The sequence below is a fragment of the Pyxidicoccus trucidator genome (assembly GCF_010894435.1).
Lineage (GTDB): Bacteria > Myxococcota > Myxococcia > Myxococcales > Myxococcaceae > Myxococcus > Myxococcus trucidator.
Genome location: NZ_JAAIXZ010000011.1, coordinates 115343 through 170496, shown reverse-complemented (window position 1 = coordinate 170496; position 55154 = coordinate 115343). Strand labels below are relative to the sequence as shown.

Genomic DNA, 55154 nt, shown 5'->3' with positions numbered 1-55154 from the left:
CTCCGCCGCCTGACGTCTCCCACCTCTGGAGCCAGGCCCGGCTCGCAATGGGACTCCGGTCTTCCTGCCCTGTCCTTGACTGGACGGTAGGTGGCCCGGGAAGATGCTGGGGATTCGCTGTGCGCCGCTGGCGTACAGCGCGCCTTCTTCATCATCTTCAAGGAGTTCCGCTGATGCGTCCGGGTCTGGCCCCATGGGTCGCCTTCGCGAGCGTTGTTATCGTGGCGTGCTCGCCGCCGGCCCCCGCCACACTGGAGTTCGTGGACCAGTCACCGGCACAGCCGCGACTGGGTGAAATCACCACGCTGCGCTTCCGGGCGGTGGACTCCCGCGGTGAGCCCCAGGCGGGCACGCAGGTGTCCTTCTCGCTCGAGTCGCCGGTGCCCGGGGTGGAGCTGTCCCCCGAGCAGGGCACCACCAACGCCACCGACGGCATCGTCTCCGTGCAGGTGATTGCCCGGGGCGGCCGCGTGGCCTCCGTCGTCGTCGTGGCCACCGCGGGTGGCGACGGCGAGGTGAAGACGGCCGTCAGCCCGGTGGTGAGCTTCGCCGGCACCAACTCCAGCTCGCGCCAGCTCACCTTCCAGTGCGGCTCGTTCTCCGGTCCGGGCTCCGGCCTGCACCACGCCATTGGCGCGTGGGACGAGACGCGCGCCCTCATCGCCGGCGTCAAGGTGACCTGCATCGCCCACGTGGGTGATCGCAACGGCGACGGCATCACCGGCGCCCAGGTGTCCTTCCTCACCGAGGCGGGCACCATCGGCCCCAGCGCCGTGTCCCTCACCGACGTGGTGGGCAACGCCGAGGTCCTCTACAAGTCCTCGTTCCCCCTGCCCGAGGACGTGGCCCCGGAGAACTTCACCTGGGAGCCGACGAACGATGACACCCACACGGGCGAGTACATTGCCCCGCTGTGGATGCACCCCTTCCTGTGGGAAGAGAACCCGATTGCCGCCTTCGGCACGCCGGCCCGTCCCTACGAGGTCCGTCCGGAGCCGCGCCGCAATGACCCCATCCGCCCGGGGAAGATCAACAACCCGCGTGACAACCTCGTCTCCATCGTCGCGATCACGAGCGGCGAGGAGGCGTTCGACGACAACAACAACAACGGCACGTGGGACCAGGGCGAGCCCTTCGTGGACCTGACCGAGCCCTTCGTCGACAACAACGACAACGGCACGTGGGACCCGCACGAGCGCTACGTGGACGCCAACGGCGACGGGAAGTGGAACGGCAAGAACAAGCAGTTCGACGCCTCCACGCTCATCTGGGCCCAGGAGCGCATCCTCTGGACGGGCTGGCCGCACGGCCTGGATGACCCGCAGGTCTTCCGGCAGCTCCGCCCGCCGCCCGACCAGGTCCCCACGACCTTCATCGTCGAGCACTTCGGCTCGCAGACGGTGCAGTTCCTCGTGTCGGACCCCTGGTTCAACCGCATCGCCCAGAACGCGAACGACGATGGTTGCATCGGCGGCGCGTCCGGCCCCGTCAAGGTGGCGCCGACCATTACCGGCATCGCCCTGACGTACCCCTCGTTCAAGTTCGAGGTCTACTCCGTCGAGGACGTGCACGAGCAGCCGTCGGATGGCGAGGCCCCGCCGGAGAGCGTCCCGCCGGTTCCCTGGGAGGTGTCGCCAACCTGCTACTACACCGCCGCCCTGCAGGAAGGGCACAAGGTGGGCATCGTCGGTCCCACCGTGCGCGGCGTGGTGAAGTGAAGCAGACGGTGGGGCCCTGGCGTGCCGCAACAAGGCATTGACCCCAGGGCCCTGCCTCCGTAGGGTCTCCTCCTCCGGCTGACTGGTGAATCAACCCGCCGGTGGAGGACGTCGTGGGTCAGCAGAGCAAGACGGCGGCGGACAACGGCTCGCGGGAGAGCGAGCGGCGCCGCACCATCCTGCGCGCGGCCATCGACGTGTTCGCCCGGAAGGGCTACCACGGCTGCCGCATCGCGGACGTGGCCAAGGAGGCCGGCGTCGCGTACGGCCTCGTCTACCACTACTTCAAGAACAAGGACGAGCTGCTGGAGACCGTGTTCGACACGGGCTGGAGCGGCTTCGTCACGCGCGTGCGCGCGGTGGTGGATGCGGAGGGCACGCTCGCCGAGAAGGTGCGCGGAATCGTGGACGTGGCCTTCGAGGCCTACCGGGTGGACCCGCGCGCGGTGAAGGTCCTCATCCTGGAGATTGCCCGCAGCCCGGCCGGCTCGCGCGTCAACCGGCAGACGGCCTTCGTGGACGCCATCCGACTGAGCTCGGGGTTGTTCTCCCAGGCGAAGGAGTCCGGAGAGCTGCGCGCGGACATGGACCCGCAGCTGGCCTCCGCGCTCCTCTTCGGCAACATCGAGATGGGGCTCACCGCCTTCGTGGTGGGGCTGACCGACTCGCGTGACGTCGCCGCGCTGGAGCGCGCCAAGGCGCAGATCGCCGACTCCTTCCTTTACGGCGTCCTGACGGGCGCCCACGGCACGGAGGCGCCTGCATGGAAGTCGTCGGAGAGTCCACCGGAGAAGTCCGCTACGAAGTCCAAGGCCCCCAAGCGCACCTGACCATCGACCGGCCCAAGGCCCGCAACGCGCTGTCCCCGGCGGTGGTGCGCGGGCTGATGGTGGCCCTCGAGCGTGCCGAGTCCGACCCCGCGGTGCGGGTGCTGGTGCTCACCGGCGCCGGGGAGAAGGTCTTCTGCGCGGGCGGAGACCTGGGCACCATGGCGGGCGACGAGGGCTTCCTCTCCACGCACGAGGCACGCCGCTCCTATGGCCGGCTGCTGGCGCGCTTCCAGGAGCTGCGCAAGCCCACCGTGGCGCGCGTCAACGGCCACGCGCTGGCGGGCGGCCTGGGGCTGGTGCTCGCGTGCGACCTCGCGGTGGCGGTGGAGGGCGCGGACCTCGGCACGCCCGAAATCGACGTGGGGCTGTTCCCGATGATGATGATGGCGCTCCTGCAGCGGCACCTGGGCCGCAAGCGCGCGCTGGAGCTGGTGCTCACGGGAGACCGGCTGCCGGCGAAGGACGCGCTGGCGCTGGGGCTCCTCAACCGGGTGGTGCCGGCGGCGGAGCTGGACGCCACGGTGAATGCGCTGGCGGGGAAGCTGGCCGGCAAGAGCCAGGCGGTGCTGGCGCTGGGGCGCCGCGCCTTCTTCACCGCCGAGGACATGCCGCTGCCCACGGCGCTGGAGTACCTGTCCTCGCAGCTGTCGCTGAACGTGCTGGCCGACGATGCCGGCGAGGGCATCTCCGCGTTCCTGGAGAAGCGCCCGCCGAAGTGGAACGACCGCTGAGCCGAAGCGGCTAGGGCGTGCCCAGCTGCGTGGACCCGGAGGCCACTCCGGGCACCGCGGGCTGGAAGAAGTCCAGGCGCAGGAGCAGCTCGCCGTCCACCCAGAGGCCATCCGACTTCACGCCCCAGTGGAGGTGGGGGCCGGTGACGCGGCCGGTGCTGCCCACGAGGCCCAGGTGCTGGCCCTGCTTCACGCGGGTGCCGTTCTTCACGCCGATGCGCGAGAGGTGGAAGTACGTGGTGTAGAGGCCCGCGCCGTGGTGCACCACCACCGTCTTCCCGGCGGAGTAGTTGTCGCGCGCCATCACCACCGTGCCTTCATTGGCGGCGACCACCGGCGTGCCCGGGTCCCCGTCGATGTCCACGCCGAAGTGCTGGCTGGACAGCTTGCCGTTGAAGGTGCGCCTGTCACCGTACGGCGCGGTGATGCGGTCCTGCCGGGGCCAGGCGAAGTTCTGCCCGAAGGCCGGAGCGCTGAAGGGCTGGGAGAAGGCCTGCGCGAAGGCGCGCCGGTCGGCGGCCATGCGGGCCTTCACGCCGGCCGGCGGCTCCACGTACTTGCCGGACACCTTCAGCTCGCGCTCGGGGTAGCCCGGCTCCATGACGTCCAGCGTGCCGGTCAGCTCCAGCGGCGCCGCGCCGGGCGCCGCGGGGCCCAGCACCTTCACCGCGGCGGTGCCCGGCTTCATCTCCACCGGCAGGCCCGTCACGGCGAGGAAGCCCTCGCCCCAGGGGAAGAAGCGCAGGGGCCGGCCGGCCAGCGTGCCCGAGGGCAGCTCCGCCATGCCACGCACGGACACCAGCACCGGGTCTCCCGGCTTGGCCGCGCCGGGCTGCAGCGTCAGCAGGGGACGGCCCTCGGCCAGGGGTTGGGACTCGGGGGCGCGCACCGTGGCGGCGGGCGCCGGAGCCTGTCCGGCGGCCCGCGCCTTCGCACCGAGGGCGAGCAGGGCGAGCAGCAGGTAGGGCGAGGTGGAATACTTCCGGCCAGCGGGGAGCGGAGGCATGGGCCATTCTTACACCACGGAGCTGCGCGCTCTTCCCGCGATTGGGGGGAAGTCGCCGCCCGCCTGCTCCGCCCCCCGGAAGCGCCCGCCGCCCCGCCTGCTGCTTCCTGCCCCGTCGGCTGCCCGGCGGCGCACCGATGACCTGCTGACATTGTCGGTACTTGGACGGACACGCGGGCCGGGGAGGTTGCCTGGAGGAAAGGAGGGGGAGCGAGCAGCCAGGGCATGTGCCGTCAAGGCGTACCCGAGGCCCGGGGCGCTCCCTAGCTTCTGTGCGGACTCGATTCTTGGAGATTCGCGGATGCCTCGTTCCTATAGCTTTGACCACTTCCAGGTTCCGAAGACGGTGCCAGCGCAGAAGCGCAGCCTGCGCCATGAGGACAAGGCACGAGTGAAGAAGTCCGCGGCCCACCCGGAGCAGATGGGCAGCCACGAGGGCGTCCACTACGGGAAGAGCCACGCGCAGACGGAGGAGCTCTACCAGGCGCACCAGATGCAGGCGGAGCTGGAGGAGCTGGCCCGCCCCGAGCCGGACGCCAAGTTCTCCCACGGCCCGATGTTCACCCCGCCGCCGAAGGCGAAGAAGCGCGCGGCCACCCTCAAGGGCCAGGCGCCCGTCATCGGGGGCACGGCGCCCATCGGCGCGCTGCCGCCCACGAAGGAGCTGCCTCCGCGGGGGAGGCTGGGCGACCTGATGGACGAGGCGGAGCGGCAGCTCCAGGCCATCCAGGGCGGGCTGGGGGACGCGGCCAAGGCGGTGACCCGGCTGGCCTCGCTGCCCATGGAGGTGGTGCGGCTCGCGGCGCGACGCTTCCACCTCGTCAACGGGTGAGTCGCTCGCGTGGAGCTCTCCCTCGTCTCGTACAACATCCACAGCGGCATCGGTACGGATGGCCGGTTCGACCTGGGCCGCGTGGGCGAGGTGCTCCGTGAGGTGGACGCGGACATCATCGCCCTCCAGGAAGTGGGGGACTTCCGCGCCGTCACGCCGCGGGAGGACCAGCCCGAGCACCTGGCCGACATGCTCGGGATGCACATGGCCTTCGGCCCCAACGTCGTGCGCAACGGCCGGCGCTACGGCAACGCGATTCTTTCGCGGCTGCCCATCCTCAAGTCGAAGAACTACGACTTGAGCGTGGGGCGCCGCGAGCCCCGGGGCGCGCTGCGGTGTGATTTGGACCTGGGGGACGGCCAGCAGCTCCACGTCTTCAGCCTGCACCTGGGGCTGCGGCTGGGGGAGCGGCGCCGGCAGGAGTCGCTGCTGCTGTCCTCGGACATCCTCCGCGAGGCCGTACGCAAGGACCCGCTGGTGGTGTGCGGGGACTTCAACTACCTGGGCAACGGGCCGGTGCCGTCGCTGGTGCGCCAGGCCATCCACGACGCGGCCCTGGAGCTGGGGGCCCCGGCGCGCACGTATCCCACCCGGATGCCCATGCTGCGGCTGGACCGCATCTACGTGGATGCGGGGGTGAAGCCGCTGTCAATCCACCCCCACCGCACCGACATGAGCCGCGTGGCGTCGGACCACCTGCCGCTGGTGCTGCGCTTCGAGGCGCCCATCGCCGTCGAGGCCCCCCTCTCTCCGCCGGTCCAGTTCATCGGCTAGCCTGTGCGGGCCGGTGGTCGCGTTCAGTGGCCGACGCTTGCGAACGCCGGACAGATCCGCCGTGACGTGGTTGTCGCGCGGAGGTGGTGTGCCTAGGTTGGCCCCCACCCGTGAGGACGTGGGCGCCGGCCGGAGAAGCACATGCACGTGGGGAGTGAACAGACCGAGCGCGGCATCACCGCGCTCGTCGGGCGCATGGCGGATGGCTTCAGCCGTCTGGTGACGCAGCACCTGCAGTTGGCGCGGCTGGAGCTGGCCGAGGACGTGAAGGCCACGGGCCTGGACGTGGCGATGATCGCCGCCTTCGTCCCCTTCATCCTGGTGGGCTACGCCTTCGTCTGCGGTGCGCTCGCGGCGGTGCTGTCCCCCTGGCTGGGCTGGGCCGGAGCGCTCGGCGGAGTGGGACTGCTCAACCTCGCGGGCGGTGCCGGCGGCGCGTTCTGGGCGGTGAAGCGGCTGCAGGCGCGCCGGGTGATGGATGACAGCTCCAGCGAGCTGTCCCGTAGCATGGCCGCGCTGACCCACTCCGCACCCGCCGCCTCCGTGAATACGCTCCGGGGCGCGAGCAGCGAAATCTTCAAGGAGCCGCCGAATGGCCGCTAGCAATGGACTTCCCAAGGCCGCCAGCCCCCAGAGCGCCGCCGCGCTGCGTGCTGAAATCGAGCGCACGCGCGCCGAGCTGGCCACGTCCGTGAGTGCCCTGCGCGAGGAGGTGGCCGTGGCCGCGGACTGGCGCCAGTGGGTGCGCCGTCATCCCCACGCGTGCGTCGGCGCCGCCTTCGTCGTGGGCTTCTGGCTGGGCTCGCGCCGCTAGCGCGCGCCCCGAGTTTCGTTTCACCCCCTGAAAGAGGAGATGGCTTCGATGGAGATGAATCCGCAGCAGGTGGCTGACAGGGCCCGGCAGCTCCAGGACCGCGTGGTGCCGCAGATTGACGAGGCCCGGCAGAACATCGTCGACCTGAACAACCGGGTGGTCACCTTCATCCGGGCCAACCCGGGCACGTGCCTGCTGGGCGCGGTGGCCATTGGCTTCCTCGTCGGCCGCATCGCCTCGCGCCGCTAAGCGTTCCCGAAAGACACGAGAGGGCACTCATGACGACCTATCCAGGTGCAACGGGCAACGGCACGCCCCAGTCGCAGGACAACGGCTCCGACGCGGGCTTCGGGCAGCGGGTGGACCAGATTGGCTCGGAGGCGCAGCAGCTCTGGACGGACGCGCGCAGCGCGGTGACGGACCTGGGCCAGACGATGGACCTGCGGGGCCGCGTGGAGCGCAACCCCTACGGGATGATGGCGGCCGCCATCGGCGTGGGCTACCTCCTGGGCGGTGGCCTGTTCACCCCGCTCACCGCGCGCATCTTCCGCCTCGGCGTGAAGCTGGCGGCGCTGCCCCTCGTCAAGGACGAGTTGCTGGGCATGGCGGAGACCGCCTTCCAGGGTTACCAGACGGGCCGTGGCATGGCCGGCGCTGGTCGCTCCGAGAGCACCGCTTCGACGAACGCCACGAACGCTGGCACTCCGCGCCCTCCCAGCTACTAGGCCGGGCGCATTTCCCACCTGCCGTATCCGTACCCACCCTGGAGTAGAGAATGGTGAACCTCAACACCCTCAAGAAGATGGACAAGGACGACCTGCTCAACCTCATCGGCCTGGAGACCCGCCGCGACACGACGGAGCAGCTCCTGCCGGTGCTGGGCGCGTTCGCCGCGGGCATCCTGGTGGGCGCTGGCCTGGGGCTGCTGCTGGCGCCGAAGCCGGGCAACCAGCTGCGGGACGACCTGAAGCAGCGGCTGGCGAGCGGCCAGGAGTACCTGAACAACGCCGTGAGCCGCACCGCTGAGAACATCCAGCAGCAGGGCACGCCGTCGTCGCCGCGCAACGGCTGAGTCCAGGCGAGCGCCCGCGGTACACGGAGGCCTCCATTCGTGCCGGAGCCGGCACCGGATGGGGGCTTTTCCGTCTGCGTCGAGGCCTCCATGCATGCCGGGGCCGGAAGCGGATGAGGGCCTTCCGGGTGCCGCGCGAGTAGAGTCGGTGCCGTGAGTGAGAAGACGCAGGACGGGATGTCTCGGCTGCCTGGAGCGGAGTCCCCGGCCGGGGCCGGGGCCGGTCCGGACGCGGCGCTGGCACGGCTGCGCGCGCTGGAGACGCTCGAGTCCGGCTACGAGGCCTGGCTGGAGCTGAAGCTGGAGCACGCGGCCTTCCGGGCCCGCCTGCGCCAGGAGCGCGAGCGGTTGGACCAGCAGGGCTCGTTCCTCCTGGGCGCGGTGCGCGCCGCGGGGCTGGCGCCTTCCGCGACTCAGGAGTCCGTGGCACCGGGCCTGGTGCCGGCCGCGCCGCCAGCGGGAGACTTCCTGCGGGACGCGGAGGCGAAGCTGACCACCGCCCGCGAGGCGCTGGCGCTGCGGGAGACCCAGGCCGAGGCGCGCTATGCCGAGGCCTTCGCGGAGATTCGCGCCACGCTGAAAGACCGCGTGCGGCGGCACCTGTCCGCGAGCCGCCCGAGCCTGACGCTGCTGCTGCGCCGGGTGGGGGCGGAGCGCTCCATCCTCCACGCGGAGCGCGTGTCCGGGGACACGCCGGTGCTGCTGTGCTTCCTGTTCAGCGCGCGGATTCCGTCGCGGCACGGCTTCCTGCTGGACGACTCCACGGAGGACGTGGCGCTGCCTCCCGCGCCGCTCTATCCCGACGAGGGTGTGGCCCCGGCGGACGTGCGGCCGGACGCGGCGGGCCTGGAGGCGCGGATGCGAGGGGAAGGGGAGGTGGTGCCGCTGAAGGGCTTCCTGCCCGTGTTCGTCCCGCGCGCGGGCGGCGGCGAGGACTTCTTCCGCCTGCTGCAACGCGGGGCCGTGCTGGAGGTGGAGGTCGCGGAAGGGCCTGCCTTCCGCAACGTCCTCACCCGCGAAGAAGCCGAGCGCTTCGCGGGGCACCTGCTGCGCCTCAAGCTCGAAGGCCGAATCGACCTGGAGCTGGAGGCGGGCTGACGTCAGCGCGTCCGGACCACGCCGACCTCGGCGGTGCCCGCGAGGAGCGCGCTGCCGAGGAACAGGTTGTCGGACTCGGCTCCGCCCAGGCGCACCGCCTGGAAGATGACGAGGTACGTCTTGTTCGCCTGGGGAAACGCCGTGCCCGGAATCGTCACGCGGGCCTCGCGGTACGGGCCGGGCAGCCCCACGAGCTGGAGGAACTGCAGCGGCGCCTTCGGCACGTTGGTGTACGTCGGGTCGCCCTGCGAGCCGTCCGCGCTCAGCGGCACCACCGTGACGAAGCCCAGCGTGCGGTCCTGGCCCTCGGGCACCGCCGCCCGGTCGAACGCCAGCGCCGCATTCGCGTCGATGCGCAGGAAGCCCTCCGGCGGGTGGAAGGCGGCCACGGTCTCCTTCGGCGGCGAGTTGTCCACCTGGCCCACGTAGCGCGTGCCGCTCCGCGAAGCGATGAACTGGTACGTGGCCCCGGACTGATACTGGAGCCCCTCGTCCCCCACGCTGGTGCGGCTGTAGCTGCCCGCTCCGTCCTCCGTCAGCGTCGTGGCCTGCCCGCCCTCGGGCTGCAGCGTGACGGAGGCGCCCGCCACGCCCGACGGCTGCGAGTTCTCCCCGGTCCGGGTGCCGAAGAACACGACCGCCGCCGTCTGCGCCGGCAGCGAGATGACGTCACCCCCGTCCGCGCCGAACGTCCCGGCGTCGTAGCCGGCCAGCGCGGAGGCGGACACGTCCACCTGCGGGGTGGAGAGCAGGGTGCCGACCATGACGTGGTCGGCGGCAAGCTGGTTGCCCGTCTTCTCCAGATCGCAAGCCAGGGGAGCGAGAGAGGAAGCGGCGAGGGCGGCGGAGAGCAGGAGGCGTTTCATCATCACTTTTCCGAAGGGACGGCGGGACGCCCGAGCATAGCAGGCGCGCGTGGAACGACGCCCGCGCCCGGCCCGGACTCGGGGTATCCTCCGAGCCCCCGTGCAAGGTCACCGCGTCCACTCCGCAGGCCAGCGCTTCCTGAAGCGGCTCGGCGTCTCGCTCCTGATGGCAATCAGCTTCGGTTGCGTGCTGGGGCTCCTCGTCTACCTGCGTGCGCCCGGACTCGCGGAGCCCCGGGACGCGTCGGAGGGCTTCGGGCCCTCCAGCGTCTTCGACACCGCCCAGGCGCAGCTGGAGGACTGGGAGCGCGCCAGCTACGACTGGCGCGTGCGCGAGCTGGGTGAGCGCTCCGAGCGCCCCGACGAGGCGGTGGTCATCGCCATCGACGACGAGACGCTCACCGAGGCCCGCCAGGACGACCGGCCCGGCGTCGCCATCCAGCCGTGGCCCCGGCAGCTCGTGGGCGGCATGGTGCACCGCCTCGTGGAGGAGGGCGCCCTGTTCGTGCTCGTGGACCTGCCCTTCCCCGAGCTGAGCCCCAGCGCCTGCGTGGACCCGAAGCTGTCCTCCCTGACGTCCTCCGGCGACGACGCCGCCTTCCGCTCCATGCTGGACCGAGAGCCCGGCCGCGCGCTGCTCGCCTTCTCCTGGGAGTCCCAGGGCCCGCGCGTGCTGCCGCCCGCCAGCCGCCTGTGGCCGTACCGCGTGAAGCTGGGCGCGTACGCCACGCCCGCCGAGGCCCGCACCCGCGCGCAGGCCGTGCTCGCCGTGCAGCGTCCCGCCTTCGTCATCCCCGCCGGCAACCAGGTGGAGGTGTGGGGCGGCGCCACCGACGAGGCGGATGGCCGCGCGCTGGGCACCCGCCTGGGCACCAGCTCCGCCGCGATTGAAGAGCGCCGCGCCGCCGACGACACCTACCGCGTGGGCCCCACGGACCTCTTCGTGTCGCTGGCCGAGGTGCAGGTGGAGGGGTTGGACCCGGCGAAGCTGGTGGAGGTGCGCCACGTCCAGCACCCGGTGGCCCCGTTGCTGGGCGGTGGCAGTGGCTACGGCGCCGTCACCCTCCCGGCGGACCCGGACGGCGTGGTGCGCGCCATCCCCCACCTCGTGGCCTATACCGTCCGGGGCCAGCGCCACGTGCTGCCCTCGCTGCCGCTCGCCGCCGCCATGCGCCTGGCCGACACGCGCAAGCTGCGCTACGCGGACGGCCAGCTGCACGTGGGAGACGCGTACTCGGTGCCCATGGACGCGTCGGGCATCAGCCTCGTGCGCTGGGACGCGCCCGCGGCGGGCCGGGGCTCCCGGGGCTCGCTGGCCCGCTCCATCCGCGCGTGGAACGTGCTGCTCAACGTCTTCGACGTGGCCGGCGCGCGCCCCGCGCGCTTCGACAATGATTTGGAGGGCCGCACCGTCGTCCTCACCCGCACGGCGGGGGAGGGCGGCCACCTGAAGGCCACGCCCATCGGCCCGGAGACGCCCGGAGGCGCCATCCTCGGGCAGGCCCTGGCCAACATCCTCCGCTCCCAGGGCATCACCCGCGCGCAGCCTGACCTGGACCTGATGCTCACCGTGGGGCTCGCCTTCTCCGGGGCCTTCCTCGCGCTGTCGCTCAGCTTCCTGCTGCGCTCGGTGCGGGGCGCGGTGCTGTACGTCGGCATGCTCGTCGCGGCCGGCGCGGGCTACATGGCGGCGGCCTCCTATGTCTTCGTCGAGCAGCAGCTGTGGATTGCCCTCGTCGGCCCGCTGATGGCCATGGTGGGCGCCTTCGTCGTCACGCTCCTCTACGCCTTCAGCACCGAGCGGGAGGTGCGGGACTTCGTTCACAACGCGCTCGGCCGCTACGTCAGCCCCGAGGTGGCGCGGCTGGTGTCCCGGGACTTGAACCTGATGCGCCCCGAGCGCCGCAGGATGTCCGTGTACATCTGCGACATCGAGGGCTTCACCCGCCTGTCCGAGGGCATGTCCCCCGAGCAGCTCGTGGCCCTCTTCAACGAGTACCTCACGGAGATGGCCGCGGTGGTGCGCTCCACCGCGGGGCAGGTGGACAAGTACATCGGCGACTCCGTCATGGCCTTCTGGGGCGCGCCCGTGCGCACGGACCGGCACTCGCACCTGGCCTGCGAGGCCGCGCTGAAGCTGCGCGCGGTGCTCGCCGAGAAGCAGGACGTCTGGGAGAAGAAGTACGGCCACCGCCTCGGCTTCCGCGCGGGCATCGACACCGGCGAGGTGGTGGTGGGCGACATGGGCAGCCAGCTCAAGTCCAACTACACCGTGCTCGGTGACGCGGTGGGGCTCGCCGCGCGGCTGGAGTCCGTCAACAAGGTGTACGGCACCCACGTGCTGGTGGGCGACGCCACCGCGCAGCTGGCCGCCGACAGCTACGTCTTCCGCATGGTGGACCACGTGCGCTTCAAGGGCCGGCCGCAGCCGGTGCGCGTCCACGAGCTGCTGGGCCGCCGAGGTGAAATCACCCCGCGCATGCAGGAGCAGCTCGCCCTCTACGAGCAGGCCCTCACCGCGTACCACCAGCGGCGCTTCGCCGAGGCGCATGCCCTCTTCGAGCGCACCAGCATGGACTTCCACGACACCGTGGCGGCCGTGTACGTGGCCCGCTGTGCCCGCTTCCTCGTCACGCCGCCGCCCGCGGACTGGGATGGCGTGCACGGCCTGGAGGACCCGGGGCCCACCGCCGTCGCCGCGTGAGCGTGCCCGGCCTGGAGCGCCCCCAGGCCACCGCCACGCCGGGAGTCAGTCGTCTCCGCAGTCGGAGTCCGGCTGACCGAAGAGCTCCTTCACCGGCGCGTCCTTGCCGACGTGCTCCTGCACCACCTGCCGCATCTTCTCCGGCGTCATGTGCGAGTAGTACACCTCGCCCGGCCAGCCCATGAGCTGGTAGTCCTCGGGGGACAGCAAGTCTCGCTTGCGGCCGGTGTCCTCGCGGACGACGACGTTGGGCCCCATGTGGCAGAAGCCGTAGCAGCCGCCCCGGTACAGCTCGCAGCGCGGCACCAGGCCCTGACCGGACAGCGTGTCCCTCGCGGTGGCATAGACGGCATCCGCACCGGCCGCCTTGCAGCTGGCGCCCTTGCACACCGACAGGCGGTATCGCTTCATGGGTGGGCCCACCCTACGGAGTCCCCGCGGTGTGTAGAAGCAGACAGGCTCCGGCACGGGACGGCCGCCTGCACACCGCGCGGGCCCACGGGCCGGCCGTCCTGGTGCGTGGCGCCAGGGCCATTGAAGAGCTTCATCGTCACCACCTGCGCCCCGAAAAGGCACCGGCCCGCCTTTCCGCTGTCGCAGCGGGAGGGCGGGCCGGCAGTCACGAAAGCCCTACGGGGCTCGTGAGGAAGACGGATCTACTTGAGGAACTTCGTCACCTGGATTGGGCCTTGCTGAGTAACAACCGTCTGGCCGCCGTGCGCGCCCGTGTGGGCACCCGGCGTCGCCTTTCCGTGGCCGCCATGGCCGTGGTCCGCGCCGCCGCTGCCGTGCTGCGGCAGCTTCAGCTCCACCAGGCCCTCGCCGATGCGGGTGTGGGCCTCCTTGTGGGTGTGGTGCGGCTCCTCGGAGCCGTCGCGCTTGTTCCACGGGTCCGACGGGTGGGACACCGCCGGCCCCTTCAGCAGCTTGGGGATGTCGTACACGAAGTTCTGCCGCGTGTACTCCGGAGGGGTGTGCGTGTACGTGTCCATGCGGATGGCGTCCTTCGGACACGCATCCACGCACAGGCCGCAGACGATGCAGCGCAGCTCGTCGATGACGAACTGGGTCGGGTACTTCTCGATGACGCGCGACTCACCCTCGGCCGTCGTCTCTTCGTACTCGCCCGCCTCGATGTAGATGCACTGCGCCGGGCAGATGGTGGCGCACATGTAGCAGGCCACGCAGCGCGGCTTGCCGTCCTCGCGCGGAACCAGCCGGTGCAGCCCGCGGTAGCCCTCGGGGTAGATCTGCTTCTCCTCGGGGTACTGCACCGTCGTCATTAGGCTGACGCCCGTGCGGTCCACCACGGACACGTTGGTGTCACGCGTCCCGAAGAGGTTGCGGAAGAAGTGCTTCGTGGTGATGGCCAGACCGCGCAGCAGCTCGGGCACGTACGCCCGCTCTCGGATGTCGGTGCGAGGGTCCTGGGTTACCTTGTAGGCCATGATGGTGTTCTCGATTCCCGGAGTGCCTGGGCCGCCGGTGGAAGTCTAGTGCGTGGAGGCCGGGGCCGCGCCGTGCGCGTGCGCCGGGAGCCCGGGAGCGCCGTGCCCGTGTCCGTGGTCGTCGTGGCCGTGAGCGCCGCCGTGTGAGCCGTGTGCACCGCCCTCCGCCGGTTCCTTCGTCGTCAGGGTCAGCACCATGATGAAGGCAATCTCCAGCATGCCGAGGATGGCCAGCGCCCGCAGCGTCGGATCCCACAGCACCAGCGCGCCGCTGACGAACACGTTCACCAGGCCCATGGGCAGGAGGATCTTCCAGCCCAGCGACTGGATCTGGTCATAGCGGAAGCGGGGGAACGTCCAGCGGATGAGCAGCTGCACCCAGATGAGGAACACCACCTTCAGCCAGAACACCGTGCCCAGGATGGCGCCGTACAGCCAGCCGTGCTCCTGCATCAGGGGCTGGCCCGCCAGCCACTCGCCGCCGAAGGGCAGGTGGTGACCGCCGAAGAAGAGCGCCGTCGTCACGCCGGCCAGCACCACGACTTCCACGAACTCGGAGATCATGAAGAGGCCGAACTTCATGCCGGAGTACTCGACGAAGTAGCCGATGATTTCCGACTCGCCCTCGGGCAGGTCGAACGGGGCGCGCTTGGTCTCCGCGAAGGACGCGGCGAAGAAGCCCAGGAAGCCCAGCGGCTGGAGGATGAAGCCCCACGCCGGCAGGCCCAGGTCGAACGCGCTGTCCGTGCGCCACAGGTACTGCGCCTGGCCCGTGCCCCTGGTGAGGGCGGAGCCCAGCTCACCGACGAGGACCGGCAGCTGCACCGAGGAGAAGGCGAGGAACAGGCCCACCAGCGACAGGCCCAGCGCCACCTCGTACGAAATCATCTGCGACGTGGCGCGCACGCCGCCCAGCAGCGCGAACTTGTTGTTGGAGGCCCAGCCCGCCAGCGCCGTGCCGTAGACGGCCAGCGACGCAATCGCGAGCACGTACAGCATGCCGAAGTCCGGCGTGGCCACCACCATCTCCACCTTGTGCCCGAACACGCTCACCGTCGGTCCGGCCGGCACCACCGCGAACAGCGCGAACACCGGGGCGAAGGCGAGGATGGGGCCCAGGTTGAACAGGAACCGGTTGGCCGTCCCCGGGATGAAGTCCTCCTTCGTCAGCATCTTGAGGACGTCGGTGAGGATGTGCGGCAGGCCGCCCAGCGCGCGGTTCTTCAGGCCGGGCAGGTTGATGCGCGCGCGGTTGGGGCCGACGCGGTCCTGGATGTACGCGCTCCACTTGCGCTCCGCCATCGTCAGGAGCGTGGCGATGATCATCACGAAGACGAGGATGAGGAAGAGGATGTTGGTCAGATGGCTGGCGCCAGTGAACCAGTGCTTCTCCACCAGACCGCCCACGAGGTACGCCGCCGCCGCCACACCGAAGATGGTGGCGACGATGGTGAACATGGCGGTGAGGATCGTCAGTACGCGGCTCATGGCTAGATACCCCTCACCCGGGGCGTACCGAACTCACGGTACCCCGGAGGACGCCCATCGGCGCCCGCAGGCAGCGGATTGATGCCCGGCTTCTCCCGGTCCGGCGGAGAGGCCTTGTCCCAGTTGAACTCGGCGAACGCGGCGACCTTGCCGGCCAGCTCGCGCCACACGTCCCGCGCGGACGCCCAGGCGGCCTCGCCGCCCAGCTCGCGCGTCAGCTCCGCGGCCCAGCGCCAGTGGGGCACCACGTCGCCCTTGGGCGGGTAGGCCTTCCGGAAGCGCTGGATGATGCCGTCCTGCTGCACGAAGGAGCCCTCGTCCTCCACGTGGACGGAGGCCGGCAGCAGCACGGTGGCCTGCGCGGTGATGGGGGACTCGGTGAAGGCCTGCGCCACGAAGACGTCCAGCCGGCCCACCGCCTGCGCGAAGGCCGCGGCGTCACCCGGCACCTCGGTGCCGATGGCGTAGAGCGCCTTCACCCGGCCCGCGCCCAGCGCGGTGGTGAGCGCGTCGAAGGACTCCAGCTTCAGCCCCAGCCCCTGGGCAATCAGCTCCAGGCCCTTGCGGTTGGGGTTCTTGTCCGCCGTCATCAGGAAGTGGTCCGCGGCGTCCTGGGGACGGCCGCCCACGTACACGGTGGACACGCCCAGCGTGGCCTTGGCGAAGGTGAGGCCCGCGAGCAGGTCCTCGTTGGAGGTCACCGGAGAGGCCAGCACGGCCAGCTGCGCGGTGCCCACCAGCGGCTTGAGCGCCCGGGCGGCGGCCTGCACCGCCTCCTTGCGCGTCACCACGGGCTCGGCCTCGCTGGGGGCGCCGGTGCGGCGGCCCACCTGCGGCCGGAGCGCGCGCTCCACGTTGAGGTACTTGTACGAGAGCCGGCCCTGGTCGCACATCCAGCTCTTGTTGACGGCCTCGTTCTCGCGCGGGCGGTAGCGGTAGGTGTCCTGGGACATCCAGTCCACGTAGGTGGTGCAGCCGCGCGAGCAGCCGGTGCACACCGACGGGGTGGCGGACAGGAACCACGCGCGCGCCTTGAAGCGGAAGTCGCGGCTGAGCAGCGCGCCCACCGGGCACACGTCCACGGTGTTCAGCGAGTAGTTGCTGTCCAGCTCGCTGCCGGGGAACACGTCGATGCGCTCGTGGCTGCCGCGGCCGAACACGCCCAGCTGCGGCTCCTGCGCCACCTCGTTCATCACCCGCACGCAGCGGGTGCACATGATGCAGCGCTCCTGGTCCAGGACGACGCGGGGCCCCAGCACCTTGCGCTTGTTCTTCAGCGTCTTGCCGCCCTCCAGGCGCGAGGGGCGGTAGTCGTACTTCATGTAGTAGTCCTGCAGCTTGCACTCACCGGCCTGGTCGCAGATGGAGCAGTCGACCGGGTGGTTGAGCAGCAGGAACTCCATCACCGAGCGCTGCTGCTCCTTCACCTTGGGCGTGGTGGTCTTGATGACCACGCCCTCGGCGAGCGGCGTCTGGCACGCGGGCACCAGCTTGGGCGCGTTGGACGCCTCGATGAGGCAGATGCGGCAGTTGGCCGCGATGGAGAGGCGCGGGTGGTAGCAGTAGTAGGGAATCTCCGAGCCGACCTGCCTGGCCGCCTCGATCATGTTCGTCCCTGGCTTCACGACGACTTCGCGGCCGTCGATGGTGCAGGTGACGAACCCCGGGTTCTTCGGCGCCGGCTTGGGCGGCGGGCCGGCGGGGGGCGGCGGCTTGGGCGTGCCCGTGGGGCCGCTGTGCGCCGCGGGCGGGGTGTCCAGCTTCGCGCCGGCCGGCGGGTTGGACGGCTCGGGTCCAATCTTCGCCGCGGGGGTGTCGGTGGGCGAGCCCTTGGGGGGCACCTGCGCATCACCGGTGGGCTTCTTCGTGTCGTTGTCGCTCACTGCTCGACCTCGCCGCCGATCATGTTGATGGTGTCGAAAGTGGGGATGAGGTCCGCCAGCATCTTGCCCTCGATGATGTGCGGCACCGCGGCGAGCACCGGGAAGCCCGGCGCGCGCACGTGCACCTTGTACGGGCGGCCGCCGCCGTCGCTGACGATGTACCAGCCCAGCTCTCCGTTGGAGGCCTCGGTGGCGTCGTAGACCTCACCGGCGGGCACCTGGATGCCCTCCATCACCAGCTTGAAGTGCGACATCACGCCCTCGATGGTGCCGTACACCTCGGGCTTGGGCGGCAGGGCGATGCGCCAGTCATCCACGATGATGGGGCCGGCGGGGATGGTGTCCATTGCCTGGCGCAGGATGAGCACGGACTGCCGCATCTCCTCGAGGCGGACGAGGTAGCGGTCGTAGTTGTCGCCGTGCTCGCCGACCGGCACCTTGAAGTCGAACCGGTCATAGACCCAGTACGGCTTCGCCTTGCGGATGTCGTAGTTGACGCCGCAGGCGCGCAGCGCCGGGCCCGTGTAGCCGAAGTCGATGGCGTCCTCGGCGTTGATGACGCCGGTGCCCTTGGTACGGTCCACGAAGATGCGGTTGCGCGTGAGCAGCGCATCCATCTCGTCGATGAGCTCCAGCCCGCGGTCCAGCGACTTGTGGACCTTGGGAATCCAGCCCTCGGGCAGGTCGCGGTTGATGCCACCCACGCGGCCGAAGCTGGTGGTGAGCCGGGCGCCGGTCAGCTCGGCGACGCGGTCATGGATGAGCTCGCGGAACTCCATGGCGAAGAGGAACGGCGCGAAGCCGCCCATCTCCAGGCCGGTGGCGCCCACGCACGTCAGGTGGTCCTGCAGCCGGTGCAGCTCGGAGCCGATGACGCGGATGTACTGGGCTCGCTCGGGAATCTCCAGGCCGATGAGCTTCTCCACGGCGTTGAGGAACCCGAAGTTGTTCATCATCGAGGACAGGTAGTTGAGCCGGTCCGTGTAGGGCAGGCACTGTGTCCACGTGACGTTCTCGCAGCTCTTCTGGAAGCCGCGGTGGAGGAAGCCAATCTCCGGGTCGATCTTGACGATGGTCTCGCCCTCGAGCTCCACCTTCAGCCGCACGGTGCCGTGCGTCGCGGGGTGCGAGGGGCCCATGTTGATGACCATCCGCTTGGTCTGGAGGTGCGACTCCAGCTCCGACTCGTGGGCGTACGCGTCGGTGTCGGGATTGGGCGCTTCGGTCTGGGGCTTGCCGTGGTCAGACATGATGTCCTCAGCAGATCAGGAGATCCCGCTGGTGCCGGGACCGCGGAAGATGTCCTTGATGGGGCGCTCGGGGATGAGCGGCTGCCGGTCGCGCAGCGCGTAGTCCTTGCGCAGGGGGTAGCCCTGGAACTCCTCGTACAGGAGGATGCGGCGCAGGTCCGGGTGGCCGTCGAAGCGGATGCCGTAGAAGTCGAACGTCAGGCGCTCCCACCAGTTGGCGCCCCGGAACAGCGACGTCAGGGAGGGGACCACCGGCGTGCTCTCGCTCACGCGCACCTTGAGCCGCACGTGCTCGTTCCGCTTGAGCGAGTAGAGGAAGTAGACGACCTCGAAGCGCGGGTCGCACTCCGCCAGGTGCAGGCGGTCGACGGCGTCGATGGAACCGAAGAGCTTGAACTCCAGCTCCGGGTCGTTCTTCAGGAAGGCAGCGACCTTGGGAAGAGAGTCCGCATGGATGACGGCCCAGGCTCCACCGGTCCGGTCAACGTAGCGATCCGCCACCGCCTCCGGGAGCTGGGCGGAGACCCTGTCCAACGCAAAAGTGCTCAAGGGGGCCCCAATGACTGAGGGAGAAGAATCGGCGGCTTTATAAGGACCCCCGGAGGGGGGCGTCAACGTAAACCCTCAGGCATGTAGGCCACTTAGGAGGCCCAGAAGCTCGTGTTGGAGCCCGGGAGCCAGGGGGCCGTGCGGACCTCGGGCGCGGGAATGGATCAGGGGGGTACACCCCCCGTTCCAGGCGGGCCGGCCGGCGGGTGGGAGGGGACGAAGGTGGCCACCGGCTGGCTCTTGCCGGGCACCAGGGCGCTGGTGACGGCCTCCCACAGGAAGGCGCTGCCCACCCGCTCCCGGGTGACCTGGGAGACGAGGACCGGGACGCCGGCCTTCTTGGTGAGCCCTTCAATCCGGCTGGCCAGGTTCACCGTGTCGCCAATGGCGGTGTACTCCAGGCGGCGGGTGATGGAGCCGATGTTGCCGAGGATGGCCGGCCCGGAGTGGACGCCCACCCCCATGCGCAGGCCGGGGACGCCCCGGGCGGCGCGCTCGGCGTTGACGGCCTCCAGCTCGGTCACCATCTCCAGGGCGCACCGCACGGCGTGGGTGGCATGCTCGGGGTCGTCCAGCGGGGCGCCGAAGTACACCATCAGCGCGTCCCCGATGAACTTGTCGAGCGTTCCGCCATTGCGGAACACCACCTCCACCATGCGGCCGTAGTACTCGTTGAGGATCTCCACCACCTGCTCGGGCGGCAGCCGCTCGCTCATCGCCGTGAAGTCCCGGAGGTCCGCGAAGAGGACCGTCACCTCGCGCAGCTCGGGGGCAGGCGAGGCCTGGTGCTGGAGGTGCTCGGCCACCCACGGGGAGAAGTAGCGGCCCAGGCGGGCGCGCTTCAGCTCCTCCTCGGAGACGGCGGCGGACAGGGCGCGGATGCGGTTGAGCAGGTGCCGGGCCCCGGCCGCGGCCACCCCCAGCACCACCACCGCCGCCACCTGCGCACCCACGCCAATGTCGGCCTCCTGCTGGAGCCGCACCTCCGCGAGGGCCGCAATCACCGTCACCACCAGTGTCACCGAGCGGCGCAGGGACAGGGCGGCCAGCAGCACCAGCACGGCGTAGATGCCCAGCGTGAAGCCCGCCACGCCTCCGGGTGAGGGCGACACCGGAATCGCCAGGTGCTGGAGCCAATACACCGCCGGCACGTCCACGAAGGCCAGCGTCAGGCCGGCCCACCGCGCCGCGCGGGTCGTCCTGGCCACCGCTACGGCCACAGCCGTGGTGAGCACCCAGTAGACGGCGAAGGTCTTCAGATACACGGCCCAGTCGTCCAGACCCCGGAAGACGCCCAGGTACGCCGACACGCCGAAGAGGAGGGTGACGGCGACGAAGCGGATCCACGCCATCTGCCGGGCGTTGCGGAGGCGCTCGTCCTCCAGCGCGCGGCTCACCGAGTCCTGGCTCCCCTCGGGCTGGAGCGACTGCACGCTGTCTCCCCCCGGGGCGGACGCCCTGTCCACGTCGTTCAAGCCTCCAATCTTGCACCGGCCCCAGGGGTCACGCACGTTTCGTGAAGGTTGGCGCCCCAACCGTGGCGGGACTGTTGCAATCGGGTATAGACGCGGACGCATGTCCGCTTCCTCACTGTCCGGCACCCTCCGTCCCCTGCTGTGGCGCCTGCTGTCCGGTGCCTCGCTGGGGCTGATGTTGTTCGCGGGGGAGTCGTGGCTGCTGCTGCGCTCGGGGCTGGTGGGCGTGGACATCCCCGTGGACGGCCCGTACGCCGCGCTGGCCGCGGCCGTGCGTCCGGTGGTGCCCGCGCTGCTGCTGCGCGTTGCGACGGTGTACGCGGTGGCGGGGGCGGTGCTCGCCATGCTGGCGAGCGTGCTGGCGGGAGCGTGGAAGTCGAAGCGGGGTGGGGTGGCGGGCGCGCTGACGACGCTGGCGGAGGGCCTGGTGCTGCTCGGGCTGCTGGCGTGGGACCGGGCCATTGCCCGTCCCGCCCTCTTCGATGACCTGCCCGCGGTGCGGCCGCTGCTGGCGTGGCTGGTGGAGCATGGCCAGCCCTGGCACCCGCGCGCGGCGGCGGTGGCGTGGCTGCTGCTCCATGGCGTGGCGTGGGTGACGCGCTCGGGCGTGTCGGGGCGGCGGTGGGTGGCGGGGGCCACGGTGGCGGTGGGCGCGGCGCTGCTGCTGACCGGAGCGGGGCGGCTGGGGACGCGGGAGGCGCGGCATCCGCTGGTGGTGGTCATCGGCATCGACGCGTTCCGGCCGGACCGGCTGAAGTCGCAGGGCGGCACGGGTGAGGTGGCGCCGCACGTGGAGCGCTTCCTGGAGGACGCGACGCTCTTCACCCGCGCGTACACGCCCATCGCCCAGACGGAGCCCGCGTGGCGCTCGATGCTCACCGCGCGCTGGCCTCACACCACCGGCGTGCGCTACGCGCTGACGGCGGACTCGCGGCTGCGGCTGCAGCCCACCTTCCCGACAACCTTCGCCCAGGCCGGCTGGCGCACGGTGTTCGCCACCGACTGCTCGCGCTTCCACGCGGAGGGGCCGGCCTCCGGCTTCGACACCCGCTTGCAGCCGCCGCGCGGGGCCGTGAATTTCCTGCTGGAGAAGCTGCGCTACCGCGCGCTCGGCGTCTTCGCGGACCATGCCCTCGGGGCCGCGTGGGTGCCCGAGTTCATCGACAACCGCGCGCTGGCCGGCATCCATGACCCCATGGGCTACGCGGAGCGGCTCGCGTCCCGGCTGGTGGAGGAGTCCCGCCAGGGCCCCGCGCTGTTCGCCTTCCACGCCACCGCGGCGCACTTCCCGGGCGACCCGGTCCACCCCTTCTACCGGCGCTTCGTTCCGCCCTCGGAGCCGCTGGAGCGGCGGCTGCGCATGCACTTCGCCCCGGTGTCGCCGGGGGCGAAGGGCGGGTGGAGCCGCGAGGGGGCGGAGGCGCTCTACGACGAATTGCTCGCGCAGGCGGACGCTCAGGTGGGCGAGTTGCTGGACGCGCTGAGGCGCACCGGGCGCTACGACGACGCGCTCATCGTCCTGCTGTCGGACCACGGCGAGAGCTTCCACGCGGACCGGCCGGACCTGGCGGGCGCCACGCCGGTGCATGGCGCGCGGCTGTCCGACGAGGAGTACCGCGTGCTGCTGGCGGTGAAGCCTCCGCGTGGGCGGGGCAGCGGGCCGGCGGTGGTGGACGCGCTGGTGCGCCTGGTGGACGTGGGGCCCACGGTGCTGGACTTGTCGGCCCTGCCTCCAATGCCGGACGTGGACGGCGTCTCGCTGGCGCCGCTGCTGCGCGGCGAGCCGGCGGAGCGGTGGGAGCCGCTGCCGCTGTACGCGGAGACGGGCTTCACGCACGTGTTGCCGGAGGTGTTCGACGCGGGCCACTGGCCCGGTGCGCCGCGCGCCTTCGACGCGTACCGCATCCGCCCTGACGGTGTGGTGGAGATGGGGGAGCCGGCCCACGCCGCGATTCTCCGAGAGAAGGACCGGGGCGCCTTCGATGGGCGGCGCTGGTGGGTGGACCGGCCCCGCGGGGACGGAGGAATGTTGCGCACCTGCGAGGGCGAGTGTGAGGGCCCCGACGCGTACGCGCTGGAGGCGTGGCTGGACGCCGTGCAGGGCCTTACGCCGGAGGGCGGCTGGCGTAAGGTGGCGGGCCATGTCGACGACCCCAGACAGTCCATGCCTCCAGGAACGCTACGCACCCCACAACAGCTGCTTCGGTTGCGGTCCGGCCAATCCGCAGGGCCTGCGCATCCGCAGCCGCGTGGAGGGTGAGCTCGTCGTCGCGGACTGGACTCCCGCCGAGCACCACCAGGCGTTCCCCGGCGTCCTCAACGGCGGCATCATCGGCGCGCTGCTGGACTGCCACTGCAACTGGACGGCGGCGTACGGCCTGATGAAGGCCCAGGGCGCGGACTCGCCGCCGTGCACCGTCACCGCCGACTACTCCATCACCCTCAAGCGCCCCACGCCCATGACGGGGCCGGTGCACCTGGAGGCGAAGCCGGTGGAAATCCAGGGCGACCGCGCCATCATCGAAGGCACCATGACGGCGGGCGGGAAGGTGACGGCCACCTGCCGCGGCACCTTCGTCGCCGTGAAGCCGGGCCACCCCGCGTACCACCGCTGGTAGGCGACGCTGGAAAAGACCCGGGCCCCGGCGCCTCCGCTCTTTCGAGGGGAGGCAGACGGGGCCCGGAGTACCGCGCGTGGGGCGCGTGATTCGTTACTTGCCCATGGACAGCAGCAGGTCGTGCCGCGCGGCCGTCGCGTTGGGCTGCTCGCGGTCGGCGATGCGGTGCACCTGGTTGCCAATCTTGTCCTGGAGCAGCATCAGGCCGTCCAGCACCTGCTCCGGACGCGGCGGGCAGCCGGGGATGTAGACGTCCACCGGGATGATGCGGTCGATGCCCTGGAGCACCGCGTAGTTGTCGTAGAAGCCGCCCGACGACGCGCAGACGCCGAAGGCCACCACCCACTTGGGCTCGGCCATCTGCTCGTACACGCGCTTGAGGATGGGGGCCTGCTTCAGGTTGATGGTGCCCACCACCATGAGCAGGTCCGCCTGGCGCGGCGAGAAGCGGGGGAACTCGGCGCCGAAGCGCGAGATGTCGTGACGGCTCGCCGCCACGGACATGTACTCCATGCCGCAGCACGCGGTCGCGTACGGGTAGGTGAACAGCGAATACTTGCGGGCCCAGCCCAGGCCCTTGGAGACCATGCGCTGGAAGAAGCCCATGGCTTCGTCGCGACGGGTGGCCAGTACGGGGGCAATGTCAGTGTCAGCCATGATGTCTCAGCTCTCCCAGTCCAGGGCGCCCTTCTTCCAGATGTAGATAAGGCCCACGACGAGCGTCACCGCGAAAACGAGCATCTCCACGTACCCGAACCAGCCGAGCGCCTGGAAGTTCACCGCCCAGGGGTACAGGAACACCGCTTCGACGTCGAACACGATGAACAGCAGGGCCACGACGTAGAACTTCACCGCGAAGCGCTGGCGTGCCGGGCCGGTCGACTCGGAGCCGGCCTCGAAGCTGGTGGACTTGATGGCGCTCGGACGCCGGGGCCCCAGGCGGGTGGTGATCTGGGGAATGAGCATCGCCATGCCACCGGCCAGCAGCAGGACGACCGCCAGCGGCAGGTAGGGCGAGAGTGGAGTGGGAGTCATCGCGCGCGGAACCTAATGGCACCTTCCGCGCCAAGTCAAAGGGAAAGTCCCCTCCGGGAGTGCTCCAACCCCTTGAGATGACGGCGAAAAGCGGAGCTTTTCGGTCTCCCGCCCACGCCCGGCGCTCCAGCCGGCCGGCGCCCGCCCGCCCCTCCGTCCCCTGGCCAGGGGCGGTGCCGTCTCCCGGCCAGGGGGCGCGCCGTCCCCCTGCCAGGGGCGTGTTTGACGCTCCGGAGAGGGGCGCCTACCGTCGGTGGGCGCCAGCGTCGGCGTGGATCATTCCTTCCGGGAGCAAGACACGCATGTGGGGCCGGCTCAGCTTGCGGATGCAGGTGGCCATCGCGGTGCTCGTGCCCTGTCTGGCGGTGGCCGCCTTCTGCGGCGTGTACTTCCCCAGCCAGCAGCAGGACACCACCATGAAGTTGCTGGAGAAGCGGGTCAAGGTGGTGGGGTTGCTGGTGGCGCGGCACCCGGTGGTCCTCGCGGCGGACAGCACCTCCAGCTCGCAGGCGCGGCTGGAGGATGTGCTCTCCCTGGTGGAGGCCCGGGATCCGGAGTCGGGGAACCGCGGTTTCACCGTGCACTACCAGGCGCTGATCGGTCCGGATGGCACGGTAAGGTACTCGCGCGGCGAGCCTCCGTTCGTAGGACAGGTGCCGGACCAGGACCCGGTGGCGCCGGGCAGCTGCGAGTCGTCGCGCATTCCGACCCGCGAGGAAGTGGTCGTGCGCTGCGCGAGCGGGGCCTCCACGTACGTGGCGGGCTTCGGCGCCGATGAGCCGGTGTCGTCTCTGCAGGAGCTGAAGTGGTACGTGCTGGCGGTGCTGGGGGCGCTGGGGCTGGGCCTGCTGCTGGCGCTGCTCATCAGCCGCAACTTCGGCGAGCCCGTGTCCCGGGTGACGGACGTGGTGCGGGACGTGACGCGCGGGGACATGTCGCGCGCGGAGTTGGACGTGCCCGCCAGCGGCGAGGTCCGCCAGATGGCGCAGTCCTTCAACCAGATGCTCGGCACGCTGCGCGCCACGGTGATGGAGATGGTGTCCCGGACGGACCAGCTCTCCGGCGCGTCGCGCGGGCTGATGGGCGCGTCCGCGGACCAGGAGCACGTCATCAGCCAGCAGGCGGCCTACGCGCAGCAGATTGCCGCCACCTTCGAGGAGCTGAGCCGCACGGCGGAGCAGATCTCCAGCTCCACCGAGGTGGTGGAGTCCAGCGCGCGGCGCACGCACGAGGCGGTGGCCGAGGCCATGGCGGTGGTGGCGCAGGTGGTGGCCGGCATCAACGACATCCGCACCGAGTCCAAGGGCGTGGCGGACGCGATTGTCGGCCTGAACCAGGACCTGCAGCAGGTCTCCAAGATTGCCCAGGTCATCAACCAGGTGGCGGAGCGCTCGGACCTGCTGGCGCTGAACGCGGCGCTGGAGGGCACCAAGGCGGGCGAGGTGGGGCGCGGCTTCTCGCTGGTGGCCGCGGAGATGCGCAAGCTGGCGGAGAACGTGTCGGCCTCCGCGCGCGACATCGCCCGCATCGTCGAGAAGGTGCAGGACTCGGGCGAGGAGGCGGCGTCCAAGGCGCGGGTGGGCATGGCCACCAGCGACCGGGGCGTGGAGGTGGCGGAGCAGGCCTCCTCCGTGTTCCAGCGAATCGTGGAGCTGGCGCGAGGCACCAGCGAGGCGGCACGGCAGATCACCATCGCCACGAGGCAGCAGCGCCAGTCCAGCGAGCAGGCCGTGCAGGGCGCGCGCAACGTGGCGGAGCTGGTGAAGCAGGGCGTGGACGCGACGGGCCGCACCACCCGCATCGCCCAGGACCTGCAGGCGGTGGCGGAGGGGTTGACGGCCGTCACCAGCCGCTTCAAGACGACGCGGAGCTAGCCTCCACTCACTCGCGCTTCCATCGGAGCTGGAACTCCACCTCGTCCACGTTCTTCTCGCGCTCATGCTCGATGTTGAAGAGCGCGTCGGCGGGGATGCGCAGGCGCTCGCCGGCGACCTGGATGCTGAAGGCCTTGCCGGCTTCGATGGCATCCGCCAGCCGGCGCAGCTTCGCGACGAACTCCTTGCGGGGGTAGGTCTTCTCCAGGTCTCGGTCGGGGCGCTTCGCCATCACTTCGCTCGCTTGGTGGAAGAGGGGGTTCATCCTGACAGGTCTTCGTCGTGCCGCTACGCCCGATTCACGGCGCGCGCCGCCAGCAGCTGCGAGAGCAGCTCCCCGCGCTGTCCGTCGGGTATCAGCGTGAGCTGGGCGCCGCTCTCCAGCAGCCGCTGCGTCTCCAGCAGCTCGAAGGTGGCCTCCAGCACCTCGGGGTCCTCGCCAATCTTCCTCAGCGCCGAGCCGACAATCTGGGGCCGCAGCGCCGCGGCGCGGGCGAACTCCACGGCGCTCTGCCGCTCGGCGGTGCTGGTGATGATGCTCACCTGGTTGGCGCCGTCCTGGCGGATGGCGCTCGTCACCTGCCGCAGCCGGTTGACGACCTTCTCCTCAATCTGGCGAATCATCTGCGCGTCGCGGAAGTGGACCTTGCGCACGTAGACGCTGCCCAGCTTGTAGCCCCACTCGTGGCTCTGCGGGCTCACCTCGGCGCGCACGGTGCGGCTCATCTCGTGCCGCGTCTCCAGCATGGCGGCCAGCTTCATGTTGGACAGGCAGCGCACGGCGGCGTTGCTCACGTTGGCGGCGAGGCTGCCGCGCGGGTCCGCGTTCTCGAAGAGGAAGCGCTTCGGGTCCGAGACGTACATCTCGTACCAGATGCCGATGCCCATCGGCGCGCCCTCCTCGGAGTTCACCGCCTGGCTGCGCAGGTACTGCTGGTCCAGTCGCAGGTCCACCACCTGGCAGCGGCCCACGAGGTTCACGATGAGCGCCTTCCACCCGAGCTTCGCCCATAGGAAGTGCAGGCCGGGCTCGTCCAGCGTGCACACCACCGAGCCGAAGAGCACGTACACCCGGCAGGTGCGCTCGTGGACGATGGCGTAGACGCCGAACAGCCGCAGCAGCGCGAAGAAGATGGGCAGGCCAATGGCCATGCCGAAGAAGCCGATGAAGGCACCGATGAGCGTGCTAACCATGCTTCACCCCCATCACCACCGCCTGGGCCTTCTGGTACAGCCCCAGACGGATGTTGCGCAGGTACGCCTGGAGCGCGCCGGGGCCGCTGCGCTTGAGCAGCGCGAGCTCGTTGGAGAGGGCCGCCAGGGGCTCCACCTCCGCCTGGGCCCTGAGCGTCTCGATTTCCACCGCGCGCCGGCTCTGGACGATTTTCTGGTCCGCCGAGGCCTGCGCGAGGCTGATGTCGCTGGAGACGTGGTTGTGCGCGGTGTTGATGGCGGCCAGGGCGCTCTCCACCTCCTGCGGCGGGTCGATGCCGGTGATGAGGGACGCTTCCAGCACCACGCCGTAGCGCGCCTCGCTGCCGCGGCATTCGTGGTCCATGTGCTCGTTGAGGTCCCTCAGGTTCTTGCGCAGGTCGTTGATGGACACGCCGGACACGACGCTGGCCTCCAGGCTGTCGGCTTCGCGGGCGGCGGCGGGCGCCTCGAAGTTGGCGATGCGCTGGCGGAGGATGGAGACGAAGAAGCCCATGACGTGCGCCACCGGGTTCTTCACGCCGAAGAGGAAGGCGTAGAGGTTCTTCTCCGAGACGCGATAGCGGATCTGCCCGGTGAGGCCGGTGTTGAGCTGGTCCTTGGTGACGGCGTCCACCATGGTGCCACCCTGGTTGGCCTCCGGCGACTCCGGGTCATGGGCCATGTTGAGCGTCTGCGTGGCCACGGAGATCTTCCGCACCTGCTCCCAGGGCCACTTGAAGTAGGGGCCACCGGAGGAGATGACGCGCAGCTGCGGGTAGACGTAGCGCTCCTCGTCGGTGCGGGCGAGCCCCTCGGAGAGCGGGCCGTCGCGGTTGGTGAGGTTCGCGGAGAGGCGCTCGGCGCGCCCCAGGCGCACCTTCACCGCGCGCACGTTCTGGTCCACCGTGAAGAGGCCACCCAGCACGTACCGCACGAAGAGATAGGCGAGCGCTCCCAGCAGCACTCCGTTGAAGAGCCCCTGGAAGAACGTCACCACGTCTGGATCAATCGGGTCCATGGCGCGAAGCGTAGCAGCTTCGGACCTGGGGCTCCGCGAGGCCTCCCGACGCGCTCAGTCCATCAGCCGGTGGAGGCTGAGGTCCAGGCGGCTCTGGACCAGGCCCAGCAGGCTCTCCAATTCCTGACCATTCAGCTTCAACCGGGAGGCCAGCTCGCGGTGGGTGAGCTTCAGGAGCCGCTCGCGGGCCTGGGCCACATGGCGCGCCACGCTGGAGCGGGGCTCGCGGTACATCGTCGCGATGCGGTCCATGGTGAGGCCGTGCAGGTGGTGCAGGCGCAGCAGCGCGCGCTCGCGCTCGGTGAGGTCCGCGAGCGCCGCCTGCAGGGAGTCGGTGAGGACCTTGCGCGAGTGCGCCTGGAGCAGCTCCCGCTCCGGGTCGTCGCGCGATAACAGCCGTTCCAGGGCCTGGGGGGGCTCGGAGAACAGCTCCTGGCGGCCGGCCTGGCTGCGCAGCTCCTGGGCGATGCGCGAGGCGACGATGCGCACCCAGCCCGTCAGCGTGCCCCGGCCGGAGAACTCGGCAATCCTTGGCGCCGTCCCCGCCACGCCCAGCAGCAGCCGCTGGCGCGCCACCTGGAGCACCTCGTCCAGCGTGGCTCCCGGGGACTGTCCCAGCCGCGAGGCCACCTTCGGCAGGATGTGGTGCTCGAAGTGGCGCAGGGCCTGGGGCTCTCCCGCGGCACAGGCGCACGCGAGGTACAGGTCGTCGGCGCGCAGCTGGTGCAGCGTGTCCTCCGAAGGGAGGTGCCGCGCCAGGTGGCGAAGGAAGTCCTTCGTCGTGAGCGTCACGTCGGGCCACGCCGCCCGGCCCTTCGCGACGTGCTCTTCCAGCAGGGCCTCCAGTCCTGGCATGGCGCGCAGCGCCTCGTGACGCTCCGGGGGCGCGTGCGCCAGCAGCAGCTCCGTCAGGGGGCCGCCAGTCTCGGGCGGCTTCATCGCGTGGCCTCGCTCACCGAGGTCGGATGCCGGGACTGCCAGGCCATCACCTCTCGCAGCTCCGAGCGGGCCCGGATGCCCTGGGCCTCCAGCCAGCCCCGGGCCTCTGCCGCCAGGGCCATGGCGCGCGCCCGTTCCTCGGGCGCGCGCCGCTCCCACAGGGCCTGCGCCAGCAGGAAGGAGACCCGCGCCGCGTCCCGCCGGTCCAGCCGCGCCTTCGCGTCGATGCGGCGGGCGCGCTCCAGCAGGGGCACGGCCTGCTCCGGAGCACCCAGGCCCAGGTGCGCCTCCCCCAGACAGGCGAGGTCCAGCGCGGCGTCCGGGCTCTCCGCGCCCTGCGTCTGCTCGTCGAGCTTCAGGGTGCGCTGGCAGTGCGCGAGCGCCGCCTTCCATGCGCCCGTGGCCATGTCCACGCGGCCGAGGTCTCTCAGCACGCCGCACGTCACCGCGCTGTCCGGGCCATTCTCCTTCTCCAGCACTTGCAGGGCGCGCAGCAGGGCGCGCCGCGCCTCGGCGGTGCGGCCCGCGCGCAGGTGGATGAGGGCCAGGTTGCGCAGCGGCATCTCCACGCGTGGCGTGTCCGCCCCCATGCCGCGCTGGAGCCGCTCCAGCGCCTGCTGGTTGTACGCGAGCGCCTCGTCGAGCTGGTGCGAGTCGTACGCCACCATCCCCAGCCCCCCGAGCGCGGTGGCGGTGCTGGGGTGGTCCGGGCCCTTGCTCTTCTCGAAGATGGCGAACGCGCGCTGGGCGTGCTGTCGCGCCTCGTCCAGCCGGCCCTCGCGCCGCAGGAGCACGGCGAGGTTGTTGAGCGGGGCGGCCAGGCTCGGGTGGTCCTTGGAGCGCGCGGCCTCCAGCAGCGCGAGCGAGCGCTGGAAGGTGGCGAGCGCCTCGTCCATCCGGCCCAGGGCCAGCAGCTCGGTGGCGATGTTGTTGAGGTTGAGCGCGAGCACCGGGTGCTCGGGGCTCCACTGTCGCTCCTGGAGCGCGTGGGCCTGGGCCTGCTGGTACAAGTCCAGCGCCTCCCCGGCGCGGAGCTGGCGCGAGCGGACCCGGCCCAGCCCGGACAGGAAGTAGGTGGTGCGCAGGCGCTCGGGACCTTTGGCCTTGCGCGCCAGCTCCAGCCCCCGTGAGTACTCCGCCTCCGCCTCGTCCAGCTTGCCCTGCACCATCATCAGCCCGCCCATGCGCAGGTGCAGGTCCATGGCGATGGCGGGGAAGCGCTCTCGGCCCAGCCGGTCCACCGCGGCGCGCGCATGGTGGACGAGCCGGTTGGCCTCCTCCATCCGCGCCATCTGGTCCCCCACCACCCACAGCAGCAGGCCCCACACGCGGGCCACCGTCTCGTCGTCGCGCCCGGCCTCGGCGGCCCACAGGGCCCGGTAGAGGATTTCCTCCGCCTCCTTGAGCTTGCCCGCGAGGCCGTGCAGGTGGCCGTGCGCGGTGAGGACCTCGGCCTCCAGCGGGCGGTAGTTGAGTCCCTTCAGGTCCTGGAGCAGGGCCGTCGTCACTTCGAGTGCCGGAGCATGGTTGCCCGCGTCCATGTACGCGCGGACCTCGACCAGCCGGCGGCGGGCCGCGTCCACGCGCGGGCGCAGGGCGTCCGGAGGCTGCGGCCGGGTGGCGCGCGCGGTCGCGTCCGTGCACCCGGAGACGCCCTCGAGCGAGGCCACGAGCTGGGGCGCGTTCTGCACCATCTGCGCGTCGGCCTTCTCCAGCACGTCCGTGATTGCGGCCAGGTGCCACAGCCGCGTGTCCAGGCAGGCCGTCGTCTGCCACGAGGCGCTGGGGGCGTCACTCGCCGCCAGGCAGGTGTCGGTGCGCAGCGCGCGCCACGCGGTGGCCTGCGCGTCCAGCGCGGTGGAGACCGTCTCCCAGGCGGAGGCAGCGTAGGGCTTGCCGGTGGCGAGGAAGGCCTCGCGGAGGCGCTCGCGCCGCTCCGGGCTCCACACGGTGGCGAGCTTCTCTGCCTCCTGCGCGCAGCGCGCCTCGTCCCGGTGCGCCACCACGTAGCCCACCGTCAGTCCCAGCAGGCTGGCCGCTCCGGCGGAGGCGGCCACCCATGCGCGGATGCGCAGGGCCCGTCGCGGGGCCAGCTCCGCCAGCAGCGCGTCCATGGACGGGAAGCGCTCCTCCGGCCGGGCACGCAGGCCACGCAGCACCGCGCGCCGCAGCCTCGCGGGCACCTTCGCCTCGCGCTCCGGCACACGGATGCGGCCCTCGCGCGCCGCCTGGGCCAGCTCCTCCAGGTTGAGGCCCTCGAAGGGGCGCACGCCATGCAGCGCCTCGTAGAGGGCGACGCAGAAGCTGAACTGGTCCGACAGCGCGTCCACGCCCTGGCCCTGCTGCTGCTCCGGCGCCATGTACGCGGGCGTGCCCACCAGCGCGCCTGTGCGGGTCAGCGGCGCCGGCCCGTGCGGGACACGCGTCGGCGCCGCGGAGGCGTCTCGGGGACGGAGCCCCCGGTTGGAGGGGCGGGCCAGCCCGAAGTCCGTCACCCGCACCCGGCCGTCCTGCCCGACGAGGACATTGCTCGGCTTGAAGTCGCGGTGCACCAGCCCCGCCGCGTGCGCCGCCGCCAGCCCGCGCCCCGCATCGCGGAAGACGCGCAGCACCTCGTCCCTCGGGCGCGGCTGCCTCAGCCACTCGGACAGGGTGGTGCCCTCCACCAATTCCAGCGCGAGGAAGAGGCAGTCCCCGGCCACGCCCACGTCGTGCACGGTGACGACGTTGGGGTGCGCGAGCCGGGCCAGGGCCTGGGCCTCGCGCAGCAGCCGCACCCGCAGCTCCTCCAGGTGACGGCCCTCCGGACGGAGCAGCTTGAGGGCCACCTGCCGGTCCAGCTCCGGGTCATAGGCGGCGTAGACGTCGCCCATGGCGCCCCGGCCGATGCGCTCCAGCACCACGTACCGCGAGAGCGTGGAGCCCTGGGCCAGGGGAGGGCGCTCCTCGGGGGCGTCCGGCGTGCCCGCCGTGGAGCTGGCACCCATCGCCACGTGCTCCTGGCAGCTCTCGCAACCCTCCACGTGCGCCAGGACCCGTGTGCGCTGCTCCTCCGGAAGCAGGCCCTCGAGGAAGTCGCTCAGTGTCGTCTCGCTCGGGCACTCCATGAGGAGGCCAGCGTAGCAAAAAAACCGAGTTCCTCTCTTTTTCCCAGATTTAGCGATTCGGGAGGGGAGGGGTCCTTCCGGCCTCAGGCCGCCGCGCGGGCCCTGAGCTTCGCGAACAGCTCGGGCGGCATGGCGGCGTCACCCAGCTTGTGGTCGGGGGACACGGCCTCGCCGTGAAAGTCGCTGCCGGAGGTGGGCACCAGGTCGAACTCCTTCGCCAGCCCCAGGTACTTCTTCCGCACGCTGGGGTTGTGGTCCGAGTGCAGCACCTCCAGCCCGGCCAGCCCCGCCTTCGCCAGCGCGCGAATCTCCAGCCGCTCCATGCGCGACGAGCCGGGGTGCGCCAGCGTGGCGGTGCCGCCCGCCTTGCGGATGAGGCGGATGGCCTCCGCGCCGTCCAGCTTGTACCGGTCCACCCAGGCCGCGCCGCGCGTGCCCAGGAAGCGGTCGAAGGCCGTCTTCACGTCCACCGCCCAGCCGCGCTCCACCAGCACCCGCGCCAGGTGGGGCCGGCCCAGCTGCGCCTTGCCCGCCACCTCCAGCACGTGCTCCATCCGCACGGGGTAGCCGAGCTGCCGCATCCGCTCCAGCATGGCCTCCATGCGCGTCTCCCGCTCCCCGCGCAGCCGCTCGGAGAAGCGGGCGATGTCCTCGTCCTCGGGCCGCACGAAGTGCCCCAGGATGTGCACCTCGCGGCCGTGGATGAAGGCGGACACCTCGATGCCCGGCACCAGCTCCACCCCGTGCGCGCGCGCCGCTTCCGCCGCCTCCGCCAGCCCCGCCACCGTGTCGTGGTCCGTCACCGCCAGCACCGTCACCCCGGCCGCCGCCGCCCGCGTCAGCAGCTCCGTCGGCGGGTACTGGCCGTCGCTCGCGGTGGTGTGTGAGTGCAGGTCAATCACGGTGCGGCTCCCGGGCGGGCGGTGGAAGTCACCCTTACGTGACCCTTGCTCGCTTTCACACCAACTTAAGACGTTGGCCCTCCCGCCGCAGCGCTTCCTCCCGAGAGTGGGACGTGCCCCGGTGTTGGCTGCCGGGCGCGCCGCCCCGGTGGAGTGTCGGGCGCCGACAGTCCGGCACCGGGCACCGGGAGCGGTCTCCCCGGCCCGCGAGGCCGGTGCCTAGAGTGGCCGGCCTATGGGCAAGAAGAACGATGGGACCATCGAGAACCGGGTGTACCTCTTCGAGTCACTGGCGAGCAGCTACGTCTCCGCGGCCTCCGACGAGCTGGGCTCGGAAGACCCGGCGGTGCGTGAGCGCTCCCGGCGGGCGCTGGCGGAGCTGGCGTACGTCTCCTGTGTGGTGTCCGACACGGCGCACCTGTCCGCCGAGCAGGTGAGGGACCGGGTGCTGGGCCTTCCGGAGCCCGAAGCGGCGCCGGACAAGGCCGCGGGCGGCGGGGCCAACCCCGGCGACACCGGGAAGAAGCGCACCAAGTAGCGCTCGGGGTACAGGCGGCGCTCCCCTTGGCGGGCTGGCGGTGCTATGTGCCGCGCCATGGCCAAGACCTCCTCGAACCCGAAGAAGTCCCTTCGCGCCGCGTACTCCGGGGCGCGCAAGGCGGATCCCCGCCCCATCACCGGCAAGGAGAAGCCGGCGGAGCTGCTCGCCCACGCCTTCAGCGCCTACGTGGGCCGCCAGGAGCGCACGGCCTTCGAGCTGATGTCCCAGTCGATGGAGCAGGACGCCTCCATCTTCCTAACGCTGTCCGGCGCGATGACGCCCGCGGGCCTGCACCAGAGCTGCCTGATTCCCCTCATCGAGAAGGGCATCATCTCCGCGATTACGACGACGGGCGCCAACCTCTACCACGACGCCCACCGCATCATCGGCCACGCCATCCGCGAGGTGAACCCGAACGCGGGCGACCTCCAGTACCGCCTGGCGCGCATCATCCGCATCTACGACCTGGGCTTCTGGGAGGAGGCGCTGCTCGACACGGACCGGCTCTTCTCCGCCATCATCCGCGGCCCCGAGTTCCAGAAGAAGATGACCACCCCCGAGTTCCACTACCTGCTCGGCAAGGCCATCTACCAGATTGAGAAGAAGCTCGGCGTGAAGCAGCCGTCGCTGCTGGCCACGGCCTACAAGCACGCGGTGCCCATCTGGGTGGGCGCGGTGCAGGACGGCTCCATCTTCCTCAACGTCGTGAAGCTCAAGCGGCTGCTCGGTGACGAGTTCAAGTTCGAGCTCGACATCAACGACGACGTCTACTCCATGGCGGCCATGCAGCACTTCTGCCGGCACAACGGCAGCAAGCGGCTGGCCATCTGGATTCTGGGCGGCGGCGTGCCGAAGAACTACACGCTGCAGGGCGAGCCGCTGCTGGACCAGATCCTCAACGTCCCCACGACGGGCTTCGACATCGACGTGCAGTTCTGCGTGGACCCGGTGGACAACGGCGCGCTGTCCAGCTGCCCGGCCGGCGAGGGCCACACCTGGGGCAAGGTGTCGGTGGAGGCGGTGGAGACCGGCTCCGTGTACGTCCACTGCGACGTGACGGCGGTGTTCCCCTGGCTGACGCACGCGCTGCTGAACGAGCCGAAGAACAAGCGCAAGCCGATGCGGCTGATGGACCGGATGGCGGACGCCATCTCGTTCCTGGATGGGGACGTGCAGAAGCGCCGCAAGTCGCTGATGAAGACGCTGGACTGGAGCGTGGAGGACGCGGAGCCCTCCACCGAGGGCGACGCCAAGAAGCACGAGGCGTTCGTCCGCTGAGCCGCTTGCAGCACCCGCTTTGTCTCCAAGGAGCGCCGACATGAGCCAGCCGCAGACGCCCGCCACGGGCGTGGTGATGACCGTGGTCAGCCAGCCGCAGTTCAAGACGCAGCTCACCCATGGCCCGTCCGGCACGGTGGCCGTCACCGAGGCGCCGCGTGACAACGGCGGCACCGGAGGAAGCTTCTCGCCCACGGACATGGTGGGCGCGGCGCTGGTGTCCTGCGCGGTGACGACGATGCACCTGGTCGCCTCGCGCGAGGGCATTGCCCTGGGCGAGGTGCGCGGGCGCGTGGAGAAGCGGATGACGCCGCCCCCGCGCCGCATCGGCGAGCTGGTGCTGGAGCTCCAGATGCCGGCGGGCCTCACCGCCGAGCAGCGCAAGCGCATGGAGGAGACGGCCCACGGCTGCCCCGTGGCCCGCAGCCTCCACCCGGACGTGAAGCTGCCGCTGACGTTCAGCTACCCGGACTGAGGGCCCGCGCGAGGGCGGGCTTCAGTCCCCGCCCTTGCGTCGCTTCGCGAGCGAGCCCAGCACCGCCAGGAGCTCCAGCGGCTCCACCGGCTTGGGCAGGTGGTTCTGGAAGCCGGAGAGCAACACGCGCGCTCGGTCCTCCATCCGCGCGTAGGCCGTCAGCGCCACGGCGGGAAGCCGGGCCGGGTCTCCCGATGGCAGCGCCCGGACCTTGCGGATGAAGGTGTACCCATCCTCTTCCGGCATGCCGATGTCCGAGATGAGGATGTCCGGCGCCTCCTCTCGCACCGCGCTCAGCCCTCCGGCTGAAGAGCTGGCCAGCCTCACGCGCGCGCCGCAGCCCTCCAGCAACGCGCGGAGCAGCTCCCGGGTGTCGTCCTCGTCATCGACGACGAGGACGCTCAGTCCGGCGAGCTCCGGCGGGCAGCGCAGCTCCGTCCCGTGCGCCTCCACGCGCAGGGACGAAGGCACGTTGAGCTCGCGCCTCATGGCCACCGAGAGGGGCAGGCGCACGACGAAGGTGGCTCCCAGGCCCTCGCCCTCGCTGGAGGCGGTGACCGTCCCTCCGTGCGCCTCCACCAGGTGCTTGACGATGGACAGGCCGAGCCCGAGCCCTCCCACGCGCCGCGTGGTGCCGCCATCCGCCTGACGGAAGCGCTCGAAGACATGCGGGAGGAACTCGCGGGTGATGCCCTGGCCCGTGTCCGCGATGGTGATGTCCACGGAGGACTCGCGCCGCTCCACGAAGACCTGCACCCGGCCGCCCTTGGGGGTGAACTTCACCGCGTTGGACAGCAGGTTCCACACCACCTGCTGCAGCCGCATGGCGTCACCCATGACGCTGCTCGTGGAGTCGAGCGCGGCCTGCAGGCGGATGTCCCGCGCCTCGGCCGCGGGCCGCACCGTCTCAATCGCCTGCTCCACCACGGCGCCGACGCGGACGGGCTCCACCGCGAGCTTGAACTTCCCGGAGAGGATGCGGCCGACGTCGAGCAGGTCCTCGATGAGCTGGGCCTGGGCGCGCGCATTGCGCTCAATCGTCTCCAGGGCCCGCTCGCGCTTCTCCGGGAGCAGCGTGCCGGCGCGCAGTATCTGCACCCAGCCGAGCATGGCGGACAGCGGCGTCCGGAGCTCGTGGGACACCGTGGCGATGAACTCGTCCTTGATGCGGTTGGCCTCTTCCGCCTGGGCGCGCGCCTCCTGCTCGCGAGCCAGCAGGGCCTCGCGTTCCTGCTCCACCCGCCGCCTGTCGGTGATGTCGAGGACGCTCCCGATGTAGCCCAGGAACTCCCCGTCCGGACCGAAGCGGGGGCTGGCCGCGTCGATGGCCCAGCGGTACTCGCCATCCTTGCGCAGCAGGCGGTACTCGAGCCGGAACGACTCCCGCCGCGCGTTGGCCGCGAGGAAGACCTCCGCCGAGCGCTTCGCGTCGTCCGGGTGGACGGCCGTGAGCCACCCCAGCCCCAGCCCCGTCGCCTCGGTCTGCCCGGTGAACTCGTACCAGCTCTTGTTCAGGTAGGTGCACCGGGCCTCGGCGTCGGTCACCCAGAGCATGACGGGCGCGTGGTCCGCCATGTTGCGGAAGCGGGCCTCGCTCTCCTGCAGCTTCGCCTCCGCCAGCTTCCGTTCGGTGACGTTCTTGAAGACGAGCGCCACCTGGCGCAGCTCGGGCCTGCCCGCGCGGCTCGCGGACACCTCGAACCAGCGTCCCATCGCCGGAGCGTGGTTCTCGAAGCGGGCCGTCTCCCCGGTGAGGGCCACCTTTCCGTAGAGCCGGAACCAGGACTCATCCAGGGTGGGGACGAGCTCTCGCGCCGTCCTGCCCACCGCGTTCCTCAGGCCCGTCTGCTCCTCGAAGGTGGCGTTGACCTCCAGGAACCGGTAGTCGACGGGCCGGTCCTGCTCGTCGAAGAGCAGCTGCATGAGGCAATAGCCGTCATCCATGGACTCGAAGAGGGCGCGATACCGGTCATCCGTCTCCTCACTGGGGCGGGCCTCGCGAGCCTGGGACAAAGCACTTCCTCCGTTCGTCCTTCTTCCCCTGGCGCCTCCCACGGGCACCAGACGTTCCGAAGGCAATGTCTATCAGCGGGCGTTGTCTCACGAGAGGGGACCCGGCAAGAAGCCGCTTGCAGGCCCGCCCCCTCCCGTTGCCGGGCGGGTACCGTCGTGTGGACGCTCGCTCGCGTAACGGTTGCCTGCCTGCCCTTCAGCCGACCTTCCGGGCCTGGGATGCGAGGCGGCGGCCCCATGCCCACCCTGCCGGGCTGCGGAAGTGGGTAACCGGAGGCATGGCATGGACGCGAAGCGGCTGGGTATCTATCTCAACGACCACCTGGCGGGCTCGGTGGCGGGTATCGAGCTGGCCGTCCGCACCGAGACGGAGAACCGCAGCAACCCGGTGGGCCGCTACCTGTCGGCCTTCGTCCCCGAGCTGCGGCATGACCAGTCCATCCTCGAGTCGGTGATGCAGACGCTGGAGCTGAAGCAGGACCCGCTCAAGACGCGCGCGGCCTGGGTCTCCGAGAAGCTCGGGCGCCTCAAGCTCAACGGCTCGCTGGTGCGCTACTCGCCGCTGAGCCGGCTGGTGGAGCTGGAGGGGCTGTGCGTCGCCACCGAGGGGCGCCTGTCCCTGTGGCGCACGCTGGCGCGGCTGTCCGCGCGGGACACGCGCCTGGCCGGCTACGACTTCGAGGCCCTCATCGCCCGGGGCGAGACGCAGCAGGCGGCCCTGCAGCACCTGCGCGCCCGCGCCGCGGACGTGGCCTTCGCCGACGAGCCCGCCCCGTTCGGCTCCACCGAGCCCGTCATCGCCAACCTCTGAAACGGCGAAGCCCCCTGGCGCTGTCGCGGCAGGGGGCTTCACTTGGACTTCAGGGCCTCACCCGGACAGCGCCGGGCGGGCCCGTGGGCGTCTCAGCGCGCTCAGGTGCCCGACGGGGGCAGGGTGGGGCGCTGGCCCGGGGCGGCGTTCGGCTGGGGCACCAGGCGGAGCTGGTTGGCGTTGGTGGCGTAGCTCGCATCCACCTCGCGCTCCAGGTACGTGTAGCCGGACAGGCCGTCCTCGTACATGCGCAGCAGGCTGCGCGACTCGTCCAGGGAGATGCGGCCGTTGCGCAGCGCCACCTCGGTGAACTTGCGCAGCTTCGCGACGAGGTCGTCCTTGGTGTAGCTGACGTAGTTGAGCACCTCCGTCACCGTGTCGCCGGCCACCACGTTGTCGATGAGGTAGCCGCCGTTTGGCGCCAGCGACACCTGCACGGCGTGCGTGTCGCCGAACAGGTTGTGGAGGTCGCCCAAAATCTCCTGGTAGGCGCCCACCAGGAAGATGCCCAGGTAGTAGTCGTCGTTGTTGAGCGCGTGCAGCTCCAGCGCGTCCTTCACCTCGCGCTTGTCGATGAAGTGCTCAATCTTTCCGTCCGAGTCGCAGGTGATGTCCGCCAGCGTCGCCCGGCGCGTCGGCTTCTCCGCCAGCCGGTGGAGGGGCATCATCGGGAAGAGCTGGTCGATGGCCCACGAGTCCGGCAGCGACTGGAACACGGAGAAGTTGCAGAAGTAGGTGTCGCTGAGCGCCTTCTCCAGCGAGTCCAGCTCCTCGGGAATCTCGCCCGCCTCCTTCGCGATGCGCATGATCTTGTGGCAGATGGCCCAGTAGATGTTCTCGGCCGCCACGCGCTGCTCCAGCGACAGGTGGCCCAGCGAGAAGAGGGTGAGGCTCTCCTCCTTGGCGTCCTGCGCGTCGTGCCACGCCTCCAGCAGGTTCTTGTTGGTCACCTCGCGGAAGGTGGACCACAGGTTGCGCACCACCGAGGGGGCCTTCTCGTCCACCTTGTCCGGCACCTGGGCCGGGTCCGTCTCACTGGTGCCCAGCACGTCCACCACCAGCACCGCGTGGTGCGCCACCACCGCGCGTCCCGACTCGGACACCAGCGTGGGGTGCGGAACGCCGGCGCGGTCGCACGCCTCCATGACGCCGAAGACCACGTCGTTGGCGTACTCCTCCGTGGTGTAGTTCATGGAGGAGGCGAAGTTCGTCTGCGAGCCGTCGTAGTCCACGCCCAGGCCGCCGCCCACGTCCAGGTACTTCAGCGGCGCGCCCTGGCGGGCCACCTCGACGTAGAAGCAGCCCACCTCGCGCAGCGCGTTCTTCACGTTGCGGATGTTGGAAATCTGGCTGCCCAGGTGGAAGTGCAGCAGCTCGAAGGAGGCCAGCATGCCGGTCTCCTTCATGAAGCCGATGCAGTTCATCAGCTCCGACGAGGACAGGCCGAACTTGGAGCGGTCTCCGCCGCTGGCCTCCCACTTGCCGGCGCCGCGCGTGGACAGCTTCACGCGCATGCCCAGCCGCGGGGCGATGCCCGTGCGGCGCGACACCTCGGCGATCAGCGGCAGCTCGCTGGGCTTCTCCACCACGAGGATGACGTTGCGGCCCAGGCGCGAGTAGAAGAGCGCCGTCTCGATGTACTCCTCGTCCTTGTAGCCGTTGCAGATGACGAGCGCGTCCTCGTTCTCCAGCAGCGCCATCACCGCCAGCAGCTCCGGCTTGCTACCGGCCTCCAGGCCGTAGTTGTAGGCCTTGCCCGCCTCGATGAGCGTCTCCACCACGTAGCGGTGCTGGTTCACCTTGATGGGGTACACGCCCCGGTAGTCGCCCTTGTAGCCCTGGTCGACCATGGCCTTGCGGAAGGCCTCGTTGAGGTGCACCACGCGGTGGCGCAGCACGTCCGTGAAGCGCAGCAGCAGCGGCAGGCCGATGCCCCGGCGCCGGACCTCGTCCACCAGCTCCTTCAGGTCCATGCTGGGCGCCTGCGGCCCGTCCGGGTGGACGCAGACGTGGCCCTTCTCGTTGATGCCGAAGTAGGGGTTGCCCCAGTTGCGGATTCCGTAGAGTTCCTGGGCGTCGGCGAGGGTCCAGCGGTGCGGGGGTGCGTTTACGGGCATCGGCGTCTCGAGGCTCCCTGGGAAAAAAGGGGATGACTCCCCTGAACAACGGAAGTGCGCGGGAACTATAGGAAAGCCCCCGCGTATTCAACAGCCGCCTGCCGGCAGGGCAGGCGGGCGGGCTCCTCCACCGCGCGGCGCCTGTAGTCCCGCGGGCCAGCCTTCCATCCAATTCCTACCCTTTGGAGGAAGTCCGGGAGGACGCGTGGATAGAAGGGGAGGGTACATGGAGTCGTCCGCACGCAGGGAAGAAGCGGTGCTGACCCCGAGGGAAATCTTCGATCGGCTGGACCACTTCGTCATTGGCCAGGATGCCGCCAAGCGTGCGGTGGCTATCGCCGCTCACAATCACCTCAAGCGCGTTCAGGCGCGCAGGCTGCGCAGGCAGTCACTCATCAAGAAGTCGAACATCCTGCTGATTGGCCCCACCGGCAGCGGCAAGACGCACATCGCCCGGAACCTGGCCGACATCCTCCAGGTCCCGTTCACCACCGTGGACGCCACCGAGTACACGGAGGCCGGTTACTACGGGAAGGACGTGGAGGTGATGATTTCCGACCTCCTGTTCAAGGCGAACCATTCGGTGGAGGACACGCAGCGGGGCATCATCTTCATCGACGAGGTGGACAAGATTGCCCGCCGCTCGCAGGGCGCGCGCAACGGGGCCGGCAGCCGGGACATCGGCGGCGAGGGGGTGCAGCAGGCGCTCCTGAAGCTGCTGGAGGGCCGCGAGGTGTACGTGCCCCTGAACGTCACCCAGGCGTGGAACAAGAGCGACTTCGTGCAGGTGGACACGCGCGACATCCTCTTCATCTGCGCGGGCACGTTCAGTGACTTGCACGAGTACGGCGAGGAGGGCGGCCGGGCGCTGGGGTTCGGCGCGGAGGAGGCGGCGAAGCGCTCCAGGAAGCGCATCAGCACCAAGCAGCTGGTGGACTTCGGGATGATGGCCGAGTTCCTCGGCCGCCTGCCGGTGGTGGTGCAGCTGGAGCGGCTGGGGGAGCCGGAGCTCATCCGCGTGCTGACCGAGCCGCCCGACTCCATCATCCGCGAGTTCCGCGAGCTGCTGGCCATGGACGACATCGAGCTGGAGTTCGCCGACGGCGGGCTGCGCGAGGTGGTGCGCTACTCGGTGGACCGGGGGCTGGGCGCGCGCGGGCTGCGCTCCATTCTCGAGTTCATCATGGCGGACATCATGTTCGACGCGCCCGAGCACCGGCGCCGCCGCGTGGAGGTGGACGCGGACTTCGTGCGCCAGCGGCTGGTGGGGTTGGACTCGGCGCAGATTGGCGTCTGAGTCAGTCCCCGCGCTCCGAGGCCCGGACGGCCGCTCGCAGTCGGGCGGCCACGTCCGGGTCCTGGATGAGCTGGAGCACCAGGTCGTTGCGCAGCAGGGCGGCGGTGTCGCCCCGCGAGAGCGCCTGCTTCAGCTGCTCGTCCTGGAGCACGCGCACGAAGCGCGGGTCCTTGCGCAGCGCCTTGTAGGCGGGGTCCTCCTGGAGGCGGCCCGCCGCCTCCGGGTCTCCGGACGCCTTGGCCACGCGCACCAGGTTGCCCACCTGTGAGAACTGCGTCATCTCGAAGAGGTTGAAGCGGCGCGCGAGCCCGAAGGACAGCGACTCCTTCGTCGAGACGCCGACGCGGCGGCCGGCCACCACCACGTGCTTCTCGAAGAAGGTGACGGCGCTGAGGCCCACCCAGGCGATGAGCGCCATCTTCGCGCCGCCCAGGACGAAGCCGAGGAAGCGGTCCACGCTCCGGTCCTCGGAGTGCTTGCCGGTGCCGAGAAAGCGCATGAGCAGCGCGCCCAGGGCGTAGCGCACCGTCAGCCACACGCACACGAAGACGAGCACCGAGCCCAGGATGATGCCGACGAACAGCGGGGCGCCCAGGGCGTCCGCCAGCCGGGGGCCGAGGAGCGAGCCCAGGCGACTGGAGGCGAAGTAGCCCGCCGCCAGCCCCACCGTGTTGGCCACCTGTCGCGAGGCGCCGGTGACGGCGCCGATGATGGCGAAGAACAGCACCAGGCCGAGGATGGTGAGGTCGATGACCATGGTGCTCTCCCGGGCCGTCAGCGAATCTTGAACGAGTCGCCCTTGCCCTTCGACTCTTCCTGGAGCTGCTTCTGCACTTCCGCCAGACGCTCCTTGTAGCGGGCGTTGGACGGCTCGTAGGTGAGCGCCATCTTGAGGTTGCGCTCGGCGGCGGACAGGTTGCCGCCGTCGCTGTCCTTCTGGGCCTGCGCGTAGAACTGGCGCCCCTTGGGGTGGGTGCCGATCTGCTCCTCCTGCTCCTTCTTGACGGCGGCCTTGGTCTCCGCCTCGGAGGCATCGGTGAAGCGCAGCTTCTGGGCACGCTCGGGGCCCGTCACGTCGGCGAGGTACTTCTTGCGCTTCGTGTCGTCGCGCAGGACGTAGTAGGCCTCGGTGACGCGCTTGTAGAGCTCGTGGACGAGCTCCTTCAGCTCCCGGGCCTCGATGTGGAAGAAGCGGTCCGGGTGGTAGGTGCGGCTCTCGCGGTAGAAGGCCTTCTTGATGTCCGCCGGAGCGGCTGTCCGCTCGAGCAGCAGGATCTCGAAGTAGTCCATCTGGTCCAGCCTCGCGCAGCGAGACTCCAGGTCCGCGAGCTGGTGGGCGTCCAGGCCCGGGCCCTTGGACTCGGTGGGAGGGGGCGGGGGGGCCATGGCCGCCGCGGGAGGCGGAGGCGGCACCCGCTGCGCCACCGAGGGGATGGCCGGGGCGATGGACGGCACCATGGGCGCCACCGAGGGCACGCCGCCGGCCGGAGCGCGGGCCGCGGCCACGGGCGGGATGCCGGGCACCGGGGCCATGGGCGCGATGCCGGGGACGGCTGGGGCCACGGACGGGATGCCAGGAACGCCAGGCGGCACGGTCGCCACGCGCATGGCGGCGGTGGGCGGGGCCGGAGCGACGGGTGGAACGGCGCTTCCGGCGACGGACGGAGGCCGGGGTGCGGAGCCCGAGGGCGCCACCGCGGGGAGGGAGACGGTGGGACGCGCTCCCGGACGCGGCGGTGGCTGCGAGGCCGGAGCGACGGGCGGAGCGACCTGGCCCACCGCCAGCGTGGGAGGCGGGCGGGGCGCGGCCGGGGGCACCACGGGTGGCGGGCGCACGGCGGCACCCGCGCCCGAGGCAGGCGCTACGAGAGGAACAGCGCCGGTGGGAGGACGCTGCGCGGCGACGGTCGGCACTGCGCCTGGGACAGCGGGCACGGCACCGGAAGGAGGGCGCTGCGCGGCGGCGACAGTCGGCACGGCGCCTGGGACAGCGGGCACGGCACCGGAGGGCGGGCGCTGCGCGGCGGCGACGGTCGGCACGGCGCCCGGGACCGCGGGCACGGCACCGGAGGGCGGGCGCTGCGTGGCGGCGATAGTCGGTACGGCGCCCGGGACCGCGGGCACGGCACCGGAGGGCGGGCGCTGTGCGGCGGTCGCCTGGGCTGGCGGTACGGCCCCGGTCGCGGGAGCGACGGTGGGCACTGCGCCAGAGGGCGGACGCCGCGCGGCCACGGGTGCCACGCCAGGCACGGCGCCGGAGGACAGCGGCTGCACGGCAACCGGAGCGGTCACAGGTGCCACGCCAGGCATGGAGGGCATCGAGACGGGCGTGCCGCGCGGGGCAGGACCGTTGGGCGCGCCGGTGGAGGGCACGGCCCCCGCGGTCGTGCCGGGGCGAACAGCCTGTGCCGGCGCCACCGGAGGAACTCCCGGAGTCGCGGGGCGGGCCGGCGGAGGGGCCGCGCCCGCGGGCCCCACCGTGGGGATGCCCGTGGCGGTGACTCGGAGCGGAGCCGCCGGGGGCGCACCCGTTGTCGGAGCCTGCACCGTGGGGATGCCCGTCGCGGTCGCCCGAGGCGGAGCCGCCGGGGACGCACCCGCCATCGGAGCCTGCACCGTGGGGAGGCCTGTGGCAGTGGCTCGGAGCGGTGCCGCTGGTGCCGCACCCGCCGTCGGGGCCTGCACCGTGGGAATGCCCGTCGCGGTCGCCCGCGGCGGAGCCGCCGGAGCCGCGCCGGCCATTGGAGCCTGCACCGTGGGGATGCCCGTGGCGGTGGCCCTGGGCGGAGCCATCGGAGCCACGCCGGGGGCCGTCACGACAGGACGTGCCGCGGCGGGCGCGGCGGCGCCAGGCACGCGAGGAGGCGCGGCCGTCGGAGGCTGGGCGGGCGCGGCGCCAGGGGCCGGCGGTGGACGTGCCGCTCCGGGCGCGGCCGTGGCGGGTGCGGAGGGCGCCACGGGGACGGTGGCCGTCACCCGGGGGACGGCGGGACGGGCGGGAGCCGCCGGTGTCCCGGGCGGGGCTCCCGGCGGCTTGCCGGTGCTGGGGTCTGAAGGCTGGGACATCGGCGTCGTCTAACGGGCCACTTACTGGGCCACGGCGGGCAGGTCGTTGGTGTTGTGGCCGGCGAGCCGCGTGTCGCGGTTCGACTGGATGGACTTCTGGATGTCGGCTTCGGTCATGCCGGAAGACAGGGTGATGGTCGTCGACGTCTTCTGACCCGTCTCCGTGTCGCACGCGGACACGTTCACCAGGCCGTCGGTGTTGATCTCGAAGGTGACTTCAATCTTCACCTCGCCGCGGTAGCCGATGCGGAAGCCCGAGAACTCGAACTCGCCCAGCATCTCGCACTCGTCGGCGCGGTTGGACTCGCCCTGGTACACGCGGATCTTCACCTTCTCCTGGCCGTCGCGGCTGGTGGTGAAGGTCTTCGAGCGGTCGATGGGGACCGGCGTGTTCTTGTCGATGATCTTCTCCGTGTACCCGCCCACCGTGCCGATGCGCAGCGTCAGCGGCGTCACGTCCACCAGGAACGTCTCCGTCTTGCTGTCCAGCAGCGCGTGCGACTGGAGCGCGGCGCCCATGGCGACGACCTGGTCCGGGTTGATGCCCTCCAGGGGTTCCTTCTGGAAGTAGTGCTTCACCGAGTTGCGGATGATGGGCAGCCGCGTGGGGCCGCCCACCAGGATGACCGCGTCGATGTCCGCCGCCGTCAGCCGCGCGCTCTGCAGCGCCTCGTCGCACACCTTGAACGTGCGCTGCACCAGGTCCATCACCATCCGGTTGAACTGGTCCTGGTTCAGCGTGCCGCGCAGGTCCATGATGTTGCCCTGCGCGTCCTGGCAGATGCCCTGGCAGAGGATGTCCGCCGTGCCGGTCTGCCCCACGTCGATCTTCGCCTTCTCCGCGGCCTCCTTGAGCATCTGCAGGCAGTACTTGTTCTGCCGCACGTCCAGCCGCGTCTTCGCCAGGAAGTCGTCCGCCAGCCACGTCATGATGCGGTCGTCGAAGTCGTCGCCGCCCAGGTACGTGTCACCCGCGGTGGACAGCACCTCGAAGACGTCCTTGCCGATCTCCAGAATCGACACGTCGAACGTGCCGCCGCCCAGGTCGTAGACGACGATGCGCTGGTTGACGTCCCGGCCGAAGCCGTAGGCCAGCGCCGCCGCGGTGGGCTCGTTGAGGATGCGCAGCACCTCCAGCCCGGCGATGCGGCCCGCGTCCTTGGTGGCCTGGCGCTGGTTGTCGTTGAAGTACGCCGGCACCGTGACGACGGCCTTTGACACCTCGCGCCCGAGGTACGTCTCCGCCACCGCCTTCATCTCCTTGAGGACCAGCGCGCTGATCTCCGGCAGCGAGTACGAGCGCTGGCCCACGGCGATGCGCACCGAGTTGTTCTCGCCCTCGACGATGCGGTACGGCATCACCGCCTGCGCCTTCTTCACCTCGTCGGAGAAGTAGTACCGACCGATGAGCCGCTTGGCGGAATAGACCGTCTGCTCCGGGCTGGTGATGATGTTCTTCTTGGCCGCGTTGCCCACCAGCACCGAGCCATCCTCGAGGAAGGACACGCAGGAGGCATGCGTCGTCTCCCCCCACTCGTTGGGGATGACCACGGGCTGGCCGTCCTGGACCACCGACACGCACGAATAGGACGTGCCCAGGTCGATGCCGATTGCGATGTCGTCCGCCATTCCGTCTCCGGTGAGAACCTGCAGCCGAGGTCCGTCGGTGAAGGGCAGGGAGGTTAGGCGTCTCTCCCAGGCGTGTCAACGTTTCCAGTCAGGCAAAACCCAGCCATTTCAAGGGCTTAGCGAGGGACCAAGGGGACGCGCCTGCTGGCTTGAGGGGGGAGGCCCACGTCATTATCTATCCCTGGGAAGGGGGTCTCCATCCATGTCCGTCGTCCTCGCCGCCCTGACGTCCGACCCGAACCTGCTCCGTTGCGAGCTCCACCGGCTCTCCAGCCAGGTGCTCTTGCAGGCAGAGCAGCGTTCCAACGCCGTGGGGGTGGGCGCGTATGCCCAGGACGAGGTGCTGCTGCGGCGCTTCGCCAGCGATGGCGAGCTCACGGTGGACTCGCTTGCCCCGCCCCACGAATCCGAAGCGCTGCTCTTCCACGCCGCCCGGCTGCCGCTGGGCCTGTCGCTGGAGGACAACACGCAGCCGTTCCGGGCGCGCCGCTGGCTGTTCGCGCACCAGGGGAGCGTGAAGGGCTTCGAGCAGCTGCGCGCGCCACTGCTGGAGTCCCTGCCGGACCACCTGCAGCGGCAGGTGCGGGGCGGCACCGACAGCGAGGTGCTCTTCGCCCTCTTCCTGCGCCAGTTGAGGGACGTGGGCCGTACGGATGATCCACGACTGGAGGCCCGCGTCGCCGGGCGCCTGCTGGCGGATACCGCGCGCGAGGTGGCGAAGGTCGCCACCGAGAAGGGCGTGACGCGCGCCTCCACGCTCAACCTGGTGGCCACCAATGGCTTCGTCCTGGCGGCGTGCCGCTTTGGCGAGGAGCCGCTCTTCTACACGCGGCTGGAGGGCTCGGCGGAGTGCGAGCTGTGTGGCGTGACGCCTGGTACCCCCGAGACACAGCCCGCGGTGGGCGCGCACCGGCGCCGACGCACGGTGGTGGTGGCCAGCCACCTGAAGCGTCCGTCGGGCTGGGTGGAGCTGCCTCAGGGCACCACGCTGGTGGTGGGGCAGGACCTTCAGGTGGCGCACCTCAACGGAGCGTGACGGGCGGGGAGCTTCGGCTCCCTCCGCGGGCCCCGTTGGCGGCGTGCCGGCACCGAGAGCAGGAAACCCAGGGCTTCCCGTGAGCATCCGGTGAAGCCGGGCTTCAGTGCGGCCAAACGGAGCAGTCTATCCGCTGCTTCCGTGAGAGGGAAGCAGGCTCCGGTGGGTGCAATGTGCACCACTTTACATATTCAACACAACGGTGCTCTGGTTATCGAAATATTCCAACAGGGATGAGTTTTGCCGGCCCCCTCCCTCAGCACATTTTCAGGACCTGAGACTCCTCTCAGCGTGGAGGTCCGCCTGAAATCAGACGCAGCCGTGGCCTCCGCGCTGGGGCGTCGCTTCGCGCGGCAGGTGGGGATGTCTGCCCCGGCCAGCGCGGAGGTGGCGGTGGTGGTGAGTGAGCTGGCCACCAACCTGGTGCGGCACGCCGGCGCGGGGGGAACCGTGGAGCTGTGGCGCGAGGCGGAGTGGCTCTTCATCCGCTCGCGAGATCGCGGTCCCGGCATGGCGGACCCCGAGCGGCTCTTCCTGGGCCGTGGCGAAGGCCGTCCCGGCCCGCTGCCGGGAGAGAGCCTGGGCGAGGGCGGGGCGGCGGTCATGCGGCTGACGGATGGGGTTCACGTGTCCAACCGCGAGGGAGGTGGCCTGGAAGTGGTCGCCCGCAAGCGGGTCGTCATCGAAAACAGGAGGCGCTGGTGAGCAGGGGCTCGATGTGCGCGGAGCTGTTGCGCGTTTTGCAGCAGTTCATGTCGGAAACGGCGGCGCGGCTCGTGCTCCGCGGGACGCTGGAGCCACTGCGGCTGTCGCTGGAGTCGGTGAATGCCTCGGAGCTGCCTCGCGTCATCGAGGCGCTGGAGCCCGCCACGCGGCACTTCGTCGACCCCGCCCGCCGGCCGCAGCTGGCCGCGCTGCTCCGCACGCTGACCGCGCCCCCGGGGCCCGCCGCTACCGCGTCGAAGCCGGCCATGGCCCCCGCGGAGGTGCGGGCCACCACCTATCTCGTGCGCACGGAGTCGGACGCCAGCCATGCGCGGCTCGCGGCGCGCTCGCTGTGCGAGACGCTGGGCGGGCGCGGCTACGAGTGCCAGAAGGTGGCCACGGCGGTGAGCGAGCTGGCGCGCAACCAGATTGCGTATGCCGGCGGGGGCACCATCCAGCTCGCCCCCGAGCAGACGCCGCGGCGGCTCCTGCGCGTGCGCGCGGAGGACCAGGGCCGTGGCATCCCCGACCTGGAGCGTGTGTTGTCCGGCACGTACCGCAGCAAGACGGGCATGGGCCTGGGGCTGCTGGGCGTGAAGCGGCTGGCGGACCGGTTCGACGTGCGCACCGGGCCCTCGGGCACCCAGGTGGACTTCGAGGTGTGGTTGTGAGGCTGGCTGTCGCCCACCAGTCCCGTCCCAAGCCAGGCGAGGTGGAGAACGGCGACGTGGCGCTGGTGCGGCAGGACGGGGCGCACACGCTGCTGGCCGTCGTGGACGCGCTGGGCCACGGCCCGGTGGCGGCGCGAGTGGCGGCGGACGCGGTCCGCTGCCTGGCGGACCTGCCGCTGAACGCGGGGGTGGAGCCGCTGCTGGAAGCGCTGCACGCGGCCCTGCGGCACGGACGGGGCGCGGCCATCATGGTGGGCCTGTTCGACGGGCAGACGCTGCGCTGCTGTGGCGTGGGCAACGTGGAGCTGCGCACGCGGGGCACCCGGGTGCCGGTGATTCCCACGCCCGGAATCGTGGGCCAGCCCATCCGCTCGCTGCGCACCGTCTCGGCGGTGATGGCGCCCGGAGACCGGCTCGTCTTCTTCAGTGACGGGCTGAGCTCCAGGCTGGACCTGGAGCAGGCCCAGAAGCTTCCGCCCCCCGAGGCCTGCGCGCTGCTATTGGAGCGCTACGCCCGCCCGACAGACGACGCTACCGTGATGGTGGCGGACGTGGAGATTGCATGAGCCAGTTCGTTCCGCAGGTGGCCCCCCGTCCCGAGCGCGACACCGCGCGCATTCCCATCATCCCCCTGTGGGGGAACCTCATCGTCCCCCTCCAGGGCGACATCACCGACGCCCAGGCCGCGCAGCTGTGCTCGGACGTGCTGCGCGACATCCAGCGCACCGGCGCGCGCGGCATGGTGGTGGACATCTCCGGCCTCTGGCTGGTGGACAGCCACCTGTGCGCGGTGCTCGCGCGGCTGGCCGCCTCGGCCCGGCTGATGGGCACCCGCACCGTGCTCTGCGGCATGGGCGCGGACGTGGCCCTCACCCTGCAGAGCATGGGCATCCAGCTCGAGGGCGTGGAGACGGCGCTGGGCCTGGAGGAGGGCCTGCTGCTGCTCGGCGTCCAGGTGCTGGGCGGGCGCAACGCCTCCGCCGAGCGAGAGGCCTCCCTGAAGCTGGCTGACGAGATGCTCGGCCTGTCCCCCTCCGCCCCCCCGAAGTCCGCCGCCTGAGGAACCCCCACCCCATGAGCGCCCAGTCCAAGCCGCAAGCCCAGCTGTCCATCGACCCCGCGCGCATCGGCCGCATCATCGACGTGCTGTCGATGATCTCCGTGGGTGAGTACTCCGCCGAGCGGACCACCATCCCCATCGACGACATCGACGAGCTCGCCTCGCTGGAGGAGACGCTCAACGTCTTCGTGCGCGAGCTGGCCACCACGCGCCGCGAGCACGAGGCGGCGGTGACCCGCCTGGCGACGAGCCACCGGGAGATGGAGGAGAAGCTCTCCACCATCGAACGGCAGCGCGAGGCCATCCGGGATTTGTCCACGCCCATCATCGAGCTGTGGGACGACATCCTCACCCTGCCCATCGTCGGCGTGGTGGACACGCAGCGCTCGGTGGAGATGACCGAGCGGCTCCTGCATCGCATCGTCCAGGGGAAGGCCCGCTGCGTCATCATCGACATCACCGGCGTGGAGGTGGTGGACACGATGACGGCCAACCACTTCATCAAGATGGTGAACGCGGCGCGGCTGCTGGGAGCGTACTGCGTGGTGACGGGCATCAGCCCGCTGATTGCCCAGACGCTGGTCCAGATTGGCGTGGACCTGCGCGAGGTGAAGACGCTCGGCAGTCTGAAGGAAGGCCTGCGGGAGTGCTTCCTCTACCTGCGCCAGCACGCGGGCACGACGCCGACTCAGCAGCGCTGAACCACCCCCGAACCCGGACGACAAGGAGCAGCACCATGGGAGCAGTGTGGACGTTGGGCCCGCATAAGATGTGGTTCGAGGAGCCGGACACGGTGCGCATGGTCACCGTCGGCGTGTACGACATGAAGCTGATGGAGGAGTCGAACGCGCTCGTGCGGGAACTCAAGCTTCGCTACCCTACGATCTACATCATCACGGACTCGCGGCAGGGCAGCGGGATGTCGGCGGACGTCCGCAAGGCCCTGGGTGAGAACCCGGACCTGCTGCCCTACGCCGGCTCGGTGATGTTCGGCACCAGCTTCGCCATGCGGACCATGGTCAACATGATGATTCGGGCGCAGGAGCTGCTGGGGGTCAAGGGAAGCATCCCCTTCGCCATGGTGGCCACCGAGGAGGAGGCGAAGGCCTGGGTCGCCGCACAGCGCGAAGCGGCTCGCGCGGCGAAGCAGGCTTCCTGAGCGCTCCCCGGTGGGGCCCGAGCCCCTCGTGAGAGGGGCGGGCCCGCCGACCGCTATTGCCGGTCGGCGCGAATCATGTTGGCGATGTCGTGCATGATGTCCTTCTGGCTCATGCCCTTGTCAGCGCGCTCCTGGGCCGCCTTGCGGTACTTCTCCAGCTCGGCGCCGGTCGTGGGACGCGAGTCGTTCATGTAGACGCGCTTGAAGGCCTGGTCGATGGCCGAGTCCACGTTCACCGTCGAGTTGGACCCGCCGCCGCCGGTGGCCTTGTCCGCGCGGATCATGTTCGCGATGTCGTGCATGATGTCCTTCTGACTCATGCCCTTGTCGGCGCGCTCCTGGGCCGCCTTGCGGTACTTCTCCAGCTCGGCGCCGGTCGTGGGGCGCGAGTCGTTCAGGTAGACGCGCTTGAAGGCCTGGTCGATGGCCGAGTCCACGTTGACGTTCGGGTTCGTCCCGCCGCCGGGGCTGGTGGTACCGCCGGCCTTGTCGGCGCGGATCATGTTGGCGATGTCGTGCATGATGTCCTTCTGACTCATGCCCTTGTCGGCGCGCTCCTGGGCCGCCTTGCGGTACTTCTCCAGCTCGGCGCCGGTCGTGGGGCGCGAGTCGTTCAGGTAGACGCGCTTGAAGGCCTGGTCGATGGCCGAGTCCACGTTGACGTTCGGGTTCGTCCCGCCGCCGGGGCTGGTGGTACCGCCGGCCTTGTCGGCGCGGATCATGTTGGCGATGTCGTGCATGATGTCCTTCTGACTCATGCCCTTGTCGGCGCGCTCCTGGGCCGCCTTGCGGTACTTCTCCAGCTCGGCGCCGGTCGTGGGGCGCGAGTCGTTCAGGTAGACGCGCTTGAAGGCCTGGTCGATGGCCGAGTCCACGTTGACGTTCGGGTTCGTCCCGCCGCCGGGGCTGGTGGTACCGCCGGCCTTGTCCGCGCGGATCATGTTGGCGATGTCGTGCATGATGTCCTTCTGACTCATGCCCTTGTCAGCGCGCTCCTGGGCCGCCTTGCGGTACTTCTCCAGCTCGGCGCCAGTCGTGGGGCGCGAGTCGTTCATGTAGACGCGCTTGAAGGCCTGGTCGATGGCCGAGTCCACGTTGACGTTCGGGTTCGCCCCGCCGGGAGTGCTGGTGCCGCCCGCCTTGTCGGCGCGGATCATGTTGGCGATGTCATGCATGATGTCCTTGGGACTCATGCCCTTGTCGGCGCGCTCCTGGGCCGCCTTGCGGTACTTCTCGAACTCGGCGCCGGACGTCGGGCGCGAGTCGTTCACGTAGACGCGCTTGAAGGCCTGGTCGATGGCGTTGTCCACCATCGACAGCTGCGGGTTGGCGGTCTTCTGCGCCGCGGCCGGCGTGAAGGTAGACGTCTCCCGGGCATTGGCCGTCGTCTGGGGTTGGGCCCCCACGAGGTCCTTCACGGACTGCAGGAGTGCCAGGTCCGCCGCCCAAGCTTGTTGCGTCGTCTGGGTATCCTGCGTGGCCGCCGTCTTCACCGTGGACGTGGCAATGAGCTTGGGACCGACCTTCGTGGACATGAACACTCCCCGGGCGTTCAACTTCTCGGAATTCTCTGATTATGGGGCAGGGGGCCGCAAAGTTGCGTGAGTGCTCCCTCAATGTGAGTGACGCGGCGCAACATGTGGGAACCCCCTAGGACTGAAGGGAGGGGGAGAAGGCTGGGGCAGTACACTCCGGGTGGTGGGAGCTTGTCACCCGGCGTGTTCGCCTATGCTCCCAGACATGATCATCGCCATCCCCCGTGAAACGGTGCCGGGCGAAAGGCGGATCGCGCTCGTGGCGGAGAGCGTGAAACGCCTCGTCGGCAGGAAGCACGAAGTGGTGGTCGAAAGCGGTGCGGGCCTGGGCGCGGAGTGCTCCGACGAGGAGCTGCGCGCGGCCGGGGCCCGCCTCGAGCCGAGCGCCGCCGCCGTCTACGCCGCCGCCGACGTGGTGCTCAAGGTGCAGCCGCCGGGGCCGGAGGAGCTGGCGCTGCTGAAGGCCGGCTCGGTGCTGGTGAGCCTCGCGTACCCCATGTCCAACCCGAAGCTGGCGCGGGAGCTCGCCCAGCGGCAGGTGACGCTGCTGGCCATGGACATGGTGCCGCGCACCACGCTGGCGCAGATGATGGACGTGCTCAGCTCTCAGGCGACGATTGCCGGCTACCGCGCGGTGCTGCTCGCGGCGGAGGCCATGCCGAAGCTGTTCCCCATGCTGATGACGGCGGCCGGCACCATTCCTCCGGCCAAGGTGCTGGTGCTGGGGGCGGGCGTGGCCGGGCTGCAAGCCATCGCCACGGCGCGCCGCCTGGGCGCGGTGGTGGAGGCGTACGACGTCCGCAAGGTGGTGAAGGAGCAGGTGGAGAGCCTGGGCGCCCGCTTCGTCAACATCGACATCGAGGACGCCGCGGGCTCCGGCGGCTACGCGAAGGAGCTGAGCGAGGAGGCGAAGAAGAAGCAGGCGGAGGCGCTCGCGGTGCACGTGGCGAAGTCGGACGCCGTCATCACCACCGCGCTCGTGCCCGGCCGTCGCGCTCCGGTGCTGCTGCCGGCGGACATGGTGCGGCGCATGAAGAGCGGCTCGGTGGTGGTGGACATCGCGGCGGAGCAGGGCGGCAACTGCGAGCTGACCCGCCCCGGCGAGCGCTACCGCACGGAGAACGGTGTCACCGTCATCGGCGAGCGCAACCTGCCCAGCCAGCTCGCGGTGCACGCCAGCGCGATGTTCTCGCGCAACCTGGAGAAGCTGCTCGCGCACGTCACCGACAAGGACGGGGCGCTGAAGCTCGACACCGCGGATGAAATCGTGAGGGGCATGCTCATCACCCGCGGCGGCGAAATCGTCCACCCGGCGGTGGCGGACGTGGCCATGAGGGAGCCGTGACATGTCACTGACGCTGATCTTCGGCCTGTACGTGTTCTTCCTGGCCGCCTTCACCGGCTACCAGGTCATCTCCAAGGTGCCGCACCTGCTGCACACGCCGCTGATGGCCTTCACCAACGCCATCTCCGGCATCTCCCTGGTGGGCTCGCTGCTGGCGGCGGGCGGGCACTACGGGACGCTGTCGACGGTGCTCGGCGGGGTGGCGGTGCTCGCCGCCACCATCAACGTGGTGGGTGGCTTCCTCATCACCGACCGCATGCTCCGTATGTTCAAGAAGAAGGGAGGCACGCGGTGACGCTCTCCACGACAGAGACGTTCGTCCAACTGCTGTACCTGGCGGCCTCCATCCTCTTCGTCCTGGGCCTGAAGGACCTGGGCGACGCCCAGACGGCGCGCAGGGGCGTGCTGCTCGCGGAGGTCGGCATGGTGGCCGCCGTCGCCGGCACGCTGCTGTACGGCGTGGCGGTGTCCGGCGTCATCGTGCGCTGGGAGTGGATCATCCTGGCCATCGTCATCGGCTCCGCCGTGGGCACGGGCATGGGCCTGTGGATTCCGATGACGAAGATGCCCGAGCGCATCGCCCTGTCGCATGCCTTCGGCGGCCTCGCGGTGGGCCTGGTGGGCGTCGTCGAGTACCTGGAGCACGGCGGCCCGAACATGAGCACGCTCCAGGTCACCGCCACCGGCCTGGAGGTGGCGCTCGGCGCGCTCACCTTCACCGGAAGCCTCATGGCCTTCGGCAAGCTGCAGGGCTTCATCACCGGCAAGCCCGTCACCTACCCGGGGCAGAACGCCTCCAACGTGCTGATGATTGCCGGCACGCTGGGGCTGATTGCGCTGCTCGTCTACATGCCGGACGCGTCCTGGGCCTTCTACGCCGTGGCGGTGCTGGGCGTGCTGCTGGGCGTGCTGCTGGTGCTGCCCATCGGTGGCGCGGACATGCCGGTGGTCATCTGCCTCCTCAACTCGTACGCGGGCCTCGCGGCGGCGGCCACGGGCTTCGCGCTGGGCAACAACGTCCTCATCATCTGTGGCGCGCTGGACGGCTTCTCCGGCTTCCTGCTGGGCATGATGATGTCCAAGGCGATGAACCGCTCCTTCGCCAACGTGCTCTTCGGCGCCTTCGGCGCGGCGCCGGAGACGAAGGCGGTGGCGGGGGGCGCGACGCCCTCCGGGCCCGCGCCCAACGTG

55 protein-coding genes (2 of these 55 running past the window's edge) are annotated in these 55154 nt (G+C 70.6%); 32 read left to right on the top strand and 23 right to left on the bottom strand.

The genetic code is table 11. From position 1 onward, the window contains the following. The 4 genes from G4D85_RS28760 to G4D85_RS28745 all read left to right on the top strand — a co-directional run. Positions 1 to 13: the 3' portion of a helix-turn-helix domain-containing protein gene (locus tag G4D85_RS28760; RefSeq protein WP_163996972.1), read on the top strand. The gene continues 338 nt to the left of window position 1, outside the view; the window shows 13 of its 351 coding nt (coding positions 339–351); the start codon falls outside the window, past its left edge; the stop codon is at positions 11 to 13. Positions 14 to 173: 160 nt separating this feature from the next. Further along, positions 174 to 1718 carry an Ig-like domain-containing protein gene (locus tag G4D85_RS28755; protein ID WP_205525754.1) on the top strand — a complete coding sequence of 515 codons (1545 nt, stop codon included), beginning with the start codon at positions 174 to 176 and terminating at the stop codon, positions 1716 to 1718. A gap of 113 nt (positions 1719 to 1831) precedes the next feature. After that, entirely contained in the window at positions 1832 to 2548 is a 717-nt protein-coding gene (locus tag G4D85_RS28750; protein ID WP_164017213.1) for a TetR/AcrR family transcriptional regulator, read from the top strand. Next, on the top strand, positions 2482 to 3279 hold the full coding sequence (locus G4D85_RS28745) for an enoyl-CoA hydratase/isomerase family protein (protein ID WP_164017212.1): 798 nt from the start codon (positions 2482 to 2484) through the stop codon (positions 3277 to 3279). The genes G4D85_RS28750 and G4D85_RS28745 overlap by 67 nt, the downstream gene beginning before the upstream one ends. A gap of 10 nt (positions 3280 to 3289) precedes the next feature. Here the strand turns inward: G4D85_RS28745 and G4D85_RS28740 are convergent, their stop codons facing one another. Continuing rightward, entirely contained in the window at positions 3290 to 4285 is a 996-nt protein-coding gene (locus G4D85_RS28740; protein WP_164017211.1) for a M23 family metallopeptidase, read from the bottom strand. Between the two features lie 301 nt (positions 4286 to 4586). Between G4D85_RS28740 and G4D85_RS28735 the strand changes: the two genes are divergently transcribed. The 8 genes from G4D85_RS28735 to G4D85_RS28700 all read left to right on the top strand — a co-directional run bounded on the left by G4D85_RS28735 (position 4587) and on the right by G4D85_RS28700 (position 8875). Continuing rightward, positions 4587 to 5117, top strand: a complete 531-nt coding sequence (locus tag G4D85_RS28735; protein WP_164017210.1) for a hypothetical protein — start codon at positions 4587 to 4589, stop codon at positions 5115 to 5117. A 9-nt stretch (positions 5118 to 5126) separates the two neighbouring features. Continuing rightward, a complete protein-coding gene (locus G4D85_RS28730) occupies positions 5127 to 5891 on the top strand; it encodes an endonuclease/exonuclease/phosphatase family protein (RefSeq protein ID WP_164017209.1) in 765 nt (254 codons plus the stop codon). A 141-nt stretch (positions 5892 to 6032) separates the two neighbouring features. Beyond that, positions 6033 to 6494: a phage holin family protein gene (locus G4D85_RS28725; protein WP_164017208.1), complete on the top strand. Its 462-nt coding sequence runs from the start codon at positions 6033 to 6035 to the stop codon at positions 6492 to 6494. Next, positions 6484 to 6705, top strand: a complete 222-nt coding sequence (locus G4D85_RS28720) for a DUF3618 domain-containing protein (protein ID WP_164017207.1) — start codon at positions 6484 to 6486, stop codon at positions 6703 to 6705. The genes G4D85_RS28725 and G4D85_RS28720 overlap by 11 nt, the downstream gene beginning before the upstream one ends. Before the next feature lie 48 nt (positions 6706 to 6753). Further along, the gene (locus tag G4D85_RS28715) at positions 6754 to 6954 is read left to right on the top strand and encodes a hypothetical protein (RefSeq protein WP_164017206.1); all 201 of its coding nucleotides are present in this window, start codon (positions 6754 to 6756) and stop codon (positions 6952 to 6954) included. 29 nt (positions 6955 to 6983) lie between these two features. Further along, positions 6984 to 7430 (top strand): hypothetical protein, encoded by a 447-nt coding sequence (locus tag G4D85_RS28710; RefSeq protein WP_164017205.1) that lies wholly within the window; start codon positions 6984 to 6986, stop codon positions 7428 to 7430. Between the two features lie 50 nt (positions 7431 to 7480). Next, positions 7481 to 7777 carry a YtxH domain-containing protein gene (locus tag G4D85_RS28705; RefSeq protein WP_164017204.1) on the top strand — a complete coding sequence of 99 codons (297 nt, stop codon included), beginning with the start codon at positions 7481 to 7483 and terminating at the stop codon, positions 7775 to 7777. A gap of 153 nt (positions 7778 to 7930) precedes the next feature. Then, positions 7931 to 8875, top strand: a complete 945-nt coding sequence (locus G4D85_RS28700) for a hypothetical protein (RefSeq protein WP_164017203.1) — start codon at positions 7931 to 7933, stop codon at positions 8873 to 8875. 2 nt (positions 8876 to 8877) lie between these two features. Here G4D85_RS28700 and G4D85_RS28695 read toward each other — a convergent pair whose 3' ends face one another. Continuing rightward, positions 8878 to 9741, bottom strand: a complete 864-nt coding sequence (locus tag G4D85_RS28695) for a hypothetical protein (RefSeq protein ID WP_205525770.1) — start codon at positions 9739 to 9741, stop codon at positions 8878 to 8880. Between the two features lie 166 nt (positions 9742 to 9907). On the opposite strand from G4D85_RS28695, the gene G4D85_RS28690 reads away from it, so the two are divergent. Next, on the top strand, positions 9908 to 12445 hold the full coding sequence (locus G4D85_RS28690) for an adenylate/guanylate cyclase domain-containing protein (protein ID WP_164017395.1): 2538 nt from the start codon (positions 9908 to 9910) through the stop codon (positions 12443 to 12445). Positions 12446 to 12490: 45 nt separating this feature from the next. Here G4D85_RS28690 and G4D85_RS28685 read toward each other — a convergent pair whose 3' ends face one another. The 7 genes from G4D85_RS28685 to G4D85_RS28655 form a co-directional block, all read right to left on the bottom strand. After that, positions 12491 to 12856, bottom strand: a complete 366-nt coding sequence (locus tag G4D85_RS28685) for a (2Fe-2S) ferredoxin domain-containing protein (protein WP_164017202.1) — start codon at positions 12854 to 12856, stop codon at positions 12491 to 12493. Positions 12857 to 13101: 245 nt separating this feature from the next. Further along, positions 13102 to 13893 (bottom strand): NuoI/complex I 23 kDa subunit family protein, encoded by a 792-nt coding sequence (locus G4D85_RS28680; protein ID WP_164017201.1) that lies wholly within the window; start codon positions 13891 to 13893, stop codon positions 13102 to 13104. 45 nt (positions 13894 to 13938) lie between these two features. After that, positions 13939 to 15381: a complex I subunit 1/NuoH family protein gene (locus G4D85_RS28675; protein ID WP_164017200.1), complete on the bottom strand. Its 1443-nt coding sequence runs from the start codon at positions 15379 to 15381 to the stop codon at positions 13939 to 13941. Positions 15382 to 15383: 2 nt separating this feature from the next. Continuing rightward, the gene (locus tag G4D85_RS28670) at positions 15384 to 17264 is read right to left on the bottom strand and encodes an NADH-quinone oxidoreductase subunit G (protein WP_164017199.1); all 1881 of its coding nucleotides are present in this window, start codon (positions 17262 to 17264) and stop codon (positions 15384 to 15386) included. Next, positions 17261 to 18514 carry an NADH dehydrogenase (quinone) subunit D gene (gene nuoD, locus G4D85_RS28665; RefSeq protein ID WP_164017198.1) on the bottom strand — a complete coding sequence of 418 codons (1254 nt, stop codon included), beginning with the start codon at positions 18512 to 18514 and terminating at the stop codon, positions 17261 to 17263. The genes G4D85_RS28670 and nuoD overlap by 4 nt, the downstream gene beginning before the upstream one ends. A gap of 15 nt (positions 18515 to 18529) precedes the next feature. Further along, the gene (locus G4D85_RS28660) at positions 18530 to 19048 is read right to left on the bottom strand and encodes an NADH-quinone oxidoreductase subunit C (protein ID WP_164017394.1); all 519 of its coding nucleotides are present in this window, start codon (positions 19046 to 19048) and stop codon (positions 18530 to 18532) included. 179 nt (positions 19049 to 19227) lie between these two features. Further along, complete coding sequence (locus G4D85_RS28655; RefSeq protein WP_240359550.1) at positions 19228 to 20529, bottom strand: adenylate/guanylate cyclase domain-containing protein; 1302 nt, start codon at positions 20527 to 20529, stop codon at positions 19228 to 19230. A gap of 109 nt (positions 20530 to 20638) precedes the next feature. Here G4D85_RS28655 and G4D85_RS28650 point away from each other — a divergent pair, with 109 nt between their 5' ends. Continuing rightward, a complete protein-coding gene (locus tag G4D85_RS28650) occupies positions 20639 to 22798 on the top strand; it encodes a sulfatase-like hydrolase/transferase (RefSeq protein ID WP_164017196.1) in 2160 nt (719 codons plus the stop codon). Then, entirely contained in the window at positions 22788 to 23156 is a 369-nt protein-coding gene (locus G4D85_RS28645; RefSeq protein ID WP_205525753.1) for a PaaI family thioesterase, read from the top strand. The genes G4D85_RS28650 and G4D85_RS28645 overlap by 11 nt, the downstream gene beginning before the upstream one ends. A gap of 93 nt (positions 23157 to 23249) precedes the next feature. Here G4D85_RS28645 and G4D85_RS28640 read toward each other — a convergent pair whose 3' ends face one another. Next, on the bottom strand, positions 23250 to 23813 hold the full coding sequence (locus tag G4D85_RS28640) for an NADH-quinone oxidoreductase subunit B (RefSeq protein ID WP_164017194.1): 564 nt from the start codon (positions 23811 to 23813) through the stop codon (positions 23250 to 23252). Positions 23814 to 23819: 6 nt separating this feature from the next. After that, positions 23820 to 24191: an NADH-quinone oxidoreductase subunit A gene (locus G4D85_RS28635; RefSeq protein WP_164017193.1), complete on the bottom strand. Its 372-nt coding sequence runs from the start codon at positions 24189 to 24191 to the stop codon at positions 23820 to 23822. Between the two features lie 302 nt (positions 24192 to 24493). On the opposite strand from G4D85_RS28635, the gene G4D85_RS28630 reads away from it, so the two are divergent. Then, positions 24494 to 26065 (top strand): methyl-accepting chemotaxis protein, encoded by a 1572-nt coding sequence (locus G4D85_RS28630; RefSeq protein ID WP_164017192.1) that lies wholly within the window; start codon positions 24494 to 24496, stop codon positions 26063 to 26065. Between the two features lie 7 nt (positions 26066 to 26072). On the opposite strand, the gene G4D85_RS28625 is transcribed toward G4D85_RS28630, so the two are convergent. From G4D85_RS28625 to G4D85_RS28600, 6 genes are all read right to left on the bottom strand, one after another. Further along, on the bottom strand, positions 26073 to 26297 hold the full coding sequence (locus G4D85_RS28625; RefSeq protein WP_164017191.1) for an amphi-Trp domain-containing protein: 225 nt from the start codon (positions 26295 to 26297) through the stop codon (positions 26073 to 26075). Between the two features lie 56 nt (positions 26298 to 26353). After that, positions 26354 to 27259, bottom strand: a complete 906-nt coding sequence (locus G4D85_RS28620) for an SPFH domain-containing protein (protein WP_164017190.1) — start codon at positions 27257 to 27259, stop codon at positions 26354 to 26356. Next, positions 27252 to 28277, bottom strand: a complete 1026-nt coding sequence (locus G4D85_RS28615; RefSeq protein WP_164017189.1) for an SPFH domain-containing protein — start codon at positions 28275 to 28277, stop codon at positions 27252 to 27254. Before G4D85_RS28615 ends, G4D85_RS28620 begins: the two co-directional genes overlap by 8 nt. A 54-nt stretch (positions 28278 to 28331) precedes the next feature. Next, positions 28332 to 29216: a sigma-70 family RNA polymerase sigma factor gene (locus G4D85_RS28610; protein ID WP_164017188.1), complete on the bottom strand. Its 885-nt coding sequence runs from the start codon at positions 29214 to 29216 to the stop codon at positions 28332 to 28334. After that, positions 29213 to 32323 carry a tetratricopeptide repeat protein gene (locus G4D85_RS28605; RefSeq protein WP_164017187.1) on the bottom strand — a complete coding sequence of 1037 codons (3111 nt, stop codon included), beginning with the start codon at positions 32321 to 32323 and terminating at the stop codon, positions 29213 to 29215. The genes G4D85_RS28610 and G4D85_RS28605 overlap by 4 nt, the downstream gene beginning before the upstream one ends. Before the next feature lie 83 nt (positions 32324 to 32406). Continuing rightward, positions 32407 to 33225: a PHP domain-containing protein gene (locus G4D85_RS28600; RefSeq protein ID WP_164017186.1), complete on the bottom strand. Its 819-nt coding sequence runs from the start codon at positions 33223 to 33225 to the stop codon at positions 32407 to 32409. A gap of 235 nt (positions 33226 to 33460) precedes the next feature. Between G4D85_RS28600 and G4D85_RS28595 the strand changes: the two genes are divergently transcribed. The 3 genes from G4D85_RS28595 to G4D85_RS28585 are packed head-to-tail and all read left to right on the top strand — an operon-like array spanning position 33461 to position 35519. Further along, positions 33461 to 33763: a hypothetical protein gene (locus G4D85_RS28595; RefSeq protein WP_164017185.1), complete on the top strand. Its 303-nt coding sequence runs from the start codon at positions 33461 to 33463 to the stop codon at positions 33761 to 33763. Between the two features lie 57 nt (positions 33764 to 33820). After that, entirely contained in the window at positions 33821 to 35044 is a 1224-nt protein-coding gene (locus G4D85_RS28590; protein ID WP_164017184.1) for a deoxyhypusine synthase family protein, read from the top strand. Positions 35045 to 35084: 40 nt separating this feature from the next. Continuing rightward, positions 35085 to 35519 carry an OsmC family protein gene (locus G4D85_RS28585; protein ID WP_164017183.1) on the top strand — a complete coding sequence of 145 codons (435 nt, stop codon included), beginning with the start codon at positions 35085 to 35087 and terminating at the stop codon, positions 35517 to 35519. A gap of 21 nt (positions 35520 to 35540) precedes the next feature. On the opposite strand, the gene G4D85_RS28580 is transcribed toward G4D85_RS28585, so the two are convergent. Beyond that, positions 35541 to 37532, bottom strand: coding sequence for a PAS domain-containing hybrid sensor histidine kinase/response regulator (locus tag G4D85_RS28580; protein WP_240359549.1), 1992 nt, complete (start codon positions 37530 to 37532; stop codon positions 35541 to 35543). A 283-nt stretch (positions 37533 to 37815) separates the two neighbouring features. Between G4D85_RS28580 and G4D85_RS28575 the strand changes: the two genes are divergently transcribed. Further along, on the top strand, positions 37816 to 38343 hold the full coding sequence (locus G4D85_RS28575) for a hypothetical protein (RefSeq protein WP_205525752.1): 528 nt from the start codon (positions 37816 to 37818) through the stop codon (positions 38341 to 38343). Between the two features lie 101 nt (positions 38344 to 38444). Here G4D85_RS28575 and speA read toward each other — a convergent pair whose 3' ends face one another. Beyond that, the gene (gene speA, locus G4D85_RS28570) at positions 38445 to 40460 is read right to left on the bottom strand and encodes a biosynthetic arginine decarboxylase (protein ID WP_164017181.1); all 2016 of its coding nucleotides are present in this window, start codon (positions 40458 to 40460) and stop codon (positions 38445 to 38447) included. Between the two features lie 226 nt (positions 40461 to 40686). Between speA and clpX the strand changes: the two genes are divergently transcribed. Beyond that, on the top strand, positions 40687 to 41757 hold the full coding sequence (gene clpX / locus G4D85_RS28565; protein WP_164017180.1) for an ATP-dependent Clp protease ATP-binding subunit ClpX: 1071 nt from the start codon (positions 40687 to 40689) through the stop codon (positions 41755 to 41757). A gap of 1 nt (position 41758) precedes the next feature. Here the strand turns inward: clpX and G4D85_RS28560 are convergent, their stop codons facing one another. Both G4D85_RS28560 and G4D85_RS49735 read right to left on the bottom strand, forming a co-directional pair. Further along, positions 41759 to 42514 (bottom strand): CvpA family protein, encoded by a 756-nt coding sequence (locus G4D85_RS28560; RefSeq protein WP_164017179.1) that lies wholly within the window; start codon positions 42512 to 42514, stop codon positions 41759 to 41761. 17 nt (positions 42515 to 42531) lie between these two features. After that, a complete protein-coding gene (locus G4D85_RS49735) occupies positions 42532 to 43593 on the bottom strand; it encodes a J domain-containing protein (RefSeq protein WP_240359548.1) in 1062 nt (353 codons plus the stop codon). Between the two features lie 919 nt (positions 43594 to 44512). Between G4D85_RS49735 and G4D85_RS28550 the strand changes: the two genes are divergently transcribed. Then, entirely contained in the window at positions 44513 to 44836 is a 324-nt protein-coding gene (locus G4D85_RS28550; RefSeq protein ID WP_164017178.1) for a hypothetical protein, read from the top strand. An 8-nt stretch (positions 44837 to 44844) separates the two neighbouring features. Here the strand turns inward: G4D85_RS28550 and dnaK are convergent, their stop codons facing one another. Beyond that, on the bottom strand, positions 44845 to 46452 hold the full coding sequence (gene dnaK, locus G4D85_RS28545) for a molecular chaperone DnaK (protein WP_164017177.1): 1608 nt from the start codon (positions 46450 to 46452) through the stop codon (positions 44845 to 44847). A gap of 202 nt (positions 46453 to 46654) precedes the next feature. Here dnaK and G4D85_RS28540 point away from each other — a divergent pair, with 202 nt between their 5' ends. The 7 genes from G4D85_RS28540 to G4D85_RS28510 all read left to right on the top strand — a co-directional run bounded on the left by G4D85_RS28540 (position 46655) and on the right by G4D85_RS28510 (position 51083). Further along, positions 46655 to 47488 carry a class II glutamine amidotransferase gene (locus G4D85_RS28540; RefSeq protein WP_164017176.1) on the top strand — a complete coding sequence of 278 codons (834 nt, stop codon included), beginning with the start codon at positions 46655 to 46657 and terminating at the stop codon, positions 47486 to 47488. Positions 47489 to 47809: 321 nt separating this feature from the next. Continuing rightward, complete coding sequence (locus G4D85_RS28535) at positions 47810 to 48193, top strand: ATP-binding protein (protein WP_240359547.1); 384 nt, start codon at positions 47810 to 47812, stop codon at positions 48191 to 48193. After that, positions 48190 to 48864 (top strand): ATP-binding protein, encoded by a 675-nt coding sequence (locus G4D85_RS28530; RefSeq protein ID WP_164017175.1) that lies wholly within the window; start codon positions 48190 to 48192, stop codon positions 48862 to 48864. The genes G4D85_RS28535 and G4D85_RS28530 overlap by 4 nt, the downstream gene beginning before the upstream one ends. Further along, positions 48861 to 49430, top strand: a complete 570-nt coding sequence (locus G4D85_RS28525) for a SpoIIE family protein phosphatase (RefSeq protein ID WP_164017174.1) — start codon at positions 48861 to 48863, stop codon at positions 49428 to 49430. Before G4D85_RS28530 ends, G4D85_RS28525 begins: the two co-directional genes overlap by 4 nt. After that, positions 49427 to 49924 (top strand): STAS domain-containing protein, encoded by a 498-nt coding sequence (locus G4D85_RS28520; RefSeq protein WP_164017173.1) that lies wholly within the window; start codon positions 49427 to 49429, stop codon positions 49922 to 49924. Before G4D85_RS28525 ends, G4D85_RS28520 begins: the two co-directional genes overlap by 4 nt. Before the next feature lie 14 nt (positions 49925 to 49938). Continuing rightward, a complete protein-coding gene (locus G4D85_RS28515) occupies positions 49939 to 50625 on the top strand; it encodes an STAS domain-containing protein (protein ID WP_164017172.1) in 687 nt (228 codons plus the stop codon). A gap of 35 nt (positions 50626 to 50660) precedes the next feature. Beyond that, positions 50661 to 51083, top strand: coding sequence for an STAS/SEC14 domain-containing protein (locus G4D85_RS28510; RefSeq protein ID WP_164017171.1), 423 nt, complete (start codon positions 50661 to 50663; stop codon positions 51081 to 51083). A gap of 53 nt (positions 51084 to 51136) precedes the next feature. Here the strand turns inward: G4D85_RS28510 and G4D85_RS28505 are convergent, their stop codons facing one another. After that, positions 51137 to 52618, bottom strand: coding sequence for a hypothetical protein (locus tag G4D85_RS28505; protein ID WP_164017170.1), 1482 nt, complete (start codon positions 52616 to 52618; stop codon positions 51137 to 51139). 193 nt (positions 52619 to 52811) lie between these two features. Here G4D85_RS28505 and G4D85_RS28500 point away from each other — a divergent pair, with 193 nt between their 5' ends. The 3 genes in view from G4D85_RS28500 to G4D85_RS28490 are tightly spaced (at most 1 nt apart) and all read left to right on the top strand, a layout consistent with a single transcriptional unit that may run on beyond the window. Beyond that, positions 52812 to 53963 carry a Re/Si-specific NAD(P)(+) transhydrogenase subunit alpha gene (locus G4D85_RS28500; protein ID WP_338052915.1) on the top strand — a complete coding sequence of 384 codons (1152 nt, stop codon included), beginning with the start codon at positions 52812 to 52814 and terminating at the stop codon, positions 53961 to 53963. Position 53964: 1 nt separating this feature from the next. Further along, positions 53965 to 54258 carry an NAD(P) transhydrogenase subunit alpha part 2 gene (locus G4D85_RS28495; RefSeq protein WP_164017168.1) on the top strand — a complete coding sequence of 98 codons (294 nt, stop codon included), beginning with the start codon at positions 53965 to 53967 and terminating at the stop codon, positions 54256 to 54258. Beyond that, a protein-coding gene (locus G4D85_RS28490; protein WP_164017167.1) for an NAD(P)(+) transhydrogenase (Re/Si-specific) subunit beta crosses the window boundary here: on the top strand, positions 54255 to 55154 show its 5' portion. The gene runs 516 nt beyond the window's last position; the window shows 900 of its 1416 coding nt (coding positions 1–900); the start codon lies at positions 54255 to 54257; its stop codon lies beyond the right edge, outside the window. The genes G4D85_RS28495 and G4D85_RS28490 overlap by 4 nt, the downstream gene beginning before the upstream one ends.

Excerpts from the sequence above, each read along its gene's own strand:
- G4D85_RS28735 (WP_164017210.1), top strand. The coding sequence starts at position 4,587 with ATGCCTCGTTCCTATAGCTTTGACCACTTCCAGGTTCCGAAGACGGTG.
- G4D85_RS28635 (WP_164017193.1), bottom strand. The coding sequence starts at position 24,191 with ATGACTCCCACTCCACTCTCGCCCTACCTGCCGCTGGCGGTCGTCCTG.
- G4D85_RS28615 (WP_164017189.1), bottom strand. The coding sequence starts at position 28,277 with ATGGACCCGATTGATCCAGACGTGGTGACGTTCTTCCAGGGGCTCTTC.
- G4D85_RS28505 (WP_164017170.1), bottom strand. The coding sequence starts at position 52,618 with ATGTCCACGAAGGTCGGTCCCAAGCTCATTGCCACGTCCACGGTGAAG.
- G4D85_RS28560 (WP_164017179.1), bottom strand. The coding sequence starts at position 42,514 with ATGGTCATCGACCTCACCATCCTCGGCCTGGTGCTGTTCTTCGCCATC.
- G4D85_RS28685 (WP_164017202.1), bottom strand. The coding sequence starts at position 12,856 with ATGAAGCGATACCGCCTGTCGGTGTGCAAGGGCGCCAGCTGCAAGGCG.
- G4D85_RS28495 (WP_164017168.1), top strand. The coding sequence starts at position 53,965 with ATGTCACTGACGCTGATCTTCGGCCTGTACGTGTTCTTCCTGGCCGCC.
- G4D85_RS28710 (WP_164017205.1), top strand. The coding sequence starts at position 6,984 with ATGACGACCTATCCAGGTGCAACGGGCAACGGCACGCCCCAGTCGCAG.
- G4D85_RS28640 (WP_164017194.1), bottom strand. The coding sequence starts at position 23,813 with ATGGCTGACACTGACATTGCCCCCGTACTGGCCACCCGTCGCGACGAA.
- G4D85_RS28715 (WP_164017206.1), top strand. The coding sequence starts at position 6,754 with ATGGAGATGAATCCGCAGCAGGTGGCTGACAGGGCCCGGCAGCTCCAG.
- G4D85_RS28690 (WP_164017395.1), top strand. The coding sequence starts at position 9,908 with ATGGCAATCAGCTTCGGTTGCGTGCTGGGGCTCCTCGTCTACCTGCGT.
- G4D85_RS28575 (WP_205525752.1), top strand. The coding sequence starts at position 37,816 with ATGGACGCGAAGCGGCTGGGTATCTATCTCAACGACCACCTGGCGGGC.
- G4D85_RS28625 (WP_164017191.1), bottom strand. The coding sequence starts at position 26,297 with ATGGCGAAGCGCCCCGACCGAGACCTGGAGAAGACCTACCCCCGCAAG.
- G4D85_RS28515 (WP_164017172.1), top strand. The coding sequence starts at position 49,939 with ATGAGCGCCCAGTCCAAGCCGCAAGCCCAGCTGTCCATCGACCCCGCG.
- clpX (WP_164017180.1), top strand. The coding sequence starts at position 40,687 with ATGGAGTCGTCCGCACGCAGGGAAGAAGCGGTGCTGACCCCGAGGGAA.
- G4D85_RS28630 (WP_164017192.1), top strand. The coding sequence starts at position 24,494 with ATGTGGGGCCGGCTCAGCTTGCGGATGCAGGTGGCCATCGCGGTGCTC.
- G4D85_RS28540 (WP_164017176.1), top strand. The coding sequence starts at position 46,655 with ATGTCCGTCGTCCTCGCCGCCCTGACGTCCGACCCGAACCTGCTCCGT.
- G4D85_RS28595 (WP_164017185.1), top strand. The coding sequence starts at position 33,461 with ATGGGCAAGAAGAACGATGGGACCATCGAGAACCGGGTGTACCTCTTC.
- G4D85_RS28675 (WP_164017200.1), bottom strand. The coding sequence starts at position 15,381 with ATGAGCCGCGTACTGACGATCCTCACCGCCATGTTCACCATCGTCGCC.
- G4D85_RS28510 (WP_164017171.1), top strand. The coding sequence starts at position 50,661 with ATGGGAGCAGTGTGGACGTTGGGCCCGCATAAGATGTGGTTCGAGGAG.
- G4D85_RS28725 (WP_164017208.1), top strand. The coding sequence starts at position 6,033 with ATGCACGTGGGGAGTGAACAGACCGAGCGCGGCATCACCGCGCTCGTC.
- G4D85_RS28740 (WP_164017211.1), bottom strand. The coding sequence starts at position 4,285 with ATGCCTCCGCTCCCCGCTGGCCGGAAGTATTCCACCTCGCCCTACCTG.
- G4D85_RS28620 (WP_164017190.1), bottom strand. The coding sequence starts at position 27,259 with ATGGTTAGCACGCTCATCGGTGCCTTCATCGGCTTCTTCGGCATGGCC.
- G4D85_RS28500 (WP_338052915.1), top strand. The coding sequence starts at position 52,812 with ATGCTCCCAGACATGATCATCGCCATCCCCCGTGAAACGGTGCCGGGC.
- speA (WP_164017181.1), bottom strand. The coding sequence starts at position 40,460 with ATGCCCGTAAACGCACCCCCGCACCGCTGGACCCTCGCCGACGCCCAG.
- G4D85_RS28720 (WP_164017207.1), top strand. The coding sequence starts at position 6,484 with ATGGCCGCTAGCAATGGACTTCCCAAGGCCGCCAGCCCCCAGAGCGCC.
- G4D85_RS28520 (WP_164017173.1), top strand. The coding sequence starts at position 49,427 with ATGAGCCAGTTCGTTCCGCAGGTGGCCCCCCGTCCCGAGCGCGACACC.
- G4D85_RS28680 (WP_164017201.1), bottom strand. The coding sequence starts at position 13,893 with ATGGCCTACAAGGTAACCCAGGACCCTCGCACCGACATCCGAGAGCGG.
- G4D85_RS28745 (WP_164017212.1), top strand. The coding sequence starts at position 2,482 with ATGGAAGTCGTCGGAGAGTCCACCGGAGAAGTCCGCTACGAAGTCCAA.
- G4D85_RS28590 (WP_164017184.1), top strand. The coding sequence starts at position 33,821 with ATGGCCAAGACCTCCTCGAACCCGAAGAAGTCCCTTCGCGCCGCGTAC.
- G4D85_RS28610 (WP_164017188.1), bottom strand. The coding sequence starts at position 29,216 with ATGAAGCCGCCCGAGACTGGCGGCCCCCTGACGGAGCTGCTGCTGGCG.
- G4D85_RS28650 (WP_164017196.1), top strand. The coding sequence starts at position 20,639 with ATGTCCGCTTCCTCACTGTCCGGCACCCTCCGTCCCCTGCTGTGGCGC.
- nuoD (WP_164017198.1), bottom strand. The coding sequence starts at position 18,514 with ATGTCTGACCACGGCAAGCCCCAGACCGAAGCGCCCAATCCCGACACC.
- G4D85_RS28695 (WP_205525770.1), bottom strand. The coding sequence starts at position 9,741 with ATGAAACGCCTCCTGCTCTCCGCCGCCCTCGCCGCTTCCTCTCTCGCT.
- dnaK (WP_164017177.1), bottom strand. The coding sequence starts at position 46,452 with ATGGCGGACGACATCGCAATCGGCATCGACCTGGGCACGTCCTATTCG.
- G4D85_RS28755 (WP_205525754.1), top strand. The coding sequence starts at position 174 with ATGCGTCCGGGTCTGGCCCCATGGGTCGCCTTCGCGAGCGTTGTTATC.
- G4D85_RS28705 (WP_164017204.1), top strand. The coding sequence starts at position 7,481 with ATGGTGAACCTCAACACCCTCAAGAAGATGGACAAGGACGACCTGCTC.
- G4D85_RS28585 (WP_164017183.1), top strand. The coding sequence starts at position 35,085 with ATGAGCCAGCCGCAGACGCCCGCCACGGGCGTGGTGATGACCGTGGTC.
- G4D85_RS28605 (WP_164017187.1), bottom strand. The coding sequence starts at position 32,323 with ATGGAGTGCCCGAGCGAGACGACACTGAGCGACTTCCTCGAGGGCCTG.